At 37.7% G+C, this 57,671-nt stretch carries 52 protein-coding genes and 1 other annotated feature (1 of these 53 running past the window's edge); of the genes, 34 read left to right on the forward strand and 18 right to left on the reverse strand.

Annotation, left to right across the window (positions count from 1 at the left end):
• The first annotated feature begins 5 nt into the window (after window positions 1–5).
• Together AC4D4B_RS10890 and murC are read left to right on the forward strand one after the other, a co-directional pair.
• On the forward strand, window positions 6–2,804 hold the full coding sequence (locus tag AC4D4B_RS10890) for a DNA translocase FtsK (protein WP_490999963.1): 2,799 nt from the start codon (window positions 6–8) through the stop codon (window positions 2,802–2,804).
• 318 nt (window positions 2,805–3,122) lie between these two features.
• Entirely contained in the window at window positions 3,123–4,424 is a 1,302-nt protein-coding gene (gene murC, locus AC4D4B_RS10895; protein ID WP_490996393.1) for a UDP-N-acetylmuramate--L-alanine ligase, read from the forward strand.
• Between the two features lie 56 nt (window positions 4,425–4,480).
• Here the strand turns inward: murC and AC4D4B_RS10900 are convergent, their stop codons facing one another.
• A complete protein-coding gene (locus tag AC4D4B_RS10900; RefSeq protein WP_490999896.1) occupies window positions 4,481–5,596 on the reverse strand; it encodes an aminopeptidase in 1,116 nt (371 codons plus the stop codon).
• A 165-nt stretch (window positions 5,597–5,761) separates the two neighbouring features.
• Between AC4D4B_RS10900 and AC4D4B_RS10905 the strand changes: the two genes are divergently transcribed.
• Genes AC4D4B_RS10905 through ytxJ form a run of 3 tightly spaced genes read left to right on the forward strand, consistent with a single transcriptional unit; the run spans window position 5,762 to window position 7,394 of the window.
• Complete coding sequence (locus AC4D4B_RS10905; protein ID WP_490996395.1) at window positions 5,762–6,265, forward strand: DUF948 domain-containing protein; 504 nt, start codon at window positions 5,762–5,764, stop codon at window positions 6,263–6,265.
• Between the two features lie 28 nt (window positions 6,266–6,293).
• On the forward strand, window positions 6,294–7,031 hold the full coding sequence (locus tag AC4D4B_RS10910) for a YtxH domain-containing protein (protein WP_490999897.1): 738 nt from the start codon (window positions 6,294–6,296) through the stop codon (window positions 7,029–7,031).
• A 36-nt stretch (window positions 7,032–7,067) separates the two neighbouring features.
• On the forward strand, window positions 7,068–7,394 hold the full coding sequence (gene ytxJ / locus AC4D4B_RS10915; RefSeq protein ID WP_490996397.1) for a bacillithiol system redox-active protein YtxJ: 327 nt from the start codon (window positions 7,068–7,070) through the stop codon (window positions 7,392–7,394).
• A gap of 19 nt (window positions 7,395–7,413) precedes the next feature.
• On the opposite strand, the gene AC4D4B_RS10920 is transcribed toward ytxJ, so the two are convergent.
• The gene (locus tag AC4D4B_RS10920; protein WP_490999898.1) at window positions 7,414–9,594 is read right to left on the reverse strand and encodes a cell division protein FtsA; all 2,181 of its coding nucleotides are present in this window, start codon (window positions 9,592–9,594) and stop codon (window positions 7,414–7,416) included.
• A 204-nt stretch (window positions 9,595–9,798) separates the two neighbouring features.
• On the opposite strand from AC4D4B_RS10920, the gene AC4D4B_RS10925 reads away from it, so the two are divergent.
• Both AC4D4B_RS10925 and ccpA read left to right on the forward strand, forming a co-directional pair.
• A complete protein-coding gene (locus AC4D4B_RS10925; RefSeq protein ID WP_490996399.1) occupies window positions 9,799–10,884 on the forward strand; it encodes a bifunctional 3-deoxy-7-phosphoheptulonate synthase/chorismate mutase in 1,086 nt (361 codons plus the stop codon).
• 294 nt (window positions 10,885–11,178) lie between these two features.
• Window positions 11,179–12,177, forward strand: a complete 999-nt coding sequence (gene ccpA, locus AC4D4B_RS10930; protein ID WP_490996400.1) for a catabolite control protein A — start codon at window positions 11,179–11,181, stop codon at window positions 12,175–12,177.
• Between the two features lie 197 nt (window positions 12,178–12,374).
• Here the strand turns inward: ccpA and AC4D4B_RS10935 are convergent, their stop codons facing one another.
• From AC4D4B_RS10935 to AC4D4B_RS10945, 3 genes are read right to left on the reverse strand one after another with little or no spacing between them, the layout of a single operon-like run.
• Window positions 12,375–13,523, reverse strand: a complete 1,149-nt coding sequence (locus tag AC4D4B_RS10935) for an acetoin utilization protein AcuC (protein WP_490996401.1) — start codon at window positions 13,521–13,523, stop codon at window positions 12,375–12,377.
• A complete protein-coding gene (locus tag AC4D4B_RS10940; protein ID WP_490996402.1) occupies window positions 13,520–14,167 on the reverse strand; it encodes an acetoin utilization AcuB family protein in 648 nt (215 codons plus the stop codon). Before AC4D4B_RS10940 ends, AC4D4B_RS10935 begins: the two co-directional genes overlap by 4 nt.
• 27 nt (window positions 14,168–14,194) lie before the next feature.
• Window positions 14,195–14,827: a GNAT family N-acetyltransferase gene (locus tag AC4D4B_RS10945; RefSeq protein ID WP_490999899.1), complete on the reverse strand. Its 633-nt coding sequence runs from the start codon at window positions 14,825–14,827 to the stop codon at window positions 14,195–14,197.
• A 276-nt stretch (window positions 14,828–15,103) separates the two neighbouring features.
• On the opposite strand from AC4D4B_RS10945, the gene acsA reads away from it, so the two are divergent.
• The 4 genes from acsA (at window position 15,104) to AC4D4B_RS10965 (ending at window position 18,656) form a co-directional block, all read left to right on the forward strand.
• Window positions 15,104–16,822 carry an acetate--CoA ligase gene (gene acsA / locus AC4D4B_RS10950; protein ID WP_490999900.1) on the forward strand — a complete coding sequence of 573 codons (1,719 nt, stop codon included), beginning with the start codon at window positions 15,104–15,106 and terminating at the stop codon, window positions 16,820–16,822.
• Between the two features lie 117 nt (window positions 16,823–16,939).
• Window positions 16,940–17,425, forward strand: coding sequence for a GNAT family N-acetyltransferase (locus AC4D4B_RS10955; protein ID WP_490999964.1), 486 nt, complete (start codon window positions 16,940–16,942; stop codon window positions 17,423–17,425).
• Window positions 17,426–17,500: 75 nt separating this feature from the next.
• On the forward strand, window positions 17,501–18,130 hold the full coding sequence (locus AC4D4B_RS10960) for a DUF3267 domain-containing protein (RefSeq protein ID WP_490999901.1): 630 nt from the start codon (window positions 17,501–17,503) through the stop codon (window positions 18,128–18,130).
• An 82-nt stretch (window positions 18,131–18,212) separates the two neighbouring features.
• Window positions 18,213–18,656: an NUDIX hydrolase gene (locus AC4D4B_RS10965; RefSeq protein WP_490999902.1), complete on the forward strand. Its 444-nt coding sequence runs from the start codon at window positions 18,213–18,215 to the stop codon at window positions 18,654–18,656.
• Window positions 18,657–18,728: 72 nt separating this feature from the next.
• Here the strand turns inward: AC4D4B_RS10965 and AC4D4B_RS10970 are convergent, their stop codons facing one another.
• A complete protein-coding gene (locus AC4D4B_RS10970; RefSeq protein WP_490999903.1) occupies window positions 18,729–21,605 on the reverse strand; it encodes a transglycosylase domain-containing protein in 2,877 nt (958 codons plus the stop codon).
• A gap of 150 nt (window positions 21,606–21,755) precedes the next feature.
• Window positions 21,756–21,986, forward strand: a binding site (T-box leader).
• 59 nt (window positions 21,987–22,045) lie between these two features.
• Between AC4D4B_RS10970 and tyrS the strand changes: the two genes are divergently transcribed.
• Window positions 22,046–23,308, forward strand: a complete 1,263-nt coding sequence (gene tyrS / locus AC4D4B_RS10975; protein WP_490996409.1) for a tyrosine--tRNA ligase — start codon at window positions 22,046–22,048, stop codon at window positions 23,306–23,308.
• Between the two features lie 127 nt (window positions 23,309–23,435).
• On the opposite strand, the gene AC4D4B_RS10980 is transcribed toward tyrS, so the two are convergent.
• Both AC4D4B_RS10980 and rpsD read right to left on the reverse strand, forming a co-directional pair.
• Complete coding sequence (locus AC4D4B_RS10980) at window positions 23,436–24,530, reverse strand: CAP domain-containing protein (RefSeq protein WP_490996410.1); 1,095 nt, start codon at window positions 24,528–24,530, stop codon at window positions 23,436–23,438.
• Window positions 24,531–25,387: 857 nt separating this feature from the next.
• The gene (rpsD, locus tag AC4D4B_RS10985; RefSeq protein WP_066109019.1) at window positions 25,388–25,990 is read right to left on the reverse strand and encodes a 30S ribosomal protein S4; all 603 of its coding nucleotides are present in this window, start codon (window positions 25,988–25,990) and stop codon (window positions 25,388–25,390) included.
• Between the two features lie 418 nt (window positions 25,991–26,408).
• Between rpsD and AC4D4B_RS10990 the strand changes: the two genes are divergently transcribed.
• Window positions 26,409–28,280, forward strand: coding sequence for a sensor domain-containing diguanylate cyclase (locus AC4D4B_RS10990; protein ID WP_490999965.1), 1,872 nt, complete (start codon window positions 26,409–26,411; stop codon window positions 28,278–28,280).
• A 42-nt stretch (window positions 28,281–28,322) separates the two neighbouring features.
• Here the strand turns inward: AC4D4B_RS10990 and AC4D4B_RS10995 are convergent, their stop codons facing one another.
• Entirely contained in the window at window positions 28,323–28,802 is a 480-nt protein-coding gene (locus tag AC4D4B_RS10995; protein ID WP_490999904.1) for a GAF domain-containing protein, read from the reverse strand.
• 357 nt (window positions 28,803–29,159) lie between these two features.
• Between AC4D4B_RS10995 and refZ the strand changes: the two genes are divergently transcribed.
• The gene (refZ, locus tag AC4D4B_RS11000; protein WP_490999905.1) at window positions 29,160–29,792 is read left to right on the forward strand and encodes a forespore capture DNA-binding protein RefZ; all 633 of its coding nucleotides are present in this window, start codon (window positions 29,160–29,162) and stop codon (window positions 29,790–29,792) included.
• Window positions 29,793–29,807: 15 nt separating this feature from the next.
• Here the strand turns inward: refZ and hisJ are convergent, their stop codons facing one another.
• Entirely contained in the window at window positions 29,808–30,620 is an 813-nt protein-coding gene (gene hisJ / locus AC4D4B_RS11005; protein ID WP_490999906.1) for a histidinol-phosphatase HisJ, read from the reverse strand.
• A 195-nt stretch (window positions 30,621–30,815) separates the two neighbouring features.
• On the opposite strand from hisJ, the gene ezrA reads away from it, so the two are divergent.
• The 5 genes from ezrA (at window position 30,816) to mbcS (ending at window position 37,031) form a co-directional block, all read left to right on the forward strand.
• Window positions 30,816–32,510, forward strand: coding sequence for a septation ring formation regulator EzrA (gene ezrA / locus AC4D4B_RS11010; RefSeq protein WP_490999907.1), 1,695 nt, complete (start codon window positions 30,816–30,818; stop codon window positions 32,508–32,510).
• A 131-nt stretch (window positions 32,511–32,641) separates the two neighbouring features.
• Complete coding sequence (locus tag AC4D4B_RS11015) at window positions 32,642–33,787, forward strand: cysteine desulfurase family protein (protein WP_490996414.1); 1,146 nt, start codon at window positions 32,642–32,644, stop codon at window positions 33,785–33,787.
• Window positions 33,787–34,989 (forward strand): tRNA uracil 4-sulfurtransferase ThiI, encoded by a 1,203-nt coding sequence (gene thiI / locus AC4D4B_RS11020; protein WP_490999966.1) that lies wholly within the window; start codon window positions 33,787–33,789, stop codon window positions 34,987–34,989. The genes AC4D4B_RS11015 and thiI overlap by 1 nt, the downstream gene beginning before the upstream one ends.
• 87 nt (window positions 34,990–35,076) lie before the next feature.
• On the forward strand, window positions 35,077–35,277 hold the full coding sequence (locus tag AC4D4B_RS11025; RefSeq protein WP_490996415.1) for an alpha/beta-type small acid-soluble spore protein: 201 nt from the start codon (window positions 35,077–35,079) through the stop codon (window positions 35,275–35,277).
• 170 nt (window positions 35,278–35,447) lie between these two features.
• Window positions 35,448–37,031 carry an acyl-CoA synthetase MbcS gene (gene mbcS, locus AC4D4B_RS11030; protein ID WP_490999908.1) on the forward strand — a complete coding sequence of 528 codons (1,584 nt, stop codon included), beginning with the start codon at window positions 35,448–35,450 and terminating at the stop codon, window positions 37,029–37,031.
• A gap of 75 nt (window positions 37,032–37,106) precedes the next feature.
• Here mbcS and AC4D4B_RS11035 read toward each other — a convergent pair whose 3' ends face one another.
• A complete protein-coding gene (locus AC4D4B_RS11035) occupies window positions 37,107–37,907 on the reverse strand; it encodes an NAD kinase (RefSeq protein ID WP_490996417.1) in 801 nt (266 codons plus the stop codon).
• 131 nt (window positions 37,908–38,038) lie between these two features.
• Here AC4D4B_RS11035 and sppA point away from each other — a divergent pair, with 131 nt between their 5' ends.
• The 8 genes from sppA (at window position 38,039) to AC4D4B_RS11075 (ending at window position 45,068) form a co-directional block, all read left to right on the forward strand.
• Complete coding sequence (sppA, locus tag AC4D4B_RS11040; RefSeq protein WP_490996418.1) at window positions 38,039–39,040, forward strand: signal peptide peptidase SppA; 1,002 nt, start codon at window positions 38,039–38,041, stop codon at window positions 39,038–39,040.
• Window positions 39,041–39,052: 12 nt separating this feature from the next.
• Complete coding sequence (locus AC4D4B_RS11045) at window positions 39,053–39,538, forward strand: RDD family protein (RefSeq protein WP_490996419.1); 486 nt, start codon at window positions 39,053–39,055, stop codon at window positions 39,536–39,538.
• 139 nt (window positions 39,539–39,677) lie between these two features.
• Complete coding sequence (locus AC4D4B_RS11050) at window positions 39,678–40,316, forward strand: DUF2953 domain-containing protein (protein ID WP_490999909.1); 639 nt, start codon at window positions 39,678–39,680, stop codon at window positions 40,314–40,316.
• Between the two features lie 39 nt (window positions 40,317–40,355).
• Window positions 40,356–40,832: a GerW family sporulation protein gene (gene ytfJ / locus AC4D4B_RS11055; RefSeq protein ID WP_490999910.1), complete on the forward strand. Its 477-nt coding sequence runs from the start codon at window positions 40,356–40,358 to the stop codon at window positions 40,830–40,832.
• A 122-nt stretch (window positions 40,833–40,954) separates the two neighbouring features.
• On the forward strand, window positions 40,955–41,455 hold the full coding sequence (tpx, locus tag AC4D4B_RS11060) for a thiol peroxidase (protein ID WP_490999911.1): 501 nt from the start codon (window positions 40,955–40,957) through the stop codon (window positions 41,453–41,455).
• A gap of 164 nt (window positions 41,456–41,619) precedes the next feature.
• On the forward strand, window positions 41,620–42,606 hold the full coding sequence (locus AC4D4B_RS11065; protein ID WP_139892796.1) for a class I SAM-dependent methyltransferase: 987 nt from the start codon (window positions 41,620–41,622) through the stop codon (window positions 42,604–42,606).
• Window positions 42,607–42,808: 202 nt separating this feature from the next.
• Window positions 42,809–43,996: an acetate kinase gene (locus tag AC4D4B_RS11070; protein WP_066108974.1), complete on the forward strand. Its 1,188-nt coding sequence runs from the start codon at window positions 42,809–42,811 to the stop codon at window positions 43,994–43,996.
• A gap of 238 nt (window positions 43,997–44,234) precedes the next feature.
• Entirely contained in the window at window positions 44,235–45,068 is an 834-nt protein-coding gene (locus AC4D4B_RS11075; RefSeq protein ID WP_490999912.1) for an EcsC family protein, read from the forward strand.
• Between the two features lie 251 nt (window positions 45,069–45,319).
• Here AC4D4B_RS11075 and AC4D4B_RS11080 read toward each other — a convergent pair whose 3' ends face one another.
• Window positions 45,320–45,634 (reverse strand): hypothetical protein, encoded by a 315-nt coding sequence (locus AC4D4B_RS11080; protein ID WP_490996425.1) that lies wholly within the window; start codon window positions 45,632–45,634, stop codon window positions 45,320–45,322.
• A gap of 227 nt (window positions 45,635–45,861) precedes the next feature.
• On the opposite strand from AC4D4B_RS11080, the gene AC4D4B_RS11085 reads away from it, so the two are divergent.
• Window positions 45,862–47,070: an argininosuccinate synthase gene (locus AC4D4B_RS11085; RefSeq protein ID WP_490999913.1), complete on the forward strand. Its 1,209-nt coding sequence runs from the start codon at window positions 45,862–45,864 to the stop codon at window positions 47,068–47,070.
• Window positions 47,067–48,440: an argininosuccinate lyase gene (gene argH / locus AC4D4B_RS11090; RefSeq protein ID WP_490996427.1), complete on the forward strand. Its 1,374-nt coding sequence runs from the start codon at window positions 47,067–47,069 to the stop codon at window positions 48,438–48,440. Before AC4D4B_RS11085 ends, argH begins: the two co-directional genes overlap by 4 nt.
• Before the next feature lie 66 nt (window positions 48,441–48,506).
• Here argH and AC4D4B_RS11095 read toward each other — a convergent pair whose 3' ends face one another.
• Both AC4D4B_RS11095 and AC4D4B_RS11100 read right to left on the reverse strand, forming a co-directional pair.
• On the reverse strand, window positions 48,507–48,977 hold the full coding sequence (locus AC4D4B_RS11095; RefSeq protein ID WP_490996428.1) for a universal stress protein: 471 nt from the start codon (window positions 48,975–48,977) through the stop codon (window positions 48,507–48,509).
• 261 nt (window positions 48,978–49,238) lie between these two features.
• The gene (locus AC4D4B_RS11100; RefSeq protein ID WP_490999914.1) at window positions 49,239–50,330 is read right to left on the reverse strand and encodes a M24 family metallopeptidase; all 1,092 of its coding nucleotides are present in this window, start codon (window positions 50,328–50,330) and stop codon (window positions 49,239–49,241) included.
• A 132-nt stretch (window positions 50,331–50,462) separates the two neighbouring features.
• On the opposite strand from AC4D4B_RS11100, the gene AC4D4B_RS11105 reads away from it, so the two are divergent.
• Entirely contained in the window at window positions 50,463–51,140 is a 678-nt protein-coding gene (locus AC4D4B_RS11105) for a metal-dependent hydrolase (RefSeq protein ID WP_490996430.1), read from the forward strand.
• 397 nt (window positions 51,141–51,537) lie between these two features.
• Here AC4D4B_RS11105 and AC4D4B_RS11110 read toward each other — a convergent pair whose 3' ends face one another.
• Window positions 51,538–51,957 carry a hypothetical protein gene (locus AC4D4B_RS11110; RefSeq protein WP_490999915.1) on the reverse strand — a complete coding sequence of 140 codons (420 nt, stop codon included), beginning with the start codon at window positions 51,955–51,957 and terminating at the stop codon, window positions 51,538–51,540.
• Between the two features lie 224 nt (window positions 51,958–52,181).
• Here AC4D4B_RS11110 and AC4D4B_RS11115 point away from each other — a divergent pair, with 224 nt between their 5' ends.
• Both AC4D4B_RS11115 and AC4D4B_RS11120 read left to right on the forward strand, forming a co-directional pair.
• The gene (locus AC4D4B_RS11115; protein ID WP_490999916.1) at window positions 52,182–52,430 is read left to right on the forward strand and encodes a hypothetical protein; all 249 of its coding nucleotides are present in this window, start codon (window positions 52,182–52,184) and stop codon (window positions 52,428–52,430) included.
• A gap of 59 nt (window positions 52,431–52,489) precedes the next feature.
• On the forward strand, window positions 52,490–53,797 hold the full coding sequence (locus AC4D4B_RS11120) for a DRTGG domain-containing protein (protein WP_490999917.1): 1,308 nt from the start codon (window positions 52,490–52,492) through the stop codon (window positions 53,795–53,797).
• Between the two features lie 71 nt (window positions 53,798–53,868).
• Here the strand turns inward: AC4D4B_RS11120 and AC4D4B_RS11125 are convergent, their stop codons facing one another.
• The gene (locus AC4D4B_RS11125) at window positions 53,869–54,171 is read right to left on the reverse strand and encodes a YtpI family protein (protein WP_490996434.1); all 303 of its coding nucleotides are present in this window, start codon (window positions 54,169–54,171) and stop codon (window positions 53,869–53,871) included.
• A 149-nt stretch (window positions 54,172–54,320) separates the two neighbouring features.
• Here AC4D4B_RS11125 and AC4D4B_RS11130 point away from each other — a divergent pair, with 149 nt between their 5' ends.
• Window positions 54,321–55,268 (forward strand): DHH family phosphoesterase, encoded by a 948-nt coding sequence (locus tag AC4D4B_RS11130; RefSeq protein WP_490999918.1) that lies wholly within the window; start codon window positions 54,321–54,323, stop codon window positions 55,266–55,268.
• A gap of 43 nt (window positions 55,269–55,311) precedes the next feature.
• On the opposite strand, the gene ytrI is transcribed toward AC4D4B_RS11130, so the two are convergent.
• Window positions 55,312–55,839 (reverse strand): sporulation membrane protein YtrI, encoded by a 528-nt coding sequence (gene ytrI, locus AC4D4B_RS11135; RefSeq protein ID WP_490996436.1) that lies wholly within the window; start codon window positions 55,837–55,839, stop codon window positions 55,312–55,314.
• Window positions 55,809–56,144, reverse strand: coding sequence for a sporulation membrane protein YtrH (gene ytrH / locus AC4D4B_RS11140; protein ID WP_066108934.1), 336 nt, complete (start codon window positions 56,142–56,144; stop codon window positions 55,809–55,811). Before ytrH ends, ytrI begins: the two co-directional genes overlap by 31 nt.
• 182 nt (window positions 56,145–56,326) lie before the next feature.
• Here ytrH and dnaE point away from each other — a divergent pair, with 182 nt between their 5' ends.
• On the forward strand, window positions 56,327–57,671 hold the 5' portion of the coding sequence (dnaE, locus tag AC4D4B_RS11145) for a DNA polymerase III subunit alpha (protein ID WP_490999919.1). Its footprint extends 2,012 nt past the window's final position; the window shows 1,345 of its 3,357 coding nt (coding positions 1–1,345); it begins with the start codon at window positions 56,327–56,329; its stop codon lies off the right edge, out of view.

The following is a 57,671-nucleotide window of genomic DNA, read 5'->3' on the forward strand; positions in this document are numbered from 1 at the left end:
TGCACGTGAGGAGATTTGAGAAATCTCCGGCTGCTACTCCTAAATTAAAAATGTCAAATCAAAGAATCATACCTAAACTAGAACCAAAACAGAACGAAGTTGTTCCGAATAAAAAGCCGTTTAGAAGAACGGAAATACCTTCGCCTATTTATGGATTTCAAAATCGACAGGCCGGCACTAAAAATCAAAAAACAGTTGAATATGAATTACCATCCGAAACAACCTTAGATTCCGTACTTGCTTTAATGCATGGAAAGAAAGTAAATCCACCGAAGGTCAATCAAGATCCATCCATTGAAATGGAAAGACAGGATGAGCTGCCGCTGAATTCCGATTTCAAGCATTCAGATGAAGAGATCAAAGAGGAACAGCCAAAAGTCTCGAATAATGATGGGAATAGGCATATGGAGGATATGGAGAGTGTGATTGCTCCACTATTGCCTGATACTGTTTCAGCAGAGGATACAGAGGTTGCAGCCACAAGTGAACTAGCATGGGATCCAGTCAGTGAGAATCAGATTATAGAGGAAATGAATGAAGCGATATTAAACGCTGATTATGAAGAAGAAATAATTCAAGAAGAAGGAATTGTGGAAGAAGATACACTGTTCATGCATTCCGACTCACAGATGAAGCAGGAGGAATTTGAATCTATTCCAATGATTCATCAGAATGTTGATGAACAAGCTGATGATGAAAAATTGGATAACAACATAGGACTCCAACCGAAGGAACCAGTTGAAGATTACGTCCATTCCCCTTCATACAGTGAGGTATATGAGGATATCGAGGAAGCTGATTCTCATATGGAGGAAGACCAACCATACAAGAGAGATGAAATTCAGCAAGCTCATGATTTAATCACGCAGACCAATGAATCTGTAATGAATATAGAAGAAGACCAGCAGGTAAGCGGAAATGATGAAGAAAATATAGACATCAGTCACAATGAGAGAAATGGGCAGGATATTATTCTGCTTGACGGAACTGAGGATGAGTTTTCAATCAAGGACATTCAAACGAGTGAATCTGTTTCGAATGAATCTATAACTTCGTTCGAAACACAGTCAATGGATCAAACCAATAGTTTGGAGAAATCCGCTCAACTGGATGGTACGGAGAAACATATAAATCAGGAAGTCTCTTTATCAGAGCTAAACAGTCGAATGGAAGCAAAAGAGACAAATGATTCTATGGATGAAGAAGAGAGACGAAAAATAGAAAGAGAAAAACGTATTAGGGAGCGCAGAAAACACATTCCTTTTAACGTATTAATGCTTAAAAATGATAAAGATCATATTGCAGCAAATCGCAATCAAAAAACGATTGCCAGCAAAGAGGAAAAGCCTTTAGAGCAACCTAAAAAAAAACTGAATGAATCCTATCAATATCCGGATATTTCAATTTTGAAGCCACGAGTGGACATTAGAGAAGATGCTGATTGGCTTGCAGAACAAGCAGCCTTGCTAGATGATACACTTGAACAATTCAATGTTAAGGCTAGAGTGCATACGTATTCTCAAGGACCTTCTGTAACAAGATTTGAGGTTCAGCCGGATCCTGGTGTTAAGGTTAGTAAAATCACAAATTTAAATGATGATCTAAAACTAAGCCTGGCTGCTAAAGATATTCGTATAGAAGCACCGATACCCGGGAAACGAATGATTGGAATTGAAATTCCCAATATAAATACACGTCCTGTTTATCTGCGTGAGGTTTTGGAGGAAAAAGTTTTTGCTGAGAATACCTCACCGCTTTCAGTGGCAGTCGGGTTGGACATATCCGGAAACCCAATTGTAACCGATTTGAAGAAAATGCCGCATGGATTGGTGGCAGGCTCTACAGGTTCCGGAAAAAGTGTATTTATTAATTCCGTTTTAATCAGTCTATTATATAAATCGCATCCATCTGATGTCAGACTCTTACTAATTGATCCGAAAATGGTTGAACTAGCGCCATACAACAATATTCCACATCTGGCAGCACCGGTTATTACAGATGTAAAAGCTGCAACAGCTGCACTGAAATGGGCAGTGGAAGAGATGGAACGGAGATATGAATTGTTTGCTCATTCAGGTGTGAGAGATATTGTCAGATATAATGAAAAGGCACTATCATCCGGGCAAATGGAACATAAGCTTCCTTATTTAGTTATCGTGATTGATGAGCTGGCTGACTTAATGATGATGTCTCCTGCTGACGTAGAGGAAGCGATCTGCCGTATTGCGCAGAAAGCCAGAGCATGTGGGATTCATTTACTGGTAGCCACACAAAGACCATCTGTAGACGTCATTACCGGATTAATCAAAGCAAATATTCCTACAAGAATTGCTTTTTCTGTTTCTTCACAGGTTGATTCACGTACGATTCTGGACCAAAGCGGAGCTGAAAAGTTACTTGGACGGGGAGATATGCTGTTTCTGGAAAATGGGACTTCTAAAACAGTCCGCCTGCAGGGAACTTTTGTAACAGATGATGAGATTGAGGATGTCGTAAAACATGTAATGGATCAGGCTAAGCCATCCTTTATGTTTGAGCCAAATGAATTGGTAAAAACAAGTGAACATATAGAAGAAAAGGATGAACTTTATTACGAAGTGTGTGAGTTTGCTGTTGAGATGGGTGGAGCATCCATATCCAGCCTGCAAAGACGCTTTAGGATTGGTTATAACAGGGCAGCGAGGCTGATTGATATGCTTGAGAAAGAAGGAATTCTATCAGAATCAAAAGGAAGTAAACCTCGTGATGTGCTTATATCTGAATCTGATTTAGAAGCTATACATGAATCTCAATCCCCTTTTTGAACAGAGGGAAAATTTTTGTATAATAATTTAATTATGAGTATTTGCCAGAAAAGGTAATACTATATTTATGAGAAAATCAGTTAGAAAAATTGTACGAAATCGATTTATAGGTTTATAATCATACAAGTTATATCTTTAACGCAATGAAGATATGGATTGCTTGTGCTCGTTTCAATAGTAATCTAACTGGTTTTAACTACTTATATTATTTCAATTAGTAAAGCCTAAACAGGCAGGAGCAGGCAAACTGCAATTAGCAAAAAAAAGAGACCGTCATATACTGTTTTACAGCATTGACGTATGTTGGAGGTTCATTCTATGACAGTTTATCACTTCGTAGGTATAAAAGGATCCGGGATGAGCGCGTTAGCCCAAATCCTACATGATATGGGATATCAGGTACAGGGTTCAGATTATGAAAAAAGATTTTTTACCCAAATCGCACTTGAAAATGCCGGTATAACAATATTGCCATTTAATAAAGAAAATATTAAACCAGGTATGACAATCATCGCAGGAAATGCTTTTCCTGACAGTCATGATGAGATTGTTCAAGCTTTAGAACTTGGTTTGCCAGTCATTCGCTATCCACGATTTCTTGGAGATTTCCTTAAAAAGTTCGTGAGCATAGCTGTTACAGGCGCACATGGAAAAACATCGACTACAGGCTTAATGTCTCATGTAATCAGCGGAGCTGAGCCAACGTCATTTTTAATTGGCGATGGTACAGGTAAGGGAGAAGCGGATTCTAAATACTTTGTATTTGAAGCTTGCGAATACCGCCGACACTTTTTATCCTACGATCCGGACTATGCCATTATGACCAATATTGATTTTGATCATCCGGATTATTTTGCAAATCTTGATGATGTGTTCTCTGCTTTTCAAGAGATGGCACTACAAGTAAATAAAGGAATTATTGCCTGTGGTGATGATGAGCAGCTACAAAAAATCCAGGCGAAAGTACCGGTCATATTTTATGGGTTTAACGAAGAAAATGATTTCCAGGCTAAGAATATTGTCACTTCAGAAGCTGGAACTACATTCGATGTACATGTAAGAAATAATTATTATGAGACATTTACCATTCCAATGTTTGGACGTCATACCGTTTTAAATGCGTTAGCTGTTATTGCTCTTTGTCAATATGAGGATATTGATGTGGAAATTATTAAGGAACGCTTAATGTCATTTACAGGTGTTAAGAGACGTTTCTCAGAAAAAAAAGTTAATCACCAAGTCTTAATCGATGATTATGCCCATCATCCAACAGAGATAAAGGCAACAATTGATTCAGCTCGACAAAAGTATCCTGATCGGGAAATTGTAGCTGTATTCCAACCGCATACCTTCTCTAGAACTCAAAAGTTTTTAGATGATTTTGCTGAAAGCTTAAAAGAAGCGGATAAAGTATACTTATGTGAAATTTTCGGATCAGCAAGAGAGCTGAATGGGAAACTAACAGTTAAAGATCTTTGTAATAAGGTGGATGGTGCTCAAATTATTCAGGAGGAAGATCCATCTATCCTTAAAAATCATGAAAAAGGTGTATTATTATTTATGGGTGCTGGAGATATCCAAAAAGTGCAAGCAGCCTATGAGAGTTTTATAACGAAATAAATGCAAATAAAGACCCTTCGAGAGTATAAGTAAGCACTCTTGAAGGGTTTTTTTGTTTATTTTAAATTCTCAGGGTTTAGTTTTTCTAATTCTGGGAGAACGAATCTGCCGTCTTTTCTAATTAGTCGATCATCAAAATATATTTCGCCGCCTCCATAATCTTTACGTTGGATATTAACCAAATCCCAATGGATGCTGGAGTGATTACCATTTGGTGCCTCATCGTAGCTTTGACCCGGTGTAAAGTGAAAGCTTCCATCAATTTTTTCATCAAATAGAATATCCTGCATTGGGTTGGTTATATACGGATTAACGCCTATGGCAAATTCGCCGATATAACGTGCGCCCTCATCAGTATCAAATACCTTATTGATTCTTTCTGTGTCATTCGCTGTTGCCTTAACGATTTTTCCGTTTTCGAATGTTAGACATACATTTTCATATGTAAATCCTTGATATGGAGATGGGGTATTATACGTAATGGTGCCATTTACAGAATCACGTACAGGAGCGGTATACACTTCACCATCTGGGATATTACGCTCACCGGCACATTTAATAGCAGGAATGCCTTTAATAGAAAAATGTAAATCTGTTCCTGGACCTGTAATGCGTACTTTGTCCGTTTGATTCATTAACTCGACTAGGCTATCCATCGCCTCAGACATTTTGGCATAATCAAGATTACATACATTAAAATAAAAATCCTCAAATCCTTCTGTACTCATTTTTGCCAGCTGAGCCATTGAATTGGTTGGATAACGAAGGACCACCCATTTTGTTTTTGGAACGCGGATGTCTCTATGTACTTTATTTTGTACGGTCTGTCCATAGACTTTCATTTTATCAGCAGGAACATCAGAATGTTCTGAAATATTATCACCTGCACGAAGACCTATATAGGCATCCATTTTACCCATAACCTGTGATTCAAATTCGGCGATTAAGCTATAGTGTTCTTCAGTTGCACCTAATAGTAACTGTCTTTCAATGGTTTGATCTTTTGTTGATACAAATGGGTATCCACCAGCCTGATATGCCTCAATTACCAATGCTTTAACAAGTTCTGGCTGTATACCGAAATTTTCTATAAGTACTTTTTCTCCTTTTTGTAATTTTACGGAATAGTTAATTAAATTATGAGCTAATTGCTGAATTCTTGGATCCCTCATAAAAAAAATCTCCTTTCATTTCATAAGCTTAATTTAATTGTATCTTACTTTATTAATAATATTAAGTGTGGAAGGAACATTGTGGAGTAGAATAAATTCTTATATAGTTTAAATAAGGAGATTAAGGGTAAAAACTAATTATAATTTAGAGATGGAGTGAAGACGATGGAAATTATCTTATATTTAAGTGTGGCAGTGATTGCCATAGCGTTCCTGGTTCTTGTTATTTATCTTTCAAGAACATTAAAATCCCTTCAAACAACAATGGAGAGTGTATCTAGCACATTAACAGGCCTAGAAACTCAGATGCAAGGTATAACAACCGAGACAACACTGCTGCTACATAAGACAAATGCTTTGGCTGAAGATATTCAGCATAAATCTGAGAATTTAAATACGGTTGTTGATGCAGTTAAAGGTGTGGGAGGATCGATTCAACGTGTGAATCAAACCATTGACCAGATTACAAACCGAGTTCAATTGGCTGCGAGTCATAATGACGAAAAAATTACCCAAGTAGTTCAATGGGGTAATGCATGTATTGAGCTTGTGAATAAGTGGAAAAAACATAAAGCTGAACAAAGTACAGCAATTTATACCGAAGCTGAAGCAGACAGAGATGTTACTGTACCTACACAAGAAACCAGATATCAACGTTCTCAATCTTAATCAACTATAAAAAAGGAGATGTTTAAGAATGAATAATAAAAATGAAAATTTTAATCAAGATAATGGTATGTCTACAAAAGATTTTGTAGTAGGAGCAATAGTAGGCGGGCTTGTTGGAGCAGCTACTGCATTGTTTTTAGCACCTAAGTCCGGTAAAGAACTTCGTCACGATTTATCAGAACAAGGCAGCGTTTTAATGGAAAAAGGAACTCCATTAATTGAAAAGGGGTCTGCTTTAAAACAAACGGCTACCGAAAAGGGATCTGCTTTAAAACAAACAGCTACTGAAAAAGGAATGGCTTTAAAACAAACAGCTCAAGAAAAAGGAATGGCTTTAAAACAAACAGCTCAAGAAAAAGGAACAGAATGGATTTCTGTCGCAAAAGAAAAAGGTGCACCATTAACAGAAGCGGTTAAGAAAAAGTTTGGAAGCACGACAAATGAAGAAAGCAACAGTCAATCTTCTGATACAGAGGAAAATCAAACAGATAAGACATTGGATAGTAACGTTGTAGTTGATTCCCCAGATGACGTGTATGTTGGAGAAGAAAACATAGACAGTAAAAATACAGCTAAAGAAGAAACGTATGCATCTGAAAAAACTGGCTTCAATTCGACAGCCAGCGGAAATACATCTTCTGGTAAAACACCATCTAATAGCTCGAATAATACAATAAAAGTTGATTTAAGTTCTAATTCTTCTAATTCAACTGGAAATAAAAACAATTCAGCATCCAATTCGAAAAACACAACAAATAAAAAATAATAGTGGTTTGGAATAAACGCAAATGGGGGGATATAGATGAAAAAGATAACTAACGAAGAGGAATTACAGCAACTTTTAGAGCATGATGTTTTTCTGCTTCTGAAGCATAGCCTTACATGCCCAATTAGTGGTGCAGCTTTTGATGAGTATTCCCAGTTTGTCGCTGAGCATCCTGCTATAGCAACAGCTTATCTAGCTGTACAGGAAGCCAAACCACTATCAGAGCATGTTCGAGATTTGACTGGAATCAAACATGAGTCACCACAAGCTATATTATTTAAAAATAGTGAGGCTGTGTGGAATACATCTCATGGAAGAATTACAGCGCAAAGTCTGGAACAGGCAATTAAAGAATATACCTAAATAGAAACCGGTAAGGAAATTAACTCCTTACCGGTTTACTTATGGTCGGATTATTTTGCGAACTAAACCAAACGATTTCAAGGTGATCACCATCTTGGATTTCATCGTAAAACGTGACCTCCTGTTTATTCCGCATTAGGTGAAACCCACCTGGATTATTCTTGGGAAGTTCTATTTCAATGTATCGAAATAGATCCTGGAATATAAAAGTAGAGTCTTTATTAACGTTTATTTTTAATTGTTCCCCATTTATAAGGATATCTGTATCATCTAAGGCTCTATCTTCCCGATAGACTGTATAGCTATTATTTGTCAAAGTAAGTGGTTGACCATTAAATGTGACAGATATTTGATTAAGCTCTTCAGTCTTATAGACACCTATTAAATCCTTGACTGTGATTGCTTTTCTTCGAACTAAGGTGAGGCGATCATGATCGGCTATCCGATACTTTAAAGAAACACCTTTTCCGTTAACATATATGGCACCTGAAAACGAAACGAAGCTTTCCTGCCGGCCATTGATAAATAGGTTAAACGGGATAAGTTCATCCAGTATAGAATTCAAACCAGCGAACAATAATGCATCCTGAACGGTCTCAGGCATTTTAAAAACAATTCGATCACCATCATGGACATCTTCATGACCATCGGCAGGAAAACCATTCATGAATAGGGTACACGGAATTTCATATTTCTCTTCGTTTATATAAATCTTCCTCATAGGCAGCTCATCAAGTAATTCCCTTACTATCACAGGTGTTTCAGAACCGTCTTTTCCCTTCTCTATCCATAGCTGATCTCCAGGGGTTAATGGAGCATCAAGTAAGCAAGACACATTATTCTTTTTGATTAGAGGAGGTTCTCCATGTGTACCCGGTATGGTAATATTTCTGCCGTTAATACTAACAATCTTTGCGTTACCCGGTTTACCATATAGCTTTGTTAAATGAAGACCTGCTGCAAGAAGGGCATCTCCTATAGTCAGTTGCTTTAGATCAAATAAACGAACAGGGACCCCATTTACTTCAACAGATACATAATGGATTGGATTAACATCTGATGAAATGGCTATTCCAATGGGCGTAACGAGTTCAGGCCCTTTGATGTTATCAGGCTCAATCACTAAATTTTTGATAGCGTCTATTCCGCGTATAGCAACTCTATTGGAAGGTAAATTTAATTTCTCTGCTAAAATATCGGGTAAACGCGGTGTTAAGCTACCTCCGCCAATAAGCATAACGGCTTGCGGGGGCTTCGCATTATTCAGTTGCAAAATTTCTCGGCTAATGGAATCTGCCAACTTTTCAATGGCGGGATAGATGGCTTTAATCATCTCTTCTTTTGGAATTTCTGATTCGAAACCAAGAATATCACTGATTTTGACAAACTCCTGTTCATTTATGGATCTCTTGGTATCTTCCGCAATCGGGAAATCAAGTAAATACTGATCACTGATTTCCTCTGTTATCTCATCTCCGGCAACAGGGACCATACCGTAGGCAATAACGGTTCGTTCATCTGTAATCGCTATATCAGAAGTGCCAGCTCCAATGTCAACAAGGCAGACATTGAGCCTTCTCATCGAGGGTGGAATAAGGACATGAATTGCAGCAATTGGTTCAAGAGTCAGTGCTTCCAGCTCAAGATTAACTCTTTTGAGTGCAGCAAATAGTGATTCAACGACTACTCGGGGCAGAAAAGTAGCGATAATTTCTGCTTCTGCTTCATCCCCTTTTTGGTCAAGTAAATTTCCGATTTCCTGGCCATCAAGATAGTAATGGAGAACAGAATAGCCTACACAATAATAGTGATAATTACTTTGGATTTCTTCTTTTTCAGCTACCTGAAACTGTGCTTGTTGTACCGCAGCTAATTCTAGATGAATGCGGTCATCGGCAGAAAGGAGAGGCTTGCCGGATATAGGGATAGATGATCTTCCAATCTCTGTACGCAAAGCACGTCCTGCAGCTGCTACGCATACTTTAGTAAGAGGACCGTGCTTTTTTTCAAGTGTAAGCTTAATATCGAGTATAACGTTGGAAACAGCTACGACATCATGAATCTGGCCATCCAGCATTGCGCGCTCAGTATGTTCTCTAATGATGACGTCTGTAACGACATATTGATCGAGGCGTATTTCTAATATGATTCCTACAACTGAGCGTGTACCAATATCGAGAGCAAAAATTTTTTTGGTCAAGGATTCGTCTCTCCTTTTATGCTTTAACACTTAAAAGCGGTTTATTAATAAAGGTTTAATAGTGACAATACCGAATTAATCCGTTATAATAGTTTCAATTATATACTGAAATGTAAAATATTTTACTAAGTGATTTAGAAATTTTTAAAATATATGAGACCCAGGCTAAAATCATGCAATGCAGAACAGAGAGGATGAGTGATATTGAGTAATATGGAACTGGATGTATTAAGAGAACAACTGGATAATTTGAATTTGCAATTATTACAGCTTATTAACGAACGAGGAAAAGTTGTACAACAAATCGGTGAATTAAAAGGTAAGCAAAGCCAGTATCGTTATGATCCTGTTAGAGAAAGAGAAATGCTTAATACACTTATCCAAAATAATGATGGCCCATTTGAAAAATCAACCATTGAACATATTTTTAAAGAAATATTTAAAGCAAGCCTCGAATTACAGGAAGATGATCACCGTAAAGCATTGCTAGTTTCCCGTAAAAAGCATCCTGATGATACGATAATTGATTTGAAGGGTGAGAAAGTGGGAAATGGAATACCGTCCTTTGTGTTTGGCCCATGTGCGGTAGAATCCTATGAACAAGTAGCGACTGTAGCAAAAGCTGTTAAGGATAAAGGATATAAATTACTCCGAGGCGGAGCTTATAAACCAAGAACATCCCCTTATGATTTCCAAGGGTTGGGTGAAGAAGGATTAAAAATCCTGAAGAGAGTTGCTGATGAATTCGATTTGGCTGTTATAAGCGAAATTGTAAATCCGGCGGATATTGAGACTGCGGTCAAGTATATTGATGTGATCCAAATTGGTGCTCGTAATATGCAGAACTTTGAGTTATTAAAAGCAGCGGGTGCTGTCAATAAACCTGTTCTGCTCAAAAGAGGGCTGGCAGCGACGATTGAAGAATTCATTAACGCAGCTGAATATATAATGGCGCAGGGAAATGGAAATATTATATTATGTGAACGCGGAATTCGTACGTATGAAAAGGCTACACGGAATACACTGGATATTTCAGCTGTACCTATACTGAAAAAGGAAACACATTTACCGGTGATGGTAGATGTTACGCATTCGACTGGCCGAAGAGATCTGCTAATTCCAACTGCTAAAGCTGCATTGGCAATCGGTGCTGATGGGGTTATGGCCGAAGTTCATCCTGATCCGGCAGTTGCTCTATCTGATTCAGCACAACAGATGGATTTAAACCAATTTGATACGTTTGTAAACGAGATTAATCAATTCACTAAGCAGACAGGTATCAGAATTTAATAAATATGGAGTTGCTATTTGGCAACTCTTTTTCATTTTTCTTCATTAGTTTAACGAATTAATCGTCCCTGAATTTTAAGAAGTGGAATTTATAAAATTTAATTATCTTTTTTAAGTAAGTCCTGAGCTAGCCTTAGTGAAAATAGGATTCGTTATGTATACAATAGTAAGAAAATAGATAAAGTGTTTATTTGCACGAATTTAGAGGGTAGAGTATTATTATAATAACATACTAAATGGTACTTAATTGAATACTATTAGGATAAGAATAGAGAAATTTGGGCGGTGTAAAAAATGAATATTACAATTTATGATGTAGCTCGTGAAGCAAATGTTTCAATGGCTACTGTATCACGTGTTGTCAACGGTAATCCAAACGTTAAACCAGCAACACGTAAAAAAGTAAATGAAGTAATTGAAAGACTTGGCTACAGACCGAATGCTGTGGCACGCGGATTAGCAAGTAAGAAAACAACAACAGTCGGAGTTGTTATTCCAGATATCTCCAGTATCTTCTATGCTGAATTAGCAAGAGGGATTGAAGATATTGCTACCATGTATAAATATAATATTATTTTAAGTAACTCGGATTCAAATGAAGAAAAAGAAAGCCGTTTAATCCAAACGATGCTTGGCAAACAAGTTGATGGACTTGTCTTTATGAGTTCAAATATTACGGATGAGCATATCGCAGAATTCAAGAAATCACCGGTTCCAGTTGTATTGGCAGGTACAATTGAAGATTCTGCTCAAATTCCATCTGTGAATATTGATTATGAACAAGCCGTCATAGATGCGATTACATCTTTTGCTGATCGTGGACATAAGAATATTGCCATGGTATCAGGATCTTTGCAAAATGCAATTATAGAGAAAAAAATGGTGCCGGGATACCGCAAAGCATTGGAATCCGCTAATATTCCTTATAATGAAGAATATCTAGTAGAAACAGATGCATCCTATGATGACGGAATCGAAGCTTTGAACCAGCTAATGGAATTGGATAATAAACCGACAGCTATTTTTGTATGCTCTGATGAGGCAGCTCTTGGCATCATTCATGCAGCGCAAGATAAAGGTATCTCCATACCGGAGGATCTTGAAGTAATCAGTTCGGATAGTACGAGATTATCTTTAATGGTACGTCCTCGTCTAACGTCGGTTGTTCAGCCATTATATGATATTGGTGCCGTTTCCATGCGCTTGCTGACAAAACTTATGAACAAAGAAGAGGTAGATGAATCCTCTGTAATTCTGCCTTACAGAATTGAAGAGAGAGACTCAACAAAATAAAAATTAAAAAAAGCTGAGCCATTTTGTGAATAGTTCTACAAATGGTTCAGCTTTTTATTTTAGTAAACCGGTAGTATACATTATATCCAGTCCTCGTCTTTTTAGTGTGTAACTTGGTGTCTGTGACCAGTTATATAAGAAATTTAAACCATGAAATATTTATAATCAGTTACTTGAAATTCTGCAGATTTATCGGCTTAGGATAGAATCGTGTAAAGTGCCTTTTCCAGGGTTTTGGCATTTTTTTCAGTAATCTCTGCCTTACGTGGGATGGGCTTGTACATATCAGGCGGATCTTCCCATGTAGTCGGTAATGTGACGGGTGCTAATGCTGACCAATGATCAATCCAATCAACGGGCAATTTGCCTGAACGATTTGAATGATTGGTCATTTCCAGCCATATTAAGGACCAGGCACGCGGAACGACTCTCCAGATATCATATCCACCGCCTCCAACTGCTATCCACTTACCTTGGCAGTATTGGTGTGCAAGCTTATGAGCCAGTTTTGGGATGGATTGATAGATTGCAGTGGTAGCAGAAAGATGTGTTAATGGATCATAGTAATGAGCGTCAGCGCCGTTTTGAGTTAAAATAACGTCCGGGCGGAAAAATTCTATGACAGCTTTAAAGGATTTTTCATAGCACTCGAGCCATGATTCATCCTCCGTAAAAGCATCGAGGGGGATATTAAAGGAATATCCATACCCTTTCCCATTTCCGCGTTCAGTAATATTCCCAGTTCCAGGGAATAGGTAGCGACCTGTTTCGTGAATGGACAGTGTACAAACAGAAGGATCATCATAAAAAGTCCACTGAACACCATCTCCATGATGGGCATCCGTATCTATGTAGAGCACTCTGGCATTATATTTTTTTTGCATATATTTAATGGCAACAGAGCTGTCATTATAGATACAGAATCCGGAGGCTTTTCCTCTAAAGCCATGATGCAAACCACCGCCCAGATTTATGGCATGCTGAGCACGACCTTCCATTACTTCATCAACGGCAGACAATGTTCCTCCCACAAGCCAAGCGCTTGCTTCATGCATTCCAGAGAAAATAGGGGTGTCTTCGGTCCCAATTCCATAATTTAAGGCTTTATCTGGGTCAAGCTTTCCTTGTCCGGCTAATCTAACCGCGTTAATGTAATCGGGATCATGGACCAGGCTTAATTCCTCGTCTGTTGCCATTCTTGGTTTGATGCAGTCTTCCTCTTTCAGGGCATTCATTTTATTTAATAAATCAACTGTTATTTGCAATCGTTTTTGGTTAAATGGATGATTATCATTAAATTTGTAGGAAAGTAAATCGGTTGAATAAACAAATGAGGCTTCCTTCATAGAGTGCTCTCCGGTATATCTGGCCATAATACCTCATATCCAGAGGACCTTAGGCCCTGTACGATTTTCAGCGGGTTCATTGTTTGAATCCTTAGTACCAAGACTTTATATTCAGGGTCTTCTTTATATGGATAAATGAAAATGCTATTCACATTTGAATTGTAGCCTTTAATGACTTCTGCTATTTCACTAAGCGTACCTGGTTTATTGGTGACCTTTACTTCTATTTGGGATGCAGGCTGATTCGTTCCAGTAAGTTCTACATATGTATGCAGAAGGTCTGTTTCAGTAATAATCCCGACTAATTTGTTGTCACTGATTACAGGCATACAAGATATTTTTTGTTCATAGAATACAAATGCAATCTCTTCAACGAAATCAAGTGGGTGTGCTGTATAAATATCGGTAATCATGATATCGCTTATTGGCTTTAGAAGGTCTTCTTTATATTCATCAAGATGGAAGATAGAAGGAGTTGCAGAGCGAATATCGACATCACATAAAAGGCCGATTAACCTTTGTTCATCGTCTACTATTGGAATATGCCTGATTTTTTTTAGTTTTACTAAATCAATTGCCTGCCGGAGTGTAGCATTTTTTTGAAGCGTAATAACATCCTTGATCATGATATCCTCAATAATCATAAGTAGCCCCCCTTAAAAATCTGTTCGTCAATACATATATCGATTCATGAATCGTAATTGATCGAATTTTTGAATACTCTCTTTTTTAATGTTTTTCCCGATTCTGGCCATTAAACAATTGGCCGGATGGGAGCATATTTCAGGGTCATCAGTGGCATACCATTCCAAGCCACCGGCACTCATCATTTTCTCCATCATTTTTCGATATTCCCATACATTTAAGCCGCTGCCTTTTAAATCCCAATGCCAATAATATTCTGTCGTGATAATGATGTAGTTTTCCATCCATTCATCCATCATGGCCACACGAAGCAAGTTTTTCCCGACCGCACATCCGCGATATTCACGTATTACTTCAATAGCCCCGAGTTCCAATAAGTCATCCATTTTCCCTTCAGACCATCTTTCAAGAGGATCCGGGTATAAATAAGTAACATACCCGACAATGACATCGCCGGCCCTCGCAATAATAATTCTGCCTTCAGGAAGGCTGCTGATTTGAATTAAAGCCTTATGCTGCTTTTCAGGAACCCTAAATGCAACGAGACCCTCATGAAATTCAAGGTTTTCCAATTGATCTCGAGATACCGGGCCCTCGATAACTAACGGCCCACATTGGGTTTGCAATTCCTTCAAATTATACGTCTTTTTATGCTCCATCCATACACCACCCAGGTCACATTTTAAAGCTATTATACAGCACTTTAAATCCATAAATGCTTCATGATATGAACTTTTTAAGTCATATGTAGTGGAAATTAAGAAACCTTTTGGCATAATTCTCTTAAACATTTAATGGGGATGTTATCTTAAAAACACTACAATTATAAAAATTGTAACATATTGGTGTAACTTATTAAATATTTTAAAAATTGAGATAAAATGGATTTTGTACTATACTATCAATATATTATCTTTGATCAGGGGGGAATAATCATGAAACTGGAAGCGCTTTCTGTTGTGCAAGGGGATTATAATTTAGCCAACTATGAGGAAACCTACAGAACGTTTGACTGGAAGGATGTAGAGCAGGAATTCTCTTGGAATGAAACGGGTAAAGTGAATGCAGCGTACGAATGTATTGACAGGCATACTGAAAATTTCAGGCGCAATAAGGTAGCATTATATTATAAGGACCCTAATCGCTATGAGAAGTATACATATAGTGATATGAAAGATTTATCGAATAAAGCAGGAAATGTCCTGAAGGAATACGGGAATGTAAAAAAAGGTGACAGGGTGTTTATTTTTATGCCAAGATCACCGGAATTGTATTTTACTGTGCTGGGTGCGATAAAATTGGGGGCTATTGTCGGCCCGTTATTTGAGGCATTTATGGAAGGGGCGGTTAAGGATCGATTGGAAGATAGTGAAGCCAGTGTAATCGTAACTACTCCTGAATTATTGTCGAGAATTCCTGCAGATGACCTGCCGGCATTGAAGCATATTTTTGTAGTAGGAGATCATGTAGAGGAAACTGGTAAATATATAGATTTTAACAGTAAATATGAAAATGCATCTAAAAAATTAGATATTGAATGGGTAGATCGGGAAGACGGTTTGATTCTGCATTATACATCCGGTTCAACCGGTAAGCCAAAGGGTGTTCTGCATGCGCATAATTCAATGATTCAGCATCTGAAAACCGGACAATGGGTGCTCGACCTAAAAGAAGAGGATGTATATTGGTGTACAGCGGATCCAGGCTGGGTCACAGGAACGTCTTATGGGATATTTGCTCCGTGGCTAAATGGAGCCTCTTCTGTGGTCACAGGAGGACGATTCAGCCCGGAGGCTTGGTACCAAACCATTGAAGATTTTCATGTAACCGTGTGGTACAGTGCCCCTACTGCATTTCGCATGCTGATGGGTGCAGGGGATGAGGTAGTAAAACAATTTGATTTATCCAGCCTTCGGCACTTACTAAGTGTAGGAGAGCCTTTAAATCCTGAAGTTATTAAATGGGGACAAAAAGTATTTTCCAAACGTATCCATGATACATGGTGGATGACAGAGACCGGTGCACAGCTAATCTGTAATTATCCAAGTATGGAGATTAAACCGGGTTCTATGGGTAAGCCAATTCCTGGAGTCGAGGCTGCCATTGTAGATGACCAGGGGAATGAAGTACCGCCTTATCGTATGGGCAATTTAGCGATTAAAAAAGGATGGCCGTCCATGATGAGGCAAATCTGGAATAATCCGCAAAAGTATGAATCCTATTTTATGCCATCAGGATGGTATGTTTCAGGCGATTCCGCCTATATGGATGAAGATGGGTACTTCTGGTTCCAGGGCAGAATTGATGATGTTATTATGACATCCGGAGAACGGGTAGGACCTTTTGAGGTTGAAAGCAAGCTGGTTGAGCATCCGGCGGTTGCTGAAGCGGGTGTAATAGGCAAACCGGATCCAGTACGGGGTGAAATTATTAAAGCGTTTATTGCCCTAAGATCTGGTTATGAGCCTACGGATGAGTTGAAAGAGGATATCAGGCTATTTGTTAAACAAGGGCTTGCTGCACATGCTTCACCAAGAGAGATTGAGTTTAAGGATAAGCTACCGAAAACACGCAGTGGTAAAATTATGCGCAGGGTATTAAAAGCTTGGGAGCTTGAATTGCCAACAGGCGACTTATCAACGATGGAAGATTAAAACAGGGGTGTTTATAAGGTGATCTGACCCTTATAAACACCTCTTCTTTTGGTCTTTACAAAGGCTTGGAGCTAATAGAATAAATACAAGCCCATTTAGCAGGGAAGAATGGGGAAAATGATGAATATAAAATTAATGAAGTTTCAAGAATACGATTTTAAGGATTACTTTAGTTTGGTAAGTAATGAGAAGGTTATGGTGCAAATAACAGAAAGGTCTCTTACTTTAGATGAGGCAAGGTTGAAATATCAAATGATATTGCAACGTAATCAGAAACATGAAGGCTTTGGGACTTATAAAATCTTTGATGCTTCCGGTAAGAGATTCATCGGACTGGGATCTTTGATTTTAAATGAAAAACTTCCTGACGAAGCTGAAATTGGCTATATGATTTTACCTGAACATTGGGGGCAAGGGTATGGGACAGTAATTGCCAAAGCGTTAATTAGAAAAGGAAGGGAATCAAAATTGAAGAAGCTAGAGGCGGTAATAGACCCTAATAATATTCCCTCGAGAAAAATTCTAACTAATCTTGGATTCAAATCTGAAAAGGTATGCACGATAGATGGGTTACCAGGAGAAATTATGTGCAAATTTTTATAAAAAATCATTTATCAATTATACAAGCTTGTTAAATTTAATAGGTGATTTAGCCAGAATAGATATGGAGTGATGCGGATGAAGCTACTGAACAAATTGCCTAAAAGCAATCCAAATTTACATGCGGAATTAACGAAGAATAGCTGGATTCTCCTGAAAGAACCAAGGAATACAGTCAGTACAATTTTATTCTCTCTACCTTTTGCGATTTTTGCAACACTCCTTTCTGGTGCAATTATAAATATCTTTTCAAGCTTTTCTTTTTACGATTTTGGTCTGACATCTGATGGAATTAACTTCACCATTAATGTAAATATGAACATAGCTAATTTAAGTATGATTATTTGGTTAGTCCTATTGGTAGTCATACACGAATTCATTCATTTGTTGTTCATACCCAATTTTATTAAATCAAAAAATACCTATGCGGGATTCACATGGGTCGGTGCGTTTGTCATAACAGAAGCTGAAATTCCTAAAGCTAGATATATCATCATTACACTTGCTCCTTTTGTAATTATTTCAGTCCTGCTTCCTCTGTTCTTAGGTGCATTGGGCATTTTAACCACACCCATAAAATTTTTAATTCTCTTAAATGCCATGTCATCCTCTGTTGATTTACTTCTTTTTTTACTTATCATTACACAGGTCCCAAGAAAAGCTTCTTTGAGAAGTAATGGAACAAATACATACTGGAAATGCGTATAATTGCAGAAATTGTTGAAGAAAGTAACAGAGCATTTAGCTATATAGAAATTGGGATCATGATTTAAAAGGGGACTCGGATAAAATGAAAGAATGGTTTGGTTCTTCAGGTCTGTGTATCAATGACAATGGCCAAATATTAATGGTTCTGCAGGGGAAACCTGAAGAGAAAAAATTATGGTCTATTCCATCGGGTGGCAAAGAAGAAGGTGAAAGTTTTGAACAGTGCTGTATTAGAGAGATGGAAGAAGAAACGGGATATTTAACAGAAATTATTGAAGAGGTTAAGGTAAAAAGGATAATATATGAAACACGCAATATTATTGCTGAAGTTCGCTACTATATAGTGAACATTGTGGGTGGTGAAAGAGCTATTCAAGATCCGGACGATCTTATTTATTATATTGCCTGGAAAGACCTTGAGGAATTAAAAACACTGAAGTTAACATATCCTGAGGACAGAGGTATTCTTATTCAATATCTAAGAAGACATTCAAGCGATCATACATATATAGAGGATTACAAATAATAATTGATTGATAGTTTATAAAGAAAGGCTGTTCCGTGGTCGATGTGATACCGACCTGGAACAGCCTCTTTTTTATTCCTCTGTATTTTCGTCATGCTCTTGTTCATCGTCATGATCTGGTTTTTCATCTTCTTTTGGATCTTTCTTTTCTTCTTTTTTATCTTCTGCCTTCTCTTTTTTATCTTCTTTAGGCTTAGGTTCTGGCTTAGGTTCTGGTTTAGGTTCTGGTTTATATTCGATAATAGAGGATGGAGCAGATTCATTACCGGCTATATCCACTGCGGTAATGTAATACTTCCCTTTTCCATCCGTTTTATAGCTGAGTGAATTGTCAGATTTGATACTGGCCACTTTAGCACCATTTCTATAAATACGATATCCAACTATGTCAGAGTCACCAGAAGATTTCCAGTTGATGACTTTCTCCTTTGAAGTAACTGCTGGTGCTCCAGGTACTTTCCCATTATCACTCATTTTTGAACCACTAATAGCTACGTTTTCAAAATTAGAGCCTTTTGGCGTAATCGTTGATTTATCAATAAGGTATTTTGCTCCTGTAATGTTAGAAAAGTCGGCATTGATAACAAGACTGGTTTCTGTGAATTCCTCTGGAGTAGACCCCAGTGCCACATATTTCTTGCCATTTATAAATACATATCTTTCACTTGATGTTGGCAGATTACCATTCTCAGATGAAGGAAGATACTTGGCATTGAAATAATCAGATTTTGCGAGTCCTGCATCTATGCATGTTTTGGATGCTAAGGCACCGGTCAATGTGCAATAGGATCTGGATACAATTCCACCTGGCATTTGGTGCCGCTTCGAAGGCGCAACTATGTTTGGTGCAACATCATAAGCGGAATTAATTAACTGTGCCCATAATGTTTGATTTCGCTGTGAATAACTCATACCATATGTATCCACAGATGCATTTGAATCATATCCCATCCAAACGCCAAATGTAACATTTGGATTGGTCGCGACCATCCAGGCATCATGATACTTCTGGCTTGTACCAGTTTTGCCGGCCCAGTCGGCTGAAAACTTCAATTTATTGTTTAAACCGGCTGCTGTTCCGGAACTGATGACATCTCTCATCATATCAATTGTTAAATAAGCTGTTTGCGGACTGAAGACATCTGTCTTCGTCTTTTTATGCTGATAAATAGATTTTCCGTTTGAGTCTACTATTTTTTCAATCATATAGCTATCTACGAATTGTCCGCCGTTTGCAAATGTTGCATAGGCATTCGTATTCTCTTCTACGGTTACACCTCTTGCTAAAGCACCCAAAGAGGTAGAAAGGTTTGTATAATCTTGCTTTTCTAAAGAGGTGAAGCCCATTTTTTCGAGAAATTTTACCGGGTTGCGATTTATAATTTCCGCATATTGAACCGCTGCCGGTATATTATAGGATCTCTTTAATGCTTCACGTGCAGAGGTTATACCGGTAATTCCGCCGCCAGCATAGTTTCCTGGACTCCAACCGCGAATGTTCACAGGCGCATTGACCAAAGTTTTACCTGGATAGGAAACTCCGTACTCCATTGCTGGTGCATATACAAGTAATGGCTTCATTGTTGAACCATTTGAACGTACAGCTGATGTAGCATGATTCAGCTGCTCCCGTTTAAAATCACGGCCTCCAACGAAGCTGAGTATTTTTCCGGTAGAGTTTTCAATTAGCATGGCGCCAACTTCAATTGGTTCATTCTCTATATAGGTTTCTCCTGTATCCGGATTCTTTTTCTCCACCTGTCGGGTACCCTGATAATAAGGGTAATTTTTAGTGACTTTTTGCATATTGTCATACATTTTTTTGTTGATGGTTGTATGAATTTGATAGCCGTTTTGTCGGATGGCCTGATCAGCCAGAGTATAGTATTGCTTATATAGGCCGTCGTCTTTTTCTAAATCCTTGCTTGAAAGCCCATCGTTCTTTGCCAATATTGGCATCATGATTTCAATTGCTCTTTTTTCTACTTCATATGTTAAGTATGGATACTTTTCAGTAGGATATGTCTGTTTCTTTGCAAGGTCTTTCTTAATATCATATTTTAATGCTTTCTCATATTCTTCCTTTGTAATGGCATCGTTGGTATACATTCTTTTAAGAACTGTTTTCATCCGATTAATACCTGGGGAAAGGTCCTCCTTCACTTCACCGGATTGTGTAAATGGTGTATAAAGGTATGGATTCTTTGGTAACCCCGCAATAAAGGCAGCCTGTGGCAGAGTTAAATCTTTGGCTTCTACTCCAAAAATGCCATCCGCTGCAGCCTGGACACCGGCAATATTACGGCCGGAGGAATTTCTACCAAACGGTGAGACATTCAGATAAGCTTCTAAAATCTCATCTTTTTTCATGAATTTCTCAAGGCGTAATGCCAGCAGGATTTCCTTCGCCTTACGATCAAAGGAAACCTCATTCGTTAAGATTTGTTGTTTTATTAATTGTTGCGTCAGTGTGCTTCCTCCTGATTGGACCGAGGAATTTGTCACTTCCTGAAGTAAAGCTCGAATGATGGCCTTTGGTACAACACCCTTATGCTCATAAAAGTAGGAATCTTCTGTGGAAATTAATGCTGTCTTAACGTAATCCGAAACATTTTCCAGTTTCACTGCTTTACGTTCAAGATCAGAACGCATCTTCCCCATATATACATTGCTTGCAAAATAAATCTCTGATGTTTCTTCATAACTGGACACACTTGTTTTAAGCTGTTCCTTGCTCCTGATTGGTTCGTCTTTTACCATAGATGCAAAGTAACCAGCGCCAACGCCGCCAGCAAAAGCAATCCCGATGACAGATACAATTAAGAAGATTAATAGGTTATTCCAGATAACCTGATAGGAAATACGTGCTCTTCGCTGTACAACGGGTTTGTTTACAAAGTCCCACAATGGTGCAAGCCTTTCTTTAAGTTTTATAAAAATATCTTTCATTCATTCACTCCCCCAACAAATCACATACATTATAGCATAAGCAAGTGTTTCAGGTAGGTATAGTTTCTCTATATTGGCGAAACAATACAATTATTGGGTTTGACAAACAGTTTGTTATTATGGTAAAAAAAGCATAACCAATATTATATATTTAATGCGATAACAGGATTTCAGTAGTTAGTTCGCCAATGTTTAAGAGAGCCGGTGGTTGGTGTAAACCGGTACAAGCGGAATGATGAATTACCTCCTCGAGCAGCATTCGGGAATGCTTTATGTAAAGCTGTGTAGCGAATGCCGGAACCTTTCCGTTAAAAGGATAAGCGGCGAGACAGTTATATGTTTCGCAAGTTGGGTGGTACCGCGATAGTAATCGTCCCTTCATTTAGATGAAGGGGCGTTTTTTATTTTATTTTAATCTAAACAGTAAGAGGTGGAGAAGGATGAATATTTTAGATGATTTACGTTTTAGAGGTCTCGTGAATCAATTTACAGATGAAGAGGGTTTGGAAAAATTATTACAGGAAGAAAGCGTGAAACTATATGCTGGCTTCGATCCGACTGCTGATAGCTTGCATATTGGTCACTTGTTACCTATTTTAATACTGAAACGATTCCAGTTAGCAGGACATCAGCCAATCCCATTAGTCGGCGGAGCGACAGGTATGATAGGAGACCCAAGTGGTAAAAAAGCTGAGCGTACGTTAAATACAGAGGACGTTGTTCACCAATGGACTGCACGTATTAAAGATCAGCTTTCCCGTTTCCTCGACTTCGAAACTGGTGAGAATAAAGCAATCATGGCTAATAACTATGACTGGATTGGCAACATGAACTTAATTACGTTCCTTCGGGATATTGGGAAACATTTTGGACTCAACTACATGCTTGCAAAAGATTCTGTACAATCCCGTATTGAGTCTGGTATCTCGTTTACTGAATTCAGTTACATGATCATGCAATCCCTTGATTTCCTGAAGTTATACGAAACTCAAGGCTGCCGTTTACAAATCGGTGGAAGTGATCAATGGGGAAATATTACGGCAGGTCTGGAATTAATTCGTAAAACGAAGGAAGATGCAAAAGCCTTTGGTTTAACGGTTCCACTAGTTACAAAATCAGATGGAACTAAGTTTGGTAAAACAGAAGGTGGAGCGGTTTGGTTAGATCGTGAAAAAACGTCTCCTTATGAGTTCTACCAGTTCTGGATTAATACAGATGATCGTGATGTTATTAAATACATTAAATACTTTACATTCTTAAGCAAAGAAGAGATTGAAGCACTTGAGAAAGAGGTTGCTGAAGCTCCGGAAAAACGGGCAGCTCAGAAGGCGCTTGCTGAGGAAGTAACGAAACTTGTTCATGGTGAAGAAGCTTTACAACAAGCAATCAATATTTCTAAAGCTTTATTCAGCGGTGATATTAAGCAATTATCTGTTGAAGAAATTCGCCAGGGCTTCAAGGATGTACCAAGCTTTGAAGTGGGCAGCAATGAGGAATTGCTCTTGGTAGATTTACTAGTAAATGCAAAAATTTCTCCTTCTAAACGTCAGGCACGTGAGGATATCACAAATGGTGCAATCTACATCAACGGTGAAAGAGTGACAGACCTTACTCATACAATGACAGAGGCTGATAAGCTAGCAGGACAATTCACGGTAATTCGCCGCGGTAAAAAGAAATACACGCTTATTAAGTACGCATAATAGAAAGAAGAAAGGGCTGTCTCGGTTAGGCAGCCCTTTTAATGTATATTAAGATATTTTTCTTATTGTGCTTTATTATAATGGTTGAAAGAAAATAAAAATTGAAATGGATATATAGTATTTTTACTTACTGTTTTAAAAATAACTGTGTCCAATAATGTTTCCATGAACCACCTTCTGCATACCCAATTCCGATATGGGTATAACGTGCATCGAGAATATTCGCTTTGTGCCCTGGGCTATTCATCCAACTGTTCACTACAGATGCAGGAGTAATTTGTCCAGCTGCAATATTTTCACCAAGCATAGTGAAAGAAATATTGAATTTTTTTACCATTTCTCCCGGAGACCCGTATGTAGGGCTTGTATGATTGAAATAATTGTTATCACGCATATCTTTTGATTTAACTTCGGCAACTTTCGAAAGACTATTTAAATTTTTCAAAGGTGCTATATTTACTTTTGCGCGTTCTTGGTTAACCAATCGAAGAACCTCGGTTGTATAATTAGATGCTTTAGTCTCTTTTGTACCTACTTTAATAATTTGATTAACTGCTTTTTTTGTTACTTTAGATGATAATTTTTTTGTGCTAATTAGCTTTCCATTTTTAAAGGTTTTCTTGTATATGATCGTTTGATTTCCGTTGCTTCCTTTTTGGACGACTTTCGTAGTGCCTTTTGCCAAAGTATTGTCATTTTGTTTAATTGTTTTATATTTTATTGCTGCTTTTGAAGTTGTTGTAACTGTCTTCGAATCTTTCACTTTAGATCTTAAAATCCATCCCGTTTTTCCACCGTACTTTGCTTTGGCATATTTATCGGAAGTAGTTGAATAAACAATTATTGTTGCCTCTTTGTTAATCGTTTTCAGTGTGCCGGAGCTATTTTTTGCTAGCTTTTTCAGGGTTGTTTTTTCAGTAGTGTACATTGTTTTATTTGTTACGGGAGCCTTGGATGTTAAATACTTTATTGATACCCATCCATTTTTTTTGTTAACTTTGACATATCCCCAATTACCGCTCTTTTTAGTTACAATCAATTTTGTATTTTTCTTTACGGCCGTAATAATTTTTGACGATGATGATGCTTTCTCCCTCACATTTAAATTGTCTGCAGTTACGTACATCGTTGTGGAAGCAGCCTCAACCTGATTACTATTCGTTAAAAATAGTACAGTAAAACTTAAGAAAACAGTTAAAACTCCAGCAATATATTTTTTCATCTTAGTTGTTGTATTCTTCTTTAAAATGAAGAAGCCAACAAATTCCCCTCCCCTTTGTTAGTAATAATTTACACAATTAACTACATTATCACAATTTTTGATTAGTTTGTTAATAAAATATTAATTTTTTTCTGATTTTTATTTTCATTTTCTCGCCTACTACAATACGTATAGATTAGTATAAGTATCAGTTACTCTAATAGTTGGGATAGTCTTGAAAATGATGGAGGTAACAAACCGTTATTCTACTGTACTGTCTAATAAGTGGATGATGAATTTGATCCACAATATAGTTCTTTTATACTATATCTGAAGAAGGACGAATTTCTATTTATAGATAAAGTTAGAGGGGATTTAATTTCCGATTTTTAGTGGGTATGATGCTGACTTTTAATTTAGACGATTGAAAGGTATTCCAAAAGAAATTGATTTAACATCTAATAGTTGCAAAGAATCTAATTGCATAGAGATTATACGGGTGAAGAGAACGATTGAATATGAAAATATAGTTGTCAAGAAGATAAAGTTTTAAGAGGTTAAAATAGATATGTCTTCAGCTATATTAAGTTTTGTACACCAAAACAGACCTTGTTAGGATGAAAAACCTAGGAGCCGTTTCAGGTTTGGAGTCCCGTTTAATGATGTTTACAGAAGATGTCATGGTAAATTTCTAAGGTATTGCCTGGTCTTCGTTTTTCAAAAACAAAGAGAGAATTAAATATCACCTGCTTCATAATTCCTATAAATAATATTTCGAGTCTGATTATAAGTTTAGTAATTATATTTTCCAAACAAATAAAAACCCTGGAAACAAGGTTTCCAGGGTTTTTATATACGCTATTTACAATGCGTATTAATTAACGAGAGTAGAACTCAACGATAAGAGCTTCGTTAATTTCAGCTGGTAATTCAGAACGCTCAGGTAAGCGAGTGAATGTACCTTCTAACTTGTCAGCATCGAAAGTTAGGTAGTCAGGTACGAAGTTGTTTACTTCCATAGCTTCCTTGATGATATCAAGGTTACGGGATTTTTCACGTACTCCGATAACTTGACCAGGAGCTAAACGGTAAGATGGGATGTCAACGCGACGTCCATCAACCAAGATGTGTCCGTGGTTTACAAGCTGACGAGCTTGACGACGAGTACGAGCTAAACCTAAACGGTAAACAATGTTGTCAAGGCGAGAATCAAGAAGAATCATGAAGTTTTCACCTTGTTTACCAGGCATTTTAGCAGCACGATCGAACATTGTGCGGAATTGACGTTCGTTCACACCGTACATGTGACGAAGTTTTTGTTTTTCTTGCAATTGCAAACCGTATTCGGAAAGCTTTTTGCGTTGGTTAGGACCGTGTTGTCCTGGTGCGTAAGGACGCTTTTCTAATTCTTTACCTGTACCGCTTAGGGAAATTCCTAAACGACGGGATAGTTTCCAGCTTGGACCTGTATAACGAGCCATAAGAAGACTCCTCCTTGAATGTTTTTATTTTTGTAAAATAAAAACTGATGTTTACAAGCATTACTGCCATTTCATTTTCATGTACCTTCGCCCTAGCAGCAGCGGGTTACAAGATACACCTCATGGTAGAGGAATGAAATGAACAAATAAAGATGCGAACATAAGCTGCGATATTTTACACAAAGAATATTGTATAATTTATTGTTACATAAGTCAAGGGATTCTCTTGAATGGAATCGTTACAATCTGATGCTTCCTTCAAAGGTTTAAATAAAAAATGTAATTTTATTGAAAGAAAGTAATGATTATTTTAGCATATATTGGTAAAATACAGGTATAAAGTATTATATTTTAAAAAATCAATCTAAATTTATAAAAAATACGAAATAAAATATGACAACAGGTGTTGATTAATGTGATGGTAGATAATCAATTAAATCTGAGCTGGGAAACAAAATTAAAAGGTCTATTTGTGGAATGTATGATTAAAGATGATAATGAACTCTTTTTAGGTAAATTTACAGATAAAATGGTTGACTACTTATTGGAATTGTTAAGTGTGGATGAGATTGCCTGTTATTATAATGATCCTTGGAAACAAAAGATCAATCTGGAAAAAGTGGCTTCGAAAACAGAACTCCAAAATCAGTTTGCCAGCACCATTTCCCTTGATGCTTTACTAAACTCCTCTTTGAAAGATTTGTGTATGGAAGTCTGTCTATCATTAAATGATACTTTATACCCATTGGGGATTCCTGTATATCATGAAGGAGAATTACTGGGACTATTTGTAGTTCTTTCTAAAAATAAAGAGTTGAAAAATGATAATAGAATTGATTTATATGAATTGAAGACAGTGATAGGAGAATTACTGCACAAGGCAATTGAAATTTCAGAACGAAAAAAGGAAGAGAAACGCTACAAACTATTGCAACGGATTACGACAGAGTTTCATTCCTCTATGGATATGCATTCCGTTTTGGCAGAGGTAATCGAAACCCTGCGTGAAGTATATCCGTCCTTTGTATACTATTTGCTGATGTCGCAGGACAGCGATAACACATTAAATCTTCCAATTAAAAGTTTGGAAATGGACGGGGAAAATTTATCTGCCATGCAGGCATATGTTTCCGGTCATGTTCAATTTGAGAATACAATGGAAGTGGAAAATTCTGTGTTGTATGCACCATTATTAGGCAAACAGGGTGTTTATGGGGTTTTACAAGTTATTGCACCTGAAGCAGTCATATTCCCAGATACTGAAATTGAATTCATCTCTCTTCTCGCGAATACGGCAGGCGGGGCTCTGGAAAATGCCCAACTATATGAACAATCCAAACGCTTAATTGCAGATTTACGTCTTATTAATGAAACATCGCATCGTCTGAATTCTACCTTGAGACTTAGTGAAACAGTTAGTTATATGAAGCGACAAATAAATAAATCGTTCCTCGCAGACGAAGTGGGTTTTTTTATGATTAGGAATGGACAGACAAAACTTGTGCCGGGAAGTTCACCTTTTTTCGATGAAGAGGCATCCAAGGACTACATCCAATATGTCAAAGGCAGCTTAGAACAGGATCGGGAGGCTTTATATATTGGGGACATGGATTCGGATAAAGTTGGGCAGGATGGCCATTATAAATCCCTTATGGCTTTTCCAATGATACATAGTGGAAAAATGGATGGTTTTTGCATTGTTCTTCATCGAGTACCGTATCATTTTACATTTGATATGTTTAAATTAATGCAGTCTCTTATTCATCATTCTTCAATGGCATTTGTGAACTCAATATTAAGAGAAGAGCTTGAAAAGATGGTCATAACCGATTATTTAACAGGTCTATATTCGAGAAATTATCTTGAGGGAAGAATGCTTGAATTGATAAATTCAGAAACTGAGGGAACGTTTATCTTAATCGATATAGATAATTTTAAGCTGACAAATGATACATATGGGCACCAAAAGGGAGATGAAGTCCTTATTCAGGTAGCTGATTTAATTAAAAATAGTATTAGAGACACCGATATAGGCACAAGATGGGGCGGGGAAGAATTGGCTATTTTCCTTCCGAAGGCACCGATAGAGGCGGGTAAAGCTGTTGCGGAAAGACTTGTTGAGAAAGTAAGAAAAGAAACAAATCCTCCGGTCACCATTTCTTGCGGCGTATCGTATTGGGAATCCAATCAAAAAAATAACAATACGATCAAAAAACTTTTCAAGCGGGCAGATGATGCCCTGTATACAGCTAAGCGATCAGGTAAAAATCAGGTAATTGTATCCTGTTAATACAAAAGGGCTAAGCTCATATATGGCTTAGCCCTTTGTTTTTTAAATTGATTGGACAAGTATATCCACAAATTGTTTTAATCCAATTTCATCCTCTTTGTCAAAACGATTCTTTGACGGACTGTCTATATCAAGTACACCAATCAGACGGCCATCCTTTAGAATCGGCAAAACGATTTCTGATTGAGTGGCAGCATCACAGGCAATGTGTCCAGGGAATTGATGTACGTCCATTACCCTGATTATTTCTCTTTTTTCTGCCGCTGTTCCGCATACTCCCTTGCCTAAAGGAATTCGAATGCAGGCCGGGAGACCCTGAAATGGTCCAAGAACCAGTTGCTCCTCTTCATATAGGTAGAATCCCACCCAGTTCACGTCATCCAAAAATTGATTTAAAAGGGCAGAAGCATTGCTCAAATTGGCAATTAAATTTGTTTCCCCATCTATTAGGGCTTCCAGCTGTTTGCTGACCATTTGATAGTTTTCTGGTTTCGTTTTTTTATATTTTTCGACTTGAAACATCATCATTCTCCTTTCATTGTTACCCTCAATAGAGAATAACCTCTAACCATAGTCAGTACTGTCTTTTTTGTCGAGAAGTTATAGAAGGATAAGTCTCTAAAAAGAAGAACTACTTCATATATAAGAGAAAATCCATGTGAACGCACAGCTTGGTATGCTGGAACGGCTTTTATCCCGTTCAAATTGGCACTAAGGCTCCACCTCTATTACGGTTATGAGGAAGTTTAGCGCCGATAAGACCCCGATTGGTTCAACTAATACTCGGTGTTGGATAAAACAACTCCCTGCCGAACAAGGTTTCACGTTGTCATCTGACATTCCTCGAGAATGTTAATCATAAAGGGGGAAGATGAATATATGGATAAACTATCAAATAAAAAAGATGATATTTTTGAAGCTGCTGTCTATTTATTCTATATGAAAGGCTATTCAGCAACTTCAATCAGAGATATTGCTGGCCGTGCCGGAGGTAATTCAGCAAATATAGCTTATCACTTTCAGCATAAGCAAGGTCTCCTTGAATATTGTTTTACAGATTTCTTTGAAGGCTATATAAGGGGCATTGAAAATATCGCTGAACAACTCCCGCTCATTGGTCCAAAAGAATGTGTCTTAAAGTATACCAAATTTTGCTTGCATTATTACAGAGAAAAGTTCCTGCTAACACGTCTTGTATTAAGAGAAATATCAGTAGACTCAAGCTTAAATAGAGAAATTTACACAACCTATTTATCGAAAGAAAAATTTTATATTAATTTATTCCTTGATGCGGGTATGGATTGCGGTGAAATAAAAAAGATTAATCCATCTATGTTTGTCATGAAGCTAAAAGCATTACTGAATGAACCCTTCATTCAGGCCCAATACTTCAGTGAGGTTTGGCAAATATTTACGAACGAGTTGTATTTTATAAACAAGTATCAGTTAGAGATTGAACGATTTCTTAATGACTGCTTATTTGAGGAACGTGTTTGCCCTGTCCCTATTTGACTGGATGCCGAGTGATTAATCGTTTATTAAGATTTTCGTTTTTAGTACATCTATTCCTCTTCCAAGATCTGTTGGATGGTGAGCGTCAGATCCATAACAGAGAGGGATTCCCATTTTTATGGCTGCTTGAATAAAGGGTATAGGGGGGTAAGTCTCACCGCATAAGGGTTTAAAAAGGCCGGCCGTGTTTAAATCCAATTCATACCCACGTTCTTTTATTAATGAAAGTATTGGAAGTAAATAGGATTCTAATGGGACATTGCTTGGATACTTTTTCTGAAATTTTGTAATTAGAGAAATATGACCTACCCGTTTGGGCTTAAATGTCCCCAAATCACTTATAATCGATTTTTGAAGGGTATGGTAATAAGCCTTATATAGTTGATCGACAGATTGGTAATGTTCAATTATATGACCGAATTCTTTTTCACTATAATCCAGGCAATACCACTCGTTTTGATTCTTTAAAAAGTGAACAGACAGAATCGAGTCATCCAAATAAGGGCCAATTTCATTCAGGAATTCTGTTGTTTCCTGTTCCCATCCATCTATATAATCCACTTCTAAACCAATATTAATGGCAATCTTCGCCTTATACTTCTCTTTACAGCACCTTATTTCCTCTATATATGTGAATAACTGATCCATTTGTATAGAACTATCCCGTGTTGGAGCCGGATCTATAAAACCTTTTGGTAACGGAGCGTGTTCGGTAAAGGTAATTTCTTCGTATCCCAGCTCTATTGCTTTTTCGATATATGCAAAAACTGGTTCATCCGCTCCGTGCGGACAATAAGGAGTATGTACATGTCCGTCCTTGATTTTCATCGAGAGAGCCTCCATTTCGACAAATATTTTAAATAAATTATATTTTCTAGACATTAAAAGAGAGCATTGAATAATTTTTTGTAGAAAAAGTAGATTTTATTAGTTAAAAATACTTTATACCATGTTATCATTAAATCATTGATATTGAACTTATTTATATATATTATCTGTCTCGTTTTGAATAGGAGGCTTCATATGGAGTATGTAATAGGGATATTGGTGATTATCTTTATTGCCTTTATTGTTGGAATATTGGCAAGGAAGAAACACTACAAAGAAATAGATAGACTTGCAGAGAAAAAAATTGACATCATGAATAGGCCGATTGCAGAAGAATTGGCTAAGGTAAAAAGCTTGAATATGACTGGGCAAACAGAGAGAATGTTTGAAAGATGGCGTAATGAATGGGATACAATCCAGACAGATCGTCTTGCTGATGTTGAGACCCTGCTGTTTGATGCAGAAGAATATGCTGACAAATACCGATTTAATAAATCAGTGCAGGTTCAAAAGCAGATTGAGCATATTATTGAAGAAATTGAAATTACACTTTCAGCCATGCTGCATGAATTAAATGAATTGGTGGGCAGTGAGGAGCAAAATAAAAGATTAGTTGAAGAGCTTCTATTAGCTTATCGTGAACAGAAGAAACGTTTATTGGCACACCGCCATTCGTTTGGTGAAGCAGCAAGTAAACTGGAAGAAGAATTTGATAAGCTTGCTCTTGATTTTGATACATTCAATAATCAAACAGAATCAGGAGATTACTTAGAGGCCAGAGAACAAGTACTGGGCATCCAGGCTAAATTGCAAAACCTGAAGGAAAAATTAGATTTGATTCCTGATTTAATTGGGCATTGCCAAATACATATACCGGGACTTTTGCATGAACTTAAAATGGGATATGCGGAAATGTGTGAGCAAGGATATCCGTTAAGTCATATGTTTTTTGAGAATGAAATTGAAAAAATGGAAGAGAATCTAGAAAAATATAAGGAATATATTGTTGACATAGACACCGAAGCGGCTGCAAAAGGAATCGAGGAATTAAACGAATCCATTCAATCCTATTATGATCTACTGGAAAAAGAGGTTGTAGCACGTCAGTATGTTTTATCAGTTAAGGATTCATACCAGCAAAAGCTGGATAAATCAATCGATCAGCTTGAGAGACTGGATGAAGAGACAGAATTGGTGAAACAAATCTATCAAATGCCTGAGAAGGAACTTGAGGCACGTTCAAATCTTGATAAAACGCTGATTACCTTGAAATCGAAATGGGAAATGCTTAAAGATAAGATATACGAAAGAGATACAGCTTATACGGCATTAAAAGAGGACATCGTTGAGCTTGAATCCAAATTGGATGAACTGAAAGACTTACAAAAAGAATTTGAAGAGAAATTAAATACTCTGCGTAAGGATGAATTGGAATCAAGAGAAACGATAAGGAAGTTGCATCAAAGCATGACGGAATCCTTACGAATCATCAAGGGAAGCAATTTACCGGGTCTTCCAACTTCTTATGAATTAATGGTTATACAAGCAAAAGAAAGCATTGAGGAAGTAAAAGAGAAATTGGAAGAAAAACCATTGAATATGAATGCTGTCATGCATCATCTGGATATTGCAAGTGTTGCAGTTAGCCGTGTTCAGGAGGCTACTGTTGAATTGACTGAGCAAGTGATGATGGCTGAGAAAGTTATTCAATACGGCAATCGTTATAGAAGCAAATACCCATCTGTTGCTGTTGCCCTGACTGAAGCAGAAAAGCAATTCCGCAATTATCAATACCAGGATGCTCTGGAGCATGCAGCTGAGGCAATTGAAAAAGTTGAACCGGGTTCGTTAAAAAAAATTCAAGAGTATCTTGAACATAGCAATGTATAGACCAGTCTGGACTTACCAGTCTGGTTTTTTTCTTTGTTTAATCCAGCATAAGATAGAGGCATAAGAGAAAATTACTTTATAAACAGGACAGGATATGCTACATTTTCTTATTGATAGGAAGGGGAAAAAGCATGATTTATTTAGATAATAGCGCGACAACAAAACCCTATAAGGAAGTGATTGATTCCTTCACAAAGGTTACTGCCGATTTCTGGGGGAATCCATCCTCTTTACATGGCTTCGGAGGGAAGTCAGAAAAACTGTTAGCACAGGCAAGAGAACAGGTCGCGGGTCTTCTGGGAGTAAAGGCTACAGAGATTATCTTTACTTCAGGTGGGTCTGAAAGCAATAATCTGGCCATAAAAGGAATAGCAGAAAATTATCGAAACAGAGGGAAGCATATTATTACCACCTCAATTGAGCATCCTTCCGTAAAAAGACCGTTTGAACAGCTAAAGGAACTTGGCTATGACGTTACCTACTTGCCTGTTAATCAAGATGGCAGAGTAGAAATTGAGCAAGTTAAGGAAGCAATCCGAGAAGATACAATATTGGTATCAGTTATGCATGTTAATAACGAAGTGGGAACTGTACAACCAATTTATGAAATAGGAAATCTTTTAAAGAATTATCCTAAAATACATTTTCATGTAGATGGGGTTCAGGGCTTTGGTAAAGTCGAATTATCTTTACGTGATGCTCATATCGATTTATATTCTTTATCAGGACATAAATTCCATGGATTAAAAGGTACCGGGATTCTATTTGCCAGAGAGGGAATTACACTTTCACCGTTAATTGCCGGGGGAAACCAAGAAAGAGGCATGCGCAGTGGGACGGAAAGCTTGGCAGGGGCCGTATCTTTGGCAAAAGCAATGAGATTGGCGATTGAAAAGAGCAGGGAAGGCAGCAGAAGAATGAACGAGTACCGTACTCTGATACTTCAAGAGCTATCCAAAATGGAGAATGTTGTCATCAATTCACCTATAGAACATGCAGCTCCGCATATTATTAATTTTTCAATTCCGGGACTTAAATCAGAAACATTCGTTCATACATTGGGTGAGTTTGGAATCTATGTCTCAACAAACAGTGCTTGTTCATCAAAGAAAAAAACGGTTAGCCAAACACTTCTCGCTATGGGGAAAAATGAGCAAATAGCCGGCAGTTCTATACGAATAAGCTTAGATTATGATCATTCGAAGGAAGAAATAGAGCAGGCACTTAAGGAAATTGAAAGAGCAATCCAAATGTTAAGTGAGGTAAGAAAGAAATGATAAAATTTGATCATATCGTAATCCGCTATGGTGAGATTACATTGAAGAAAAGGAATCGTAAAGGCTTTATTGTTCAATTACGTAAAAATATAAAAAAAGCTTTGTCAGATTATCCGGAGGTTCGTATTGAGGCACAGCACGAAAGAATGTACGTTCACTTACAAGGTGCAGATTACAAGCCGATTATGGATATTCTCAAAAAAATATATGGCATTTCTTCAATAAGCCCGGCTTTAAAGGTTGATAAAGAAATCTCAGCCATTCAGGAATCAGCTTTATTTTATATCAATCATTTAACAACAAAAATTCGTACATTTAAAATTGACGCTAAGCGTGCTGATAAAACCTATCCCTATTCAACATATGATTTAAATGGATTGGTTGGGGGATATTGCCTGCAGCATGTAGACGGTTTAACGGTCGATGTTCACAATCCAGATTTGAAATTGAGAGTCGAAGTACGCCAGGATGCTGCTTATATTACGGGTGAAAAAATTATTGGAGCTGGCGGATTGCCAATTGGAAGCAGCGGATCGGCAATGCTTATGCTTTCCGGAGGGATTGATAGCCCGGTTGCGGGGTATTTAACGATGAAAAGGGGAGTAGAGATTGAATGTGTACATTTCTACAGTCCTCCCTTCACAAGCGAACGCTCGAAACAAAAAGTAATTGATTTGGCGAAAAAGCTGGCAGAAGTCAATGGACGTATGGTACTGCATGTTGTGCCATTTACCGAGATTCAAAAATTGATACAAAAGCAAATACCTGATAACTATACCATGACAACTACACGCAGATTGATGCTTCGAATTACTGATGCAATCAGAGAAAAACAAAATGCGCTCGCGATTGTGACTGGTGAAAGTTTAGGCCAAGTGGCCAGCCAGACGATGGAAAGCATGTTTACAATTAATGAGGTTACAAATACACCAATTCTGAGGCCGCTTATCGCAATGGATAAAACAGATATTATTGAAATTGCAGAGAAAATTGATACTCATGAGATATCCATACGTCCTTTTGAGGATTGCTGTACGGTGTTTACACCAGCTAATCCCAAAACTAAGCCAAAAAGAGAAAAAGTCGGTCATTATGAGAGCTATGTCGATTTTGAACCTTTAATTAAAGAGGCTTTGGATAAAACAGAAATGTTAGTTTTCACAGGTAAAGAGAAAGAATTAGAAACAGAGGATTTATTCTAAATTGATTTGTGAACAATTACCATTTTAAATCCGGAATGAAGATATGTGTTTTTACACACTCTATTATCACAAGGAGGTGAAAAACACATGTCAAACAACACAAACAATCTTTTGGTACCAGGAGTTGAACAAGCTCTTGACCAAATGAAATATGAAATCGCTTCTGAGTTTGGTGTACAACTTGGAGCAGAAACAACAGCTCGCGCTAACGGTTCTGTTGGTGGAGAGATTACGAAACGTCTTGTTCAAATGGCTGAACAACAATTGGGTGGAGGTTACTCCAGATAATTAAATAATATGGCTACAAGAAAGCGGATTTTTTAGTCCGCTTTCTTTTTTTTTGTATGTTGAAAGCAATAGTAAGAGCCAATCTTTTTCCACTCTCTTAATCCATTAATTGTAAAACAAGGTATAATAGAGTTTGATTAACATTATTTGTTTTAAGGGAGGAGAAGGATATGAGTCAACAGAACCTGATCGCACCAGAACAATATAATCTAGTTAGCGAGGTAGAAAATTACAGTAAGAACGAAACCAAAATCGCATTGATTTGGGAAAATGAATACGGGGAAACACAAAAAATTACGTATGGAGAATTGATTAAAAGGGTGAATAAAGTTGGCAATATTTTGTTAGAGGAAGGGTTGAGGGAGGGGGATAAAATTCTCGTCATGATTCCTCGCTTTATTGAAGCGTATGTGATTTACTTAGCTGCTTTAAAAATAGGTACAGTGGTCATACCATGTTCTGAAATGCTTCGGGAAAAGGATCTTCTTTATCGAAGCAAGCATGCAGAAGCAAAAGCGGTAATTGTTCATAAGCCTCATACCTCTTTATTTACAGAAATTATATTGGAGGATTCACTGAAATCATTTGTTATAAATGGAAATGAAGATGGGTGGATTCAACTGGATGAACGAATGAAAGACGCTTCAGAAGAGTTACAAATGGTGAAAACTATGGGAGATGATATGGCTTTTTTATCCTATACTTCAGGTACAACAGGGCAACCAAAGGGAGTTGTCCACACTCATAGCTGGGCCTATGCACATCTCAGAACAGCTGCCTCAAACTGGTTATCAATAAGTGATGATGATGTTGTATGGGCTACAGCCGGACCTGGATGGCAAAAGTGGATTTGGAGTCCCTTTTTATCTGTCCTTGGATCGGGAGCTACTGGGTTTGTATATCACGGAAAGTTTGAAGCAGAGAAATATTTAAAATTAATTGATCAGCATTCAATTACTGTTTTATGCTGTACTCCTACTGAATATCGTTTAATGGCGAAGGTAGACAGCCTCGATAAATATAGCCTGGGAAGCCTACATAGTGCCGTTTCAGCAGGAGAGCCGCTTAATAGAGAAGTGATCGATACATTTCAAAACTATTTCGGAGTCACTGTTCGTGACGGATACGGGCAAACAGAAAATACCCTTCTGGTCGGTATCATGAAGGGCATGGATGTGAAGCCGGGTTCAATGGGTAAACCAACCCCTGGAAATAGCGTGGAAATTATTAATGAGGAGGGGCAGATTTGCCAACCTGGCGAAGTAGGCGATATAGCTGTCCACATTAAAACCCCTGCGCTGTTTAAAAATTACTATAAGGACCCGGAACGGACAGCCATGCAGTTTAGAGGAGATTTTTATATTACGGGAGATAAAGCTAAAAAAGATGAGGACGGGTATTTTTGGTTTGAGGGACGCGGTGACGATATAATTATCAGTTCGGGTTATACCATTGGACCATTTGAAGTGGAGGATGCACTTGTTAAACATCCTTATGTGAAGGAGTGCGCTGTAGTAGGGAGTCCGGATGAGGTAAGAGGGCAAATCGTAAAAGCGTTCGTAGTCTTACAGGATAGCGTTGATGCCAATGATCCACAATTGATGCAAACCTTGCAGCACCATGTTAAAGAGCTTACAGCCCCTTATAAATATCCAAGAAAAATAATTTTTGTGGAAGATTTGCCGAAAACAATCAGCGGCAAAATCATGCGTGTCGAATTAAGGAATAAGGAGAAAGAAGTATATAAGGCGTAAGCAATATCCTCTTTCGAGAAAAAAAGATGATTCCGACCAGCGGAATCATCTTTTTTGTTTCCTTCGTATGAAGATTTAAAGGAATGTCCTGTGTACTTTTTCCCAAAAAGAATTATTACGTAATTTAACCGTCTTGATATATCTTCCGCTCAGTTTAATATCCAATCGTTCGGTAAGATGAATACTCATCGCTTCATTATCCATCCCGATAATCGGGTAATCGTTTTCATTATCTTTTACTTGAAGAGATAGAGTACGATCGGGAGCCAAAATAAATGAAGCACCAAGCGTACGATAATGATTATTATTCATCGATGCTATTTCGCTTACCTGCATGCAGTCAAGCAAAGGGTCTACCACTGCACCGTTGACCGATTTATTGTAGGCAGTACTTCCGGTAGGTGTAGAAATGATCATCCCATCACCACGGAATGTTTCAAATAATATATCATCAATTCGAACATCGATAGCCATTGTTTTAATTAAAGCGGAACGGAATGTGCATTCATTTAAGCAATCAAAGCTTATTTGGTTATCAACCGTTACTTCTATTGTAGGATATTTTCTTACTTCAATGACGGGCTTTGTGACTGCTTCCACCATACTTTCCGTATCATCTATGTAGAAATCACAATACATATTTAATTGCTTGTTCAATGAAATGCCTGCATACAGGCAATCCTCTCTGAAGCCTGTCTTACGTACTGCCTGAAGAAATGTTCCGTCATCTCCTACACTAACGATAATATTAGCATCTTTATGTTCATCTACAAGTTCGAATCCGTAGTTGTTTGCATTATCCTTTAATTTATTGACCTGATCCACCATTTCTTGACCTTGCTTGTAATAAAAAAAGATATTTCTGCGTTCTGCCATTTTGTTCCCTCCTTGTAGGTTAGTATGGGTACTCCTGATTATAGGTTTACCAAAATAAGGTGCTATAATAATTCTATCATGAATAATAAGAACATTAAAACAACTTAAAGAGTGATTGGGGGACAATTTGTATGAGTAAAAAAAGATGGTTGGCACTTGGAATAGCAGCGGTGATATTTTTTGTATCCGTCCTTATGAATGCTATCTCAACATTTTCAAGTGAAGAGTCTGCTATGACAAATTTGTTTGAGGATACATTATTTGAGGAGGATATTATTGAAGAAGGGGATGTGAACAGTCAAATCGTTGTCATGGATGTAGAGGGAGTCATTCAGGACACGGGTGAGGAAGATAGTTATTTTACGACTGAAGCCTATAATCACCGATCTTTTATGGAAAGATTGAATGCCATTAAGGATAATGATGCAGTGAAGGGAATTATTTTACGCGTAAACAGCCCGGGTGGCGGTGTTGTGGAAAGTGCGGAAATACATAATAAGTTAATGCAAATTAAAAAGGAAACAAAGAAACCAATATATGTATCAATGGGTTCGCAGGCTGCATCTGGAGGATATTATATTTCAACACCGGCCGACAAGATATTTGCCAGTCCGGAAACATTGACAGGGTCACTTGGAGTCATTATGCAAAGCTATAACTTTGAAGGATTAGCTGAAAAGTATGGAATCGACATGGTCACTATTAAAAGCGGTGAATTTAAGGATCTTATGAATCCATTTAGAGAAGTGACAGAGGATGAAAAGGAAATTCTTCAATCGATGGTTACCAGCTCCTATGATCAATTTGTGAAGGTCATTGCGGAGGGGCGCGGTATGTCTGAGGATGAAGTAAGAAAAATTGCTGATGGGCGTATTTACGATGGCCGTCAAGCAATGGAAATTAATTTAATTGATGAGCTTGGTTATTTAGAGGATGTAATTAAAGATATGAAAAAAAGTGAAAATTTAAAAGATGCACAAGTGGTTCGTTTAATTGGGTCAGATAGCCTCGGCTCATTATTTTCGATGAAAATGCAGCAATGGGTAGGCGTTAATGATGAGGTAAGCACGATAAAAAGCTTAATGACTGAAAATCAATCGCCGCGGATGATGTATTTATATTCTGCGAATTAAGGAGGGTGGAAAATGGAAGATTATCAAGAAGAACTGACTTTAGACGAACAGGTACAGCCTCCTGACTCTGTTCCAAACCATCTGCGTGCAGGATTTTGGATGAGATTCTGGGCCTATCTCATCGATCTTATAGTAATTGGAAGCATAAGTCGATTATTGATCAATCCGATATTTAGACTGTTTGATATCCCTATGGATGATACAGGTATTTTCTCTGCTTATACCATAGTTGATTCCATTGTATTTTTCGGTTATTTTATTCTTACTTCCAAATTCTTAGCCCAATCTCTAGGAAAAATGATTATGGGTCTTAGAGTGGTATCGCTGGATGGAACGCCTTTGGATTGGAAAACAGTAATCTTTAGAGAATGGATTGGCCGATATATCTCCGCTGTGCTTATGCTCGGTTATATCGTTATTGCATTCAATCCTAAGAAACAGGGCTTTCATGATATGTTCAGTGATACAGTTGTTGTGCTGGAAGAGCGTGGTAAATAATATGTGCTTTAAAGGACTCCTTCTTTTAGAAGGGGTCTTTTTTGCTATCTGGCGTTAAAAAAGCTAATGAAAAAAGTTTAGATACAGTTATTATTGACCATACTGTTTGTTTGATGACGTACTCGGGAGGATATAAACGATGAAGCTTTTATTACTGATTTGTATAGTTGTGCTAATCCTTATATCCGTCTTTTTGCTTTCGAAAGTGACAATACATATTGAATATCATCATACTCAGGAAAAGAATAAGGCAATTATAAAGGTTCAGTTATGGAGAGGTCTTATCCACTATTCTAAAGTAGTACAGCTGTCTGACGAAAAATATCAGCCTTCTTCTTATCGGGAAAGTACTTACCGGCAACATAATCAATCAAACCAATGTGAATCCTCTGGTGATGAATCTTTATCTATGGATGGTGTTCAAGCTGCCTTTCAGAATCTGAAGGAAATGTTTTCACAATTGAGGAGTTATCAAGGAACTGTAAAAAAATTCACCTCTAAAATACAAATGACAGATTTGCAAATGGAAATTCATTACGGTACAGGTGAAGCATCAACAACAGCAGTGGCAACGGGAGCATTATGGGGGTTAACTGGCGGAGCTATTGGTATCATCAGTCAGTATTTTACATTAATGATACCTCCTAAAATCGATATTATCCCATATTTCTCAGTCAAGAAACCATTTGAAACGAAAATCGAATGCATAGCCCGTGTCCGAATGGCAAAAACTATAGTTGCAGGTTGGAAGCTGGCACGTTTAATGCTAAGGAAATGAAAAAATTGAAATAAGCAAAACTATGCAGGAGGTTATAAAATGTCCAATCATCCAATTGAAGGTCTCATGAATTCAGCAATGGAAAACTTAAAAAGTATGATTGATGTTAATACGATTATCGGTGATCCCGTAGAAACTCCTGATGGCAGTGTGATCATGACTGTGTCAAAGGTTGGATTTGGCTATGCAGCCGGAGGTAGTGACTATCAAATTAGCCGTGGAGGAAGCCAGGGTACTGGTGGCGAGGAGAAGCGTCATCCATTTGGCGGAGGAGCTGCAGGTGGAGTTTCAATCACACCGATTGCTTTTCTAATTGTTAATGCTCAAGGTGTAAAAATGCTTCATCTTAATGAGAGTACACATCTAATCGAAAAAATTCTTGATTCAGCTCCGATTGCTATGGATAAGGTAGAATCGATGATTTCGAAGGTGGGGAAAAACAATAAAAAAAATAATTCCAATTCTCAGGATTCCTCAGATTCCACTTCCGATGAATCAGGGAACAGTTTTATGTGATTGTTAGTAAAGTTTTATCATAACCACATTCCATGCGAATGTGGTTATTTTTTTACAAAGAGTATGAATATCTCTATACTTAAGAATGTAGAGAATATATCGGAATATAAGGAGGAATTGGTGTGGCAACAGTTACATTTAAAGGTAATCCGGTTACATTGATTGGTGAGGAAGTAAAAGTAGGTGACACTGCACCTGATTTTACGGTGTTGGCAAATGATTTATCTCCAGTAACTTTGAAGGATACAGATGGAAAAGTAAGAATCATTAGTGTCGTGCCTTCTTTGGATACAGGCGTTTGCGATACTCAAACAAGAAAATTCAATGAAGAGGCAGCAAAAGCAGGGGATGTTGTTGTAATGACAGTAAGCATGGATCTTCCTTTTGCTCAAAAACGCTGGTGTGCAGCAGCAGGTTTAGAAAACGTAATGACGGTTTCTGACCACCGAGACGCTTCTTTTGGAGAGGCTTACGGAGTACTAATGAAAGAATTACGTTTATTGGCACGTGCTGTTTTTGTGGTTGACAGCAATAATAAAGTGACATATGTGGAATATGTACCGGAAGGCACTACGCATCCGCAATATGAAGCAGCGCTTGAAGCAGCAAAAGCTGCAAAGTAAAAAGGCTCTATATAAACTTTCTGCCCCTTAAAGTTAGACAGGCTTTTCTAACGTTTAAGGGGCGTTTTTCATGAACGTATTTTTTGAATGATTAGACTTGTCCTTTATGTAACGTAATACTACAATGGGGAAAGTAAAATGCACAAAAGCTGGAGGAACTTAAAATGATCACAACAAATGTTGAATCTATATACGAATTGATAACATCTACCGCAACTATCATACAGGACGAACTAGGGATTACAGAGTTAGAAGCCATCGCTGAAACAGGAGAAAATTGGTTCCATAACGCCGTTCTTCAGGAAGAATTGAGTGAACTGGCAGTCAAGCGTTTGAAAAACAGCTATCAGGATAAACCTTTGGAGCAGTTTAGTAAAGAGGATATCCGCAAAGGTTGGCAATTGGCAGTATTGAAATCCAGCAGATCTAATGTTCAGGCAAATCATCAAATGACACCGGATGCCTTGGGATTTCTATTTGCTTATCTGCTCGAAAAATTCACCAAAAATCAAGATACGTTAACGATAACTGATTTGGCAGTCGGAACAGGTAACCTTCTGTTTTCTATTTTAAATTCACTGGATAAAAAGGAGTTAGATGCTACAGGTGTTGAGGTCGATGAAACTTTAATCAGACTTGCCTATTGTGGAGCTAATCTTATCGGGCATCCAATTCAATTTTTACATCAGGATAGCCTGCAGCCGTTATTTATTAACCCTGCAGATGCAGTAGTTTGTGATTTACCGGTAGGCTATTATCCAAACGATCAGAGAGCAGCCGATTTTAAAGTGAAATCTGAAAATGGTATGTCATATGCGCATCATTTATTAATTGAACAAAGCTTCACGTATTCAAAAGAAGGGGCATATCTATTTTTCCTGATTCCTAATGATCTTTTCAACACAGTTGAAGCAAAGGCTCTTCATCAATTTATTAACGAAGAGGGATATATTCAGGGGATGATTCAGCTGCCTGAAAGTTTATTCCAATCGAAGCAATCGGCTAAAAGTATTCTTATCCTGCAGAAAAAGGGGAAAGATATAAAAGCACCAAAACAGGTTCTGCTCGTCAATATGCCGAAGCTATCTGACAGGGCAGCTACTGCTTCCATGTTAAGTAAAATCGATGCATGGATTGAAGAAGAAAAGTAAAAGAAAGCTTTATTACCGTTATATAAATTTTTTGACAAGTTAGAATTGTTTAAATAAAATAATATTATTGTGAAAACGGTAACAAAGTAATTTCGGCTTGCGAGAACGCTTGTTCAATGTTTTAATTGGAATCGAGAACATATAAATAAGCAGTTACCGTGTAACATCGATGCTATTCATAAATGTAAGGAGCAGAGAATATATGTCAAAAATAATCGCGATTAATGCTGGGAGTTCCTCTTTAAAATTTCAATTATTTGAGATGCCTGAGGAAACTGTAATCACTAAAGGGATTGTAGAAAGAATCGGACTTCAAGACTCTATTTTTACAATTACAGTAAATGGAGAAAAGAAAACGATGGTTACAGAAATACCTGACCATTCTGTTGCCGTAAAGCTTTTACTTGAAAAGCTTACTGAATATAAAATCATCAATTCTCTTGAAGAAATTGAAGGAATTGGACACAGAATCGTACATGGTGGAGAAATCTTTAAGGATTCTGCTGTTATTACAGATGAAGTATTGGAGCAAATTGAAGACTTGGCTGAATTAGCGCCTCTTCACAATCGTGCGAACGCAACTGGTATCAGAGCTTTCCGTGAAGTATTGCCAAACGTACCAGCGGTTGCTGTTTTCGATACAGCATTCCACCAAACAATGCCTGAAAGCTCTTATCTGTACAGCTTACCATACGACTATTATAAAGAATACGGAATCCGTAAATATGGTTTCCACGGAACTTCTCATAAATATGTATCTGAGCGTGCAGCTGAGCTATTAAAACGTCCTCTTGAGCAATTGCGTTTAATCTCCTGCCACTTAGGTAATGGAGCAAGTATTACCGCAATTGAAGGCGGAAAATCAATCGATACAACTATGGGATTCACTCCGTTGGAAGGTTTAACAATGGGGACAAGATCCGGAAGCTTAGACCCTGCCTTAATCCCATTCTTAATGGCTAAAACAGGTAAAACAGCTGATGATGTAATCAATATTCTTAATAAAAAATCCGGTATGCTTGGTGTTTCCGGTTTCTCCAGCGACTTACGTGATATTGAACAAGCAGCTGAAGAAGGTAACGAGCGCGCTGAATTGGCTATCTCTAAATTTGCTGATGGTATTCACAAATATATCGGATCCTACGCAGCGAAAATGAACGGGGTAGATGCAATTATCTTCACAGCTGGTATTGGTGAAAATAGTTCTGAAATCCGTGCGCGTGTATTAAAAGGCTTAGAATTCATGGGCGTATATTGGGATCCAGCTTTAAACAATGTACGTGGAAAAGAGCAATTTGTGAACCATCCATATTCACCGGTTAAAGTTATCATCATCCCAACTGATGAAGAAGTAATGATTGCCCGTGATGTGGTACGTTTAACACATTAATAACTGGCATAATTTTAGCCTAACGATAAAAGGAATTCGGACTAGAGCTTTATAGCTCTAGTTTGAATTCCTTTTTGTGTTCACTCAGGAGTATTTTGATGGATAATGTTACCTTGCATTATTTCTTATATCTGATCATTGTTGGGACTTCTTTATAGCCCTATTTTCGAGAATGTAGGAATTGGTACGATATGTGATATACTTTTTGTATCAGACCATTTAAAGAGGTGATCATTATATGGCGTTGACGAAACGGGATCAGGAAATTTGGATGGAAATAAAAGAGTGGGAAGCGGAAATGAAGGCAAGTGAGCCAACCGATTTTGAAACATATTATGATCGGTGGATAGAGAATATGTTCACGCTGTTGCCGGAGAGTACACAACAGGAGTTTTTCTCAAAAATGGATAATTGGTTATTTCACCTGCACTCCATGATTCATGAGTCTCAATTCCAACTTGATGCAAGGAATCGTATACTAACAAATGCCCGCGTTTTTGATGAGAATATATCAACACTAAAAGACTTAAAAGAGCTTTCTATTGATCAGTTGGCCTATATCGCTGAACAGCAAGTGGCCAGACATCGGATGTATTCTCTTGTTCAGGGAGGTATTTCGGCTGTAAATGGAGGTTTGGCTTTAGCAGCGGATTTGCCGGCTCAAATGGTGATCAATTTAAGGAGTATTCAGCTGATAGGAATTTCGTATGGTTTTGAAATGAACACCCCGTATGAAATCATGCTTTCACTAAAGGTATTCCATGCTGGTACTATGCCAGAGCGTATGCAAAAGTATTTCTGGGAGACCTTAATGGAGGATTTGGATCATCCACCTTCTTATTTTTATGAAGGGGAAGATGAGTTGAGCAATGTGTTTTGGTTTGATCAGCCTATTAAACAAATGATGAAGGTGATGGCTATATATTTCTTTAGGAAAAAGGTATTTAAGGGAATACCCATTCTAAGCATGGCTATCGGTTCAGGTGCTAATTATCGTCTAACCAAAAAAGTTACGGATTTTGCAGATAAATTTTATAAATATCGTTACTTAAGTGAAAAAGTAAACCTTTGATGATAGATGTATCACAGTGTGTAGCTACATATAGGGAGTAAGCTCTCAAATGGATATGGATCTTCAGCAGACTTCATCTGATGTATTGCCTGGTTCCAGTAAGATGGTAAGCTAGTATTAGAGAAACTAATTATTCCAGAGCATAGAGATATCATCAAGGAAGTATAGGAAGATTAAATTGCATAATTTATGAATAATATAGAATGAACCGCCCACAATAATGGGCGGTTTTTTTGATAATAGACCATAAATTATAAATGTTTCTTTCCTGTTAAATCCTGTTCAGTTCTGTACCAAATCCATAAATCATTTATGATTGAGGCGTGTTCAGCAATTTCGTAATTAAGAGTACATGAAACCTCAAAATCATCTTCATCATTTAGCTGATTTAATTTATGATTAATAATTCGTTCAATATCCTGTATACGCTCTGGGATTTTCCCTCTAATTTGTTCCCAACGGTTTAGGATGGCTTTTTGTACAATAGGAGGGTAGACAGAAAAGTCCAATTTCAGGTGAGGAATCGGTATACCCAGACGTTCATCGTATATGAAAAAATCCTCCATTTTACTTCACTCCCAATGTTCATTCATACAAATAGTTTACACAATCTGGCTAATATATACGAATTTCTTTTGTAATTTCTAATGATGGAAAGTTACAATGATTCAGCCTAAAATAAATTTTCAGGAAATACTTGAAAAAGTCACATAATGTTGGTAAAGTGAATAACATATTCTAATTGCATAAAAACATTTTTATTTGAATAAATATACATCGGAGGGGAACGTTCATGAATAAAAATAAAGTAGTACTTGCCTATTCAGGAGGATTAGATACATCAGTTGCTATTTCCTGGTTAAAACAAAAGGGGTATGACGTGGTAGCATGCTGCCTGGATGTAGGGGAAGGCAAAGATTTAGATTTTATAAAAGAAAAGGCTATTAAAGTTGGTGCCTGTTCTTCCTATGTTATAGATGCCAGAGAAGAATTTGCTAATGATTACGCGTTAGTAGCTCTTCAGGCGCATGCAATGTATGAAGGAAAATATCCATTAATTTCTGCTTTATCCCGACCATTGATTGCTAAAAAACTTGTAGAAGTAGCGGAAAAAGAAAATGCTGTTGCTGTGGCACATGGCTGTACTGGAAAAGGGAATGATCAAGTACGTTTTGAAGTATCTATTCAAGCATTGAACCCTAACTTGAAGGTACTTGCCCCGGTTAGAGATTGGAGCTGGTCTCGCGAAGAGGAGATTGAATATGCGAAACAAAATAATATTCCTGTACCGATTAATTTAGATAGCCCATACTCAATTGACCAAAATTTATGGGGACGCAGTAATGAATGCGGAGTTCTCGAAGATCCATGGGCAGCACCTCCGGAGGGAGCCTATGATTTAACAACAGCTCTTGAACATACTCCTGATACACCAGATATTATTGAGATTACGTTTAAAGAAGGTGTACCAGTTGCATTAAATGGAGTTGAATCTCCTTTAGCCGCGTTAATCCAAAAACTTAATAATCTTGCTGGTAAACATGGCATTGGCAGAATTGATCATGTGGAAAATCGTTTGGTTGGAATTAAATCAAGGGAAGTATACGAGTGTCCAGGTGCATTAACTTTAATTAAAGCGCACAAAGAACTGGAAGACCTAACAATGGTTAAAGAATTGGCACATTTTAAGCCTGTAATTGAGAAGAAATTAACTGAACTCATTTATGAAGGCCTATGGTTTTCACCGCTAAAAGATGCTCTTATTGCCTTTTTGAAACAATCTCAAAGCTTCGTAACCGGTGTAGTACGTGTTAAATTATTTAAGGGCCATGCTATTGTGGAAGGTAGAAAGTCTGAATACTCTCTTTATAATGAAAACCTGGCAACCTATACTTCAGCTGACGAATTTGACCATGCGAGTGCGGTTGGATTTATCAATCTATGGGGATTGCCAACAAAAGTAAATAGTCAGGTTCATAATCAAAAGAAGGTGACAGTGTGAAAAAACTGTGGGGAGGCAGATTTACGAAAACTGCCGAAGAATGGATTGATTCCTTTGGCGCCTCCATCGCGTTTGATCAAGAATTAGTGATGGAAGACCTTGAAGGAAGCCTTGCCCATGTGACAATGCTTGGAGCCTGTGAGATTCTCTCGAAAGAAGAAGTCGAGTTAATCAAGAACGGACTGTACTCTTTAAAGGCAAAGGCTGAAAAAGGAGAGCTCTCCTTTTCGGTAGATTTTGAAGATATCCATTTAAATTTGGAAAAATTACTTATTGATGAAATTGGACCAGTTGGTGGTAAATTGCATACTGCCAGAAGCCGTAATGATCAAGTGGCAACGGACATGCATTTATATTTACGTTCCCAGGTCAATGAAATCATCGACGGAATTACAGAATTCCAAAACACGCTGATTCAGGTGGCTGAAAAGCATATCGAGACAGTTGTTCCAGGATATACTCACTTACAAAGAGCCCAGCCAATTTCATTGGGGCATCACTTTATGGCCTATTTTTGGATGCTTCAGCGAGATAAAGAACGTTTGCAGGACAGCCTGAAAAGGATTAATCTCTCACCTCTTGGAGCAGGCGCGTTGGCTGGTACAACATTCCCGATTAATCGGGAATTGACTGCTCAACTGATGGGGTTCGATGGAATCTATGAAAATAGCTTAGATGCTGTAAGTGATCGTGACTTCATCGCAGAGTTTTTAAATAATGCATCATTAATCATGATGCATCTATCTAGATTCAGTGAAGAGATTATTTTGTGGTCAAGCCAGGAGTATCGGTTTATCGAGCTGGATGATACGTTTTCAACAGGATCAAGTATTATGCCACAAAAGAAAAATCCAGATATGGCAGAGTTGATTCGCGGTAAAACCGGACGTGTTTATGGAAATGCCTTTGGGTTATTAACTCTCTTAAAGGGCTTGCCGCTTGCTTATAATAAAGACATGCAAGAGGACAAAGAAGGTATGTTTGACACGGTTATCACACTAAAAGGATCTTTGAAAATTTTTAATGGAATGATTGAGACCATGAAGGTTCATACAAATGTAATGAAGGAAGCAGTTTATAATGATTTTTCAAATGCGACTGAGTTGGCTGATTACTTGGCAGCTAAGGGAATCCCTTTTCGTGAAGCGCATGAAATTGTCGGTAAATTAGTTCTATATTGTATACAAAAAGGGTACTATCTACTTGATCTTCCATTAGAAAAATTAAAAGAAGCATCCAATCTAATTGAGGAAGATATCTATGAAGCTTTGAAACCGGAAGAGGCAGTGAGAAGAAGGAACAGCTCTGGTGGAACAGGCTTTAATCAGGTAAGATTGGCTATTGATAAAGCAAAGAGTTTAGTTGAATAAAAGCCTTATGCAATATAAAAATCCCATGTGTCCAGCACATGGGATTTTTATTGTTAATGCGCATGCTTACTTTGCTGCAGCTTGGTCCGTAGGTTTATCATCGGAACGAATAACCATTACGTCGCATTTTGCATAACGAATAATATGTTCAGACACGCTTCCGATAAAGAAACGCTCAACAGCATTTAAACCGGTTGCGCCACAAATAATTAAGTCAACATTAAAAGATTTAGCGATATCTTTAGGTATTTTTACCTTTGGAGAACCAAACTCAATAGATAGAGCTACATCTCTAACACCAGCATCAAGAGCAGTTTGTTTATATTCTTCTAAAAGGTCTTTTGCATATTGCTCAGCGCTCTCAGAAATAGATATGCTGTATGCCTCAACTGCAGCAAATGTACGATTGTCGACAACATGAGCTAAAACTAACCTAGCATCATTTCTTTTAGCTACGTCAATTGCTTTTTTGAAAGCCCATTCTGCCTCCTGTGAACCGTCAACTGCCACAAGGATATTATTATAGGATAATGCCATATTAATCTCCTCCTTTAAGTATATTTATATTATACTACAAATTATACAAAAAGTCGGAATATTATATGAACATATTTTGAAATGAATTATAATTATTATAAATAATACAAAATTAAATATTTTATTTGGTTAAATAATTATATTAAAACACTTAATATTCCATGAAGGGGAAAGTGACCCTCAATACAATCAGTATTCTTTTTTAATACATAAAAAACAGCGAGTTATCCTCGCTGTCTGTTGGTTTATTATATAGTGCACTTAAATAGTTACTAGTTCTTTCGGGAATTTAGTAAGAATTTCTACCCCGTTCTCAGTCACATATAGATCATCCTCTATGCGAACGCCGGCTTTGCCAGGAACATAAATACCCGGCTCAATCGTAAAGACCATTCCTTCTTGAAGAGACAGCGTGTTGATTTCGGTCAGGGAAGGATATTCGTGAACGCTAATTCCAAGGCCATGACCAAGACGATGAGGGAAATAGTCACCATATCCCTTATTTCTAATAATATTACGTGCTGTTAAATCTATTTCGGCGCACGTTTTTCCAGGTCGGCATGCTTCAACTGCAGCAATTTGAGCCTCAAGAACCGTGTTGTAAATTTCTTTTTGTTCATCATTAATTTGTCCGAAAGCAACCGTACGTGTAATATCAGAACAATATCCATCTACCACTACACCTAAGTCGAATAGAACCAGGTCACCTTTTTTGACCTTCGTTTGTCCAGGAACTCCATGAGGGGAAGCGGCGTTTTCACCGGTTAACACCATTGTCGCAAAGGACATTTCAGAAACGCCTTCTTTTTTCAATTGATACTCCAGAGCAGCCAGGATTTCCATTTCTGTTTTACCCTCTGCAATTTCTTCAGTTCCGATTTTTATGGCATAGTCAGCAAGACGACAGGCTTCTTTAATGATTTTTAGTTCAGATGGACTTTTAACCATACGCAGTTGACGCATTTTTTCTTCCGCTGATATATATGTCGGTTGGTTTAAAATGGAATTAAGTCCTTCAAGTCGTTCCATTGTTAAATGTTCTTTTTCCACTGCCAGTGTCTGAATAGAAATGTTTCTTTTTTTCAATGTTTCTTTAATAACTTCCCATGGATTTTGGGTGTCGGAAATACCGAGAACTTCATACCTCCAGCCCGCTTGTTTTGCGTCTGGAACCTCCATTTGCGGGCAAATTAAGATAGGTTCTTCAGTAGGGAAGGTAAGTACTGCCAATAGACGTTCATGAGGATCGCTATAGAACCCGCTAAGATAAAAAACATTTTCTGTAGACGTGATAAAAGCAGCATCAGCCTGTTTTTCGGTAAGCCAATTTGCCAATTGATTTAAGTTACTCATATTGGACCTCCATAATATTTTATGTAAATGTTACTATGAAAGTAGAGTATCAATTATACAGGATAATGTAAATTGTTAGAAAACTTAATTTAACGGGTATTTATTGAAAAAACAATGAAAGGACTGAAGGAGATGAAAGTATCTTTTCATGGTCATTCCGTAGTGAAAATCGAAACAGAGGGGAAGCAATTGCTGATCGATCCGTTTATTACGGGAAATGAATTGACAGATTTAACAGTGGAGGATGTAAATCCAGATTATATTTTAATTACACATGGACATGATGATCATTTGGGCGATACCGTTCAGTTAGCCAAAAAACATGATGCACTGGTAATCTGTAATTTTGAATTAAGTACATACTTGGGATGGAAAGGTGTAAAAACACATGGCATGTCCATCGGAGGAGCTTATGAGTTCGATTTTGGAAAAGTGAAACTAACTCAGGCTTTTCACGGAACGGGATTTGAGGAGAATGGCCAATTAATTTATGGAGGGATGCCTGCTGGATTGTTGATTACTGCAGAAGGTAAAACGATTTACCATGCCGGAGATACAGGCTTATTCTCAGATATGAAGTTGATTGGCGACCGCCATCCAATCGATTTAGCATTCCTGCCGATTGGAGATAATTTCACGATGGGGCCAGAAGATGCTGCGCTCGCTGCAGAATTCCTGCACCCTAAACAAGTTGTTCCAATTCACTATAATACGTTCCCGCCAATTAAGCAGGATCCATATTATTTTGCTTCCTTATGTGATTCAGAACTCGTTCGGGTTCTGAATCCGGGAGAATCTATTGAATTATAGAAAATAGAGCATTATCTTAACGGGACTGGTTTTAAGAAGAAAATGCTAAATATCAGAATAATTAACACTTGAATTAGCATAAAAATCTAATCATTTTTCATAGTGTAAATGGACTAGGAAAGAGGCTGGGACATAAGTATTTCAGTCAATAATAAATCCGAACTATTAGGTGATATTTTAATAAATATTTCGCCTAATAGCTCGGATTTTTATTTGTTTTCAATAGATTGGTTTAAACTTAGTGGAATGGAGCGGAAGCCACCGACTCCTGCGGGAAGCAGAGGAGGCTAAAGCCTTCCTCCCCGCGGAAAGCGAGTGGAGTAAGCGCGCAATGGAACGGACTTTTCTTCCAACTTACTCTTTAATTAAGTAACAAAGTCGACTTGATTTATTTTAACTATCGGATTTCAATTACAAAAGCATAACTTGAGTCGCCCTTTTCCCATCTTGCGGATGCATCGTAAACATATATCCCTTTTTCTTTTGGCAATACTATCTTATTATCCCTAATTTGTACATTTTCTGTTTTTTCATTGGTAAGCCACCGATTTACATTTAATGTATTTTCTTGCGGTGTGTTTTTGAATTCTATGTTCAACTCGGATTCAGGTGATGCAACCACAGGTTTGAATTCGTGATCTTTAATAATTTCTGGAGGAGAAGTCATATCAACACAACCAGCATTTATGAGTCCATCCCAGCAATACGAGGCCTGCGCGACCTCTACATTTTTATCTTCGATAGTTATGGTTGGTAAAGGTGGTTTTACATTTAATAGCCCAATAGCAAAATAGCCACCTATACCTAAAGTAATCAATACAATCGATGTAACCAAGTACTTTTTTATATGTTTGAATAATAAGTATTATGAACTGAAAAATCCTTTATCAAAACGAATAAAAGAGTAAATACATATGCGAAGTTACCTTTACCCTGTAAGAACATATTAATTTTGCCTTTAAAACCGAACCTGTTAGTTTTATGTGTACTTCTTTTTTTTTTCGTTTATTCATATATTTATCTTATAGGAGGGATCAATCCATGAAAATACGCTATGGAATCTGTTTGGTAATTGGACTGGCGATGTTAATATGGGCGCTTCCATATCTATCATTTGAAGGTAATATGGAAGAAACCATTTTTTCATTCGCATGGCTTGCACTCGCATTTAGTGTTTTGGCAGGGAATCTATCAGCTGTTTTGTACAGTGTGGGTAAGAAACAAACAATTGTACAGCCAAAAGGTGCAAAAAATCCCCTTATTTCCAGACAATATAAAAGGTCACATTGATTGATTGGAACGTTTCCCATTATAATAGTAATAATGGATAACGAAAAAGGGTGAATAGTTTGGCTACTAAGCATGAACAAATATTGGCATATATTGATGAACTACCGATTGGCCAAAAAATCTCTGTACGGCAGATTGCAAAAGCACTGACCGTCAGTGAGGGAACCGCCTATCGGGCAATTAAAGAAGCTGAAAATAAAGGGTATGTCAGTACGATTGAAAGAGTTGGAACCATTCGTATTGAACGCAAGAAGAAAGAAAATATAGAAAAACTGACATTTGCTGAGGTAGTCAATATCGTTGATGGACAGGTCCTTGGTGGGAGATCAGGGCTTCATAAAACGCTGAATAAATTTGTCATTGGTGCTATGGAACTGGAGGCAATGATGCGTTATACAGAGGCAGGCAATCTTTTGATTGTTGGAAACCGTGTGAAGGCGCATGAACTTGCATTAACCACAGGGGCAGCTGTGCTGATTACCGGTGGTTTTGATACAGCGGATTCAGTTAAAAAACTTGCGGATGAATTGCAAATGCCTGTAATCTCTACGTCTTACGATACCTTTACTGTCGCAACAATGATTAATAGAGCAATCTATGATCAGCTTATCAAAAAAGAGATTTTACTTGTCGAAGATATTCTTATTCCAATTGAGAAAACAGAAGTACTGAAAGCAGGAAATACCGTTGAACGTTGGACTCAGCTAAATAAAGCGACAAAGCATAGCCGTTTTCCGGTGGTAGATGATAATTTGCGCCTGCAGGGAATGGTTACATCAAGGGATATTCTTGGCGTTGATGCTTCCGTGCAGATTGATAAGGTTATGACCAAAAATCCTATCTTTGTAGGTGAAAAGACGAGTGTAGCATCTGCCGCTCATATGATGGTTTGGGAAGGTATTGAGCTCCTGCCAGTCGTTGATAACCGCAATCTTTTAATCGGAATTATAAGCAGACAAGATGTTTTGAAGGCATTGCAAATGAGCCAGCGGCAACCACAGGTCGGTGAGACGATTGATGATGTCATCGCCAATCAAATGACGGCTGTTCAGGGTGATGATAGTTATCAGTGTGAAGTGACACCTCAGATGACTAATCACTTGGGAACGATCTCGTATGGTGTATTTACGGCAATGGTAATTGAAGCAACGAACAGGGTGCTGCGAGGATATAAACGCGGTGATTTAGTTGTAGAGAATATGACAATCTATTTCTTAAAGCCTGTTCAGCTTGAGAGCAAACTCGAAATTGTACCAAAGGTACTGGAAATTGGCCGCAAGTTTGGAAAAGTAGATATAGAAGTCTTCAATGAAGGAAAATTGGTCGGTAAGGCTATGATGACCTGCCAGTTATTGGAGCGTAGTTAACGATAAAAAAATTGCCTTTATAGGAGCTATAAAGGCAATTTTGCATATTCACGTAATTAATTATGATACGATTATTTTAGTGCTGCCTGATATTCTTCCTCAGCCAGGGGAGCATAATATTTATACATTCTTACACCGCCATATATACTCAATCCGCCAACTATAATAAAGATAGCAGCGACGATATAGGTGACAGTTGTTTGAAAAAGGAATAGCTGGTTAAGACCGAACAGGGCTACAAATATACCTAAAGAGATGGACGATTTGCCGGACAGATATGCCCTTTGCATAGGTAACTTGGTTCTGAAGTATTTTGTCTTATAGTAAATAAAAAAGGAAAAAGACATTACAATAAAAAATACGAATATTTCCATGCGCTGTGCCTCCAATTGGTTTGTATGCCTATATTGTACAAGATATTGAAATATTGTACCAATTTGGAAGTGGGGTCCTTTTCCATAGTTATGGAAATCATATCCCATGAGCCTACATAAAAAAATATAAAGATAAAGGGAGAATAGTGATGAAGGAACAAATTATAGATGCAATCAAAAAATACAATACGATCATTCTACATAGACATGTTCGGCCAGACCCTGATGCATATGGATCACAATGTGGATTGGGAGAAATCATTAAATATTCCTTTCCAGAAAAACAAGTATTCATGGTTGGTCAAGAAGAGGAATCTTTACATTTTCTAAAGCGACTTGATGTGATTCCGGATGAAGCATATGAAGGAGCATTAGTGATTGTTTGTGATACAGCCAATCAGGAAAGGGTCTGTGATCAACGGTATACGAGGGGTGATCTTTTGATTAAAATAGATCATCATCCAAATGAGGATCCTTACGGAGATTTTTTGTGGGTTGATACATCAGCAAGCTCCTGCAGTGAAATGATTTATGAATTATATGAGTACGGTAAGGATAAAGGTTTACGAATGAATCAGGAGGCAGCGCGGTTATTATATGCAGGAATCGTTGGTGATACGGGTAGATTTCTATATCCAAGTACTACCGATAAAACATTTCTGTATGCCGGCGAGCTTATTCAGTACGGATTTAATCGCTCGGATATATACGATGGTATGTATGATGTTGATGAAGCGGTCGTTCGTTTGAATGGCTATGTTTTTGAAAACTTTAAAATAATTGATTCAGGAGTTGGGGTAGTCGTAATTACGAAGGAAGTCATGGAACGATTTGGTGTAAAATCCTCCGGAGCATCTTCACTTGTCAGTACTTTGGGATCTGTAAAGGGAATCAAGGCATGGGTATTTTTCATTGAGGAAAATGATGAAATTCGAGTTCGTCTCAGATCAAAAGGCCCCGTTATTAATGGTGTAGCTATGAAATATAATGGAGGCGGGCATCCCTTAGCATCTGGCGCAACCATTTACAATTGGGAGGACATGAATAATGTCCTTGCAGATCTCGTACAGGTTTGTTCCAACTATGGATCCAAATAATTAAGTGGAACAGCCGGGTATCACGGGAAGTACCCGGCTGTTCTCAAATTTGTTTAAGTGACAATGAAATTTCGATATGTGTGTAAAGAATTAATTCCTGGATTTCCAGTTGATAGTTCCTGCCGTTTAATTTTATACTCTTATTAACAATTGCTCTTTTCAGGAGTTCTTTTCCATGACTCACACTTTCTAAATCCTTACCTAATAAGCTCTCAAAGTCTTTTTTAATACTTTGCTCTACCTCAAAAATACTGAGTGGATCCAATCTGTATTTTTTATAGTTTGTAATATGAACGGATATTTCCTGTACGAGTAATTTACTTTCATTTTTTTTATTTAAAATTTCGTATTCATTTTGCCATATTTCAAGCTCATCATGTAAATCTTTAATAGCATCCTGCTGTGTTTCAATCAATTGGATTTGCTTTTCCTGCAGATCACCGAACATATACAAAAAAAGCCCCCAGCTTATGATTGCCCCTATAATAACTCCTGCGAAAAAGCGTTGCCATAAGGGGTTTCGATAATATGGAGGGATTCTCATGGATTTAACTGCTCCTGTGTCAGCCATTGGATAATGAGAGCACCAGCTTGAGCTCCGCCAAGGGCCGAAATAATAATCAGGATTTGTTTGAATAAATCTTTTGTTGCCCCATGAAAGATTCCTCGTTCAAATGAATAGACCGCATCGAAAGTTCCACCAATAGCTGCCACAATAGCCCAAATTCTTAAACCTTCGGATAGGCGAAATACTTGAGTTAATGGAGGCTGACCTGTTATGAAAGCAGCCAGTCCACCGATTAAAGATCCACCAAGCAGTACGCCAAATGAGATGAAGAAACTGTTTATAAACGCTGGTAAGAAAGCCTGGTTCATTTACCTCGTCCTTTTTGTTTTTTACATATATATGATAGAGGGATGAGCAATATGTAATTAGGCTAAAAAGTTGTTCAACTTGCATCGAACATATTTTCTTTTTGAGCATTGGACTTCTATAATAGAGAATAAGAGAGAATTTCTCCTAAATACAAAAATGATAACAAGGATGTGACGAAAGAATGTCATTAATCCATCTTCATGTATATAGCGCGTATAGTCTTCTGGAGAGTACGTTATCAATCAGGGATATCGTTACCTCGGCAAAGAATAATGGTTTCAGCAGTATCGCATTAACAGATCGAAATGTTATGTACGGGGCTGTGACTTTTTACAAGGAATGCATGGAACAGGGAATTAAGCCTATCATAGGTTTGACTGCAGATATATTTGATGATGAAGAGCATAAAAGTTATCCTCTTATTTTGTTGGCTAAAAATAATGAAGGATATCACAACCTAATGAAGATATCGAGTGCAGTTCAAACGAAGTCTCCTGATGGTTTGCCATTCAGATGGTTGAAAGGGTATGCAAGAGGGCTCATTGCCATTACACCGGGAATAGAGGGTGAAATTGAAAGTACACTTTTCCACAATGAGCAAGCTGCAGAAAAAGTCCTCTTGAAATATAAAAACTTGTTTGGTAATCAATCTTTCTATCTTTCATTACCTAAACCGTCTACGGAAGGAATGGAGCGAGAGAAGATCAAACAACTGGCTGACAAAACGAACACCCAGTTTGTTGCCGCTCACCATATTTGTTATTTGAAGCCAGAAGATTCACTGGCATATCAAGCTTTGACTTGTTTAAAAGATAATATAAAGATAGAAGATTTGGATACAATCGAGTTGTCTGAGAACGAAAGGAAACATTTTGCGAGCCGTTCTGAAATGATGGAGTGGTACTCATCCGATGTGGCTGCTCTTGAAAATACGATCCAAATAGCCGAACAATGCTGTGTAAACTTAGAGTTTAATCAAAAATTACTTCCAAAGTATCCCGTTCCCAATGATTTGTCGGCTCATCAATATTTAATGGAGATTTGTAAAAAAGGATTTGCCAGGCGTTATCCAACTCCCGAGAAAAAGCATTTTGAACGATTGGAATATGAATTATCTGTAATTGCTACTATGGGATTCAGTGATTATTTCCTGATTGTCTGGGACTTTATGAATCATGCTAATAAACAAGGGATATTAACAGGTCCTGGACGTGGATCTGCTGCAGGTTCAATGGTTGCATATGTGCTTGGAATCACCAATGTCGATCCTATCGAATACAATCTCTTGTTTGAAAGGTTTCTGAATCCGGATAGGATCACGATGCCTGATATAGATATTGACTTTCCAGACAATCGCAGAGAAGAAATGATACGGTACGTAGCAAAGAAATATGGACCTATTCATGTGGCACAAATTATAACCTTTGGTACATTCGGAGCAAAGGCCGCCTTGCGGGATGCGGGCAGAGTGTGCGGATTGAACACAAAGGAGCTGGACCAGCTTTCCCGCTCACTTCCTCCTATTA

Source organism: Pradoshia sp. Z6_59 (assembly GCF_058267515.1).

Bases quoted from the DNA above. Each gene is read 5' to 3' on its own strand.
- hisJ (WP_490999906.1), bottom strand. From the start codon at position 30,620: ATGAAAATCAAGGACGGACATGTACATACTCCTTATTGTCCGCACGGA.
- AC4D4B_RS10995 (WP_490999904.1), bottom strand. From the start codon at position 28,802: ATGTTTCAAGTCGAAAAATATAAAAAAACGAAACCAGAAAACTATCAA.
- AC4D4B_RS10935 (WP_490996401.1), bottom strand. From the start codon at position 13,523: ATGAAGGAAGCCTCATTTGTTTATTCAACCGATTTACTTTCCTACAAA.
- ytrI (WP_490996436.1), bottom strand. From the start codon at position 55,839: ATGGCTGACACAGGAGCAGTTAAATCCATGAGAATCCCTCCATATTAT.
- tyrS (WP_490996409.1), top strand. From the start codon at position 22,046: ATGAATATTTTAGATGATTTACGTTTTAGAGGTCTCGTGAATCAATTT.
- mbcS (WP_490999908.1), top strand. From the start codon at position 35,448: ATGAGTCAACAGAACCTGATCGCACCAGAACAATATAATCTAGTTAGC.
- AC4D4B_RS11035 (WP_490996417.1), bottom strand. From the start codon at position 37,907: ATGGCAGAACGCAGAAATATCTTTTTTTATTACAAGCAAGGTCAAGAA.
- sppA (WP_490996418.1), top strand. From the start codon at position 38,039: ATGAGTAAAAAAAGATGGTTGGCACTTGGAATAGCAGCGGTGATATTT.
- AC4D4B_RS11075 (WP_490999912.1), top strand. From the start codon at position 44,235: ATGGCGTTGACGAAACGGGATCAGGAAATTTGGATGGAAATAAAAGAG.
- AC4D4B_RS11115 (WP_490999916.1), top strand. From the start codon at position 52,182: ATGAAAATACGCTATGGAATCTGTTTGGTAATTGGACTGGCGATGTTA.
- ytfJ (WP_490999910.1), top strand. From the start codon at position 40,356: ATGTCCAATCATCCAATTGAAGGTCTCATGAATTCAGCAATGGAAAAC.
- murC (WP_490996393.1), top strand. From the start codon at position 3,123: ATGACAGTTTATCACTTCGTAGGTATAAAAGGATCCGGGATGAGCGCG.
- AC4D4B_RS10990 (WP_490999965.1), top strand. From the start codon at position 26,409: ATGGTAGATAATCAATTAAATCTGAGCTGGGAAACAAAATTAAAAGGT.
- AC4D4B_RS11065 (WP_139892796.1), top strand. From the start codon at position 41,620: ATGATCACAACAAATGTTGAATCTATATACGAATTGATAACATCTACC.
- AC4D4B_RS10905 (WP_490996395.1), top strand. From the start codon at position 5,762: ATGGAAATTATCTTATATTTAAGTGTGGCAGTGATTGCCATAGCGTTC.
- AC4D4B_RS10945 (WP_490999899.1), bottom strand. From the start codon at position 14,827: ATGGAGCATAAAAAGACGTATAATTTGAAGGAATTGCAAACCCAATGT.
- AC4D4B_RS10900 (WP_490999896.1), bottom strand. From the start codon at position 5,596: ATGAGGGATCCAAGAATTCAGCAATTAGCTCATAATTTAATTAACTAT.
- refZ (WP_490999905.1), top strand. From the start codon at position 29,160: ATGGATAAACTATCAAATAAAAAAGATGATATTTTTGAAGCTGCTGTC.
- AC4D4B_RS10970 (WP_490999903.1), bottom strand. From the start codon at position 21,605: ATGAAAGATATTTTTATAAAACTTAAAGAAAGGCTTGCACCATTGTGG.
- rpsD (WP_066109019.1), bottom strand. From the start codon at position 25,990: ATGGCTCGTTATACAGGTCCAAGCTGGAAACTATCCCGTCGTTTAGGA.
- AC4D4B_RS11050 (WP_490999909.1), top strand. From the start codon at position 39,678: ATGAAGCTTTTATTACTGATTTGTATAGTTGTGCTAATCCTTATATCC.
- AC4D4B_RS10960 (WP_490999901.1), top strand. From the start codon at position 17,501: ATGAAGCTACTGAACAAATTGCCTAAAAGCAATCCAAATTTACATGCG.
- AC4D4B_RS10910 (WP_490999897.1), top strand. From the start codon at position 6,294: ATGAATAATAAAAATGAAAATTTTAATCAAGATAATGGTATGTCTACA.
- AC4D4B_RS11070 (WP_066108974.1), top strand. From the start codon at position 42,809: ATGTCAAAAATAATCGCGATTAATGCTGGGAGTTCCTCTTTAAAATTT.
- AC4D4B_RS10955 (WP_490999964.1), top strand. From the start codon at position 16,940: ATGATGAATATAAAATTAATGAAGTTTCAAGAATACGATTTTAAGGAT.
- ccpA (WP_490996400.1), top strand. From the start codon at position 11,179: ATGAATATTACAATTTATGATGTAGCTCGTGAAGCAAATGTTTCAATG.
- AC4D4B_RS10965 (WP_490999902.1), top strand. From the start codon at position 18,213: ATGAAAGAATGGTTTGGTTCTTCAGGTCTGTGTATCAATGACAATGGC.
- AC4D4B_RS11095 (WP_490996428.1), bottom strand. From the start codon at position 48,977: ATGGCATTATCCTATAATAATATCCTTGTGGCAGTTGACGGTTCACAG.
- AC4D4B_RS11125 (WP_490996434.1), bottom strand. From the start codon at position 54,171: ATGGAAATATTCGTATTTTTTATTGTAATGTCTTTTTCCTTTTTTATT.
- AC4D4B_RS11130 (WP_490999918.1), top strand. From the start codon at position 54,321: ATGAAGGAACAAATTATAGATGCAATCAAAAAATACAATACGATCATT.
- AC4D4B_RS10940 (WP_490996402.1), bottom strand. From the start codon at position 14,167: ATGATTATTGAGGATATCATGATCAAGGATGTTATTACGCTTCAAAAA.
- ezrA (WP_490999907.1), top strand. From the start codon at position 30,816: ATGGAGTATGTAATAGGGATATTGGTGATTATCTTTATTGCCTTTATT.
- ytrH (WP_066108934.1), bottom strand. From the start codon at position 56,144: ATGAACCAGGCTTTCTTACCAGCGTTTATAAACAGTTTCTTCATCTCA.
- ytxJ (WP_490996397.1), top strand. From the start codon at position 7,068: ATGAAAAAGATAACTAACGAAGAGGAATTACAGCAACTTTTAGAGCAT.
- AC4D4B_RS11105 (WP_490996430.1), top strand. From the start codon at position 50,463: ATGAAAGTATCTTTTCATGGTCATTCCGTAGTGAAAATCGAAACAGAG.
- AC4D4B_RS11025 (WP_490996415.1), top strand. From the start codon at position 35,077: ATGTCAAACAACACAAACAATCTTTTGGTACCAGGAGTTGAACAAGCT.
- AC4D4B_RS11085 (WP_490999913.1), top strand. From the start codon at position 45,862: ATGAATAAAAATAAAGTAGTACTTGCCTATTCAGGAGGATTAGATACA.
- AC4D4B_RS11015 (WP_490996414.1), top strand. From the start codon at position 32,642: ATGATTTATTTAGATAATAGCGCGACAACAAAACCCTATAAGGAAGTG.
- AC4D4B_RS10980 (WP_490996410.1), bottom strand. From the start codon at position 24,530: ATGAAAAAATATATTGCTGGAGTTTTAACTGTTTTCTTAAGTTTTACT.
- AC4D4B_RS11080 (WP_490996425.1), bottom strand. From the start codon at position 45,634: ATGGAGGATTTTTTCATATACGATGAACGTCTGGGTATACCGATTCCT.
- acsA (WP_490999900.1), top strand. From the start codon at position 15,104: ATGAAACTGGAAGCGCTTTCTGTTGTGCAAGGGGATTATAATTTAGCC.
- AC4D4B_RS11100 (WP_490999914.1), bottom strand. From the start codon at position 50,330: ATGAGTAACTTAAATCAATTGGCAAATTGGCTTACCGAAAAACAGGCT.
- AC4D4B_RS11045 (WP_490996419.1), top strand. From the start codon at position 39,053: ATGGAAGATTATCAAGAAGAACTGACTTTAGACGAACAGGTACAGCCT.